The sequence below is a fragment of the Pseudomonas sp. GW822-FHT04H02 genome (genome assembly GCF_058800645.1).
In genome coordinates, this window is the sequence record NZ_JBXAMM010000003.1 from 799620 (window position 1) to 855600 (window position 55981).

The 55981-nt window shown below is 62.0% G+C and carries 56 protein-coding genes and 1 tRNA gene (2 of these 57 only partly in view); 13 read left to right on the plus strand and 44 right to left on the minus strand.

From position 1 onward, the window contains the following. From guaA to AC1RMG_RS16090, 4 genes are all read right to left on the minus strand, one after another. On the minus strand, nt 1-199 hold the 5' end (the start) of the coding sequence (guaA, locus tag AC1RMG_RS16075) for a glutamine-hydrolyzing GMP synthase (protein WP_011063192.1). It extends 1379 nt beyond the left edge of the window; 199 of the gene's 1578 nt are visible here — the first part of the coding sequence; its start codon is at nt 197-199; its stop codon lies beyond the left edge, outside the window. Between the two features lie 104 nt (nt 200-303). Then, complete coding sequence (gene guaB / locus AC1RMG_RS16080; protein WP_493169606.1) at nt 304-1773, minus strand: IMP dehydrogenase; 1470 nt, start codon at nt 1771-1773, stop codon at nt 304-306. 116 nt (nt 1774-1889) lie between these two features. Further along, entirely contained in the window at nt 1890-2438 is a 549-nt protein-coding gene (locus AC1RMG_RS16085; protein ID WP_011063194.1) for a hypothetical protein, read from the minus strand. A 132-nt stretch (nt 2439-2570) separates the two neighbouring features. Then, nucleotides 2571-3341: a sulfite exporter TauE/SafE family protein gene (locus AC1RMG_RS16090; protein WP_493169608.1), complete on the minus strand. Its 771-nt coding sequence runs from the start codon at nt 3339-3341 to the stop codon at nt 2571-2573. A gap of 101 nt (nt 3342-3442) precedes the next feature. On the opposite strand from AC1RMG_RS16090, the gene AC1RMG_RS16095 reads away from it, so the two are divergent. The 4 genes from AC1RMG_RS16095 to leuA all read left to right on the plus strand — a co-directional run bounded on the left by AC1RMG_RS16095 (nt 3443) and on the right by leuA (nt 8647). Next, nucleotides 3443-4339: a LysR family transcriptional regulator gene (locus AC1RMG_RS16095; RefSeq protein WP_019093103.1), complete on the plus strand. Its 897-nt coding sequence runs from the start codon at nt 3443-3445 to the stop codon at nt 4337-4339. 47 nt (nt 4340-4386) lie between these two features. Beyond that, nucleotides 4387-5766, plus strand: coding sequence for an exodeoxyribonuclease VII large subunit (gene xseA / locus AC1RMG_RS16100; RefSeq protein WP_011063197.1), 1380 nt, complete (start codon nt 4387-4389; stop codon nt 5764-5766). A 3-nt stretch (nt 5767-5769) separates the two neighbouring features. Beyond that, nucleotides 5770-6591, plus strand: coding sequence for a peptidoglycan DD-metalloendopeptidase family protein (locus AC1RMG_RS16105; protein ID WP_125062143.1), 822 nt, complete (start codon nt 5770-5772; stop codon nt 6589-6591). Between the two features lie 376 nt (nt 6592-6967). Next, complete coding sequence (gene leuA, locus AC1RMG_RS16110) at nt 6968-8647, plus strand: 2-isopropylmalate synthase (protein WP_011063199.1); 1680 nt, start codon at nt 6968-6970, stop codon at nt 8645-8647. A gap of 97 nt (nt 8648-8744) precedes the next feature. On the opposite strand, the gene AC1RMG_RS16115 is transcribed toward leuA, so the two are convergent. The 22 genes from AC1RMG_RS16115 to trmJ all read right to left on the minus strand — a co-directional run bounded on the left by AC1RMG_RS16115 (nt 8745) and on the right by trmJ (nt 28175). Further along, a complete protein-coding gene (locus AC1RMG_RS16115; protein ID WP_011063200.1) occupies nt 8745-9152 on the minus strand; it encodes a hypothetical protein in 408 nt (135 codons plus the stop codon). Between the two features lie 94 nt (nt 9153-9246). Further along, the gene (locus AC1RMG_RS16120) at nt 9247-10038 is read right to left on the minus strand and encodes an amidohydrolase (RefSeq protein WP_011063201.1); all 792 of its coding nucleotides are present in this window, start codon (nt 10036-10038) and stop codon (nt 9247-9249) included. Next, the gene (locus AC1RMG_RS16125) at nt 10026-11174 is read right to left on the minus strand and encodes a pyridoxal phosphate-dependent aminotransferase (RefSeq protein ID WP_047337705.1); all 1149 of its coding nucleotides are present in this window, start codon (nt 11172-11174) and stop codon (nt 10026-10028) included. Before AC1RMG_RS16125 ends, AC1RMG_RS16120 begins: the two co-directional genes overlap by 13 nt. 186 nt (nt 11175-11360) lie before the next feature. Continuing rightward, the gene (gene der / locus AC1RMG_RS16130) at nt 11361-12833 is read right to left on the minus strand and encodes a ribosome biogenesis GTPase Der (RefSeq protein ID WP_011063203.1); all 1473 of its coding nucleotides are present in this window, start codon (nt 12831-12833) and stop codon (nt 11361-11363) included. Between the two features lie 207 nt (nt 12834-13040). Next, a complete protein-coding gene (bamB, locus tag AC1RMG_RS16135; protein ID WP_011063204.1) occupies nt 13041-14192 on the minus strand; it encodes an outer membrane protein assembly factor BamB in 1152 nt (383 codons plus the stop codon). Next, the gene (locus AC1RMG_RS16140; RefSeq protein ID WP_011063205.1) at nt 14185-14826 is read right to left on the minus strand and encodes a tetratricopeptide repeat protein; all 642 of its coding nucleotides are present in this window, start codon (nt 14824-14826) and stop codon (nt 14185-14187) included. Before AC1RMG_RS16140 ends, bamB begins: the two co-directional genes overlap by 8 nt. A gap of 40 nt (nt 14827-14866) precedes the next feature. After that, nucleotides 14867-16156 carry a histidine--tRNA ligase gene (gene hisS, locus AC1RMG_RS16145; protein ID WP_493169611.1) on the minus strand — a complete coding sequence of 430 codons (1290 nt, stop codon included), beginning with the start codon at nt 16154-16156 and terminating at the stop codon, nt 14867-14869. 23 nt (nt 16157-16179) lie between these two features. Beyond that, the gene (gene ispG / locus AC1RMG_RS16150) at nt 16180-17289 is read right to left on the minus strand and encodes a flavodoxin-dependent (E)-4-hydroxy-3-methylbut-2-enyl-diphosphate synthase (RefSeq protein WP_011063207.1); all 1110 of its coding nucleotides are present in this window, start codon (nt 17287-17289) and stop codon (nt 16180-16182) included. A 3-nt stretch (nt 17290-17292) separates the two neighbouring features. Then, the gene (locus AC1RMG_RS16155) at nt 17293-18309 is read right to left on the minus strand and encodes a RodZ domain-containing protein (RefSeq protein WP_493169613.1); all 1017 of its coding nucleotides are present in this window, start codon (nt 18307-18309) and stop codon (nt 17293-17295) included. Continuing rightward, the gene (gene pilW / locus AC1RMG_RS16160; protein ID WP_011063209.1) at nt 18309-19067 is read right to left on the minus strand and encodes a type IV pilus biogenesis/stability protein PilW; all 759 of its coding nucleotides are present in this window, start codon (nt 19065-19067) and stop codon (nt 18309-18311) included. Before pilW ends, AC1RMG_RS16155 begins: the two co-directional genes overlap by 1 nt. Before the next feature lie 12 nt (nt 19068-19079). After that, on the minus strand, nt 19080-20228 hold the full coding sequence (rlmN, locus tag AC1RMG_RS16165) for a dual-specificity RNA methyltransferase RlmN (protein ID WP_493169615.1): 1149 nt from the start codon (nt 20226-20228) through the stop codon (nt 19080-19082). A 28-nt stretch (nt 20229-20256) separates the two neighbouring features. Continuing rightward, the gene (gene ndk / locus AC1RMG_RS16170; RefSeq protein ID WP_011063211.1) at nt 20257-20682 is read right to left on the minus strand and encodes a nucleoside-diphosphate kinase; all 426 of its coding nucleotides are present in this window, start codon (nt 20680-20682) and stop codon (nt 20257-20259) included. Nucleotides 20683-20776: 94 nt separating this feature from the next. Continuing rightward, nucleotides 20777-20977: a Fe-S cluster assembly protein IscX gene (gene iscX, locus AC1RMG_RS16175; RefSeq protein ID WP_011063212.1), complete on the minus strand. Its 201-nt coding sequence runs from the start codon at nt 20975-20977 to the stop codon at nt 20777-20779. A gap of 15 nt (nt 20978-20992) precedes the next feature. Further along, nucleotides 20993-21334 (minus strand): ISC system 2Fe-2S type ferredoxin, encoded by a 342-nt coding sequence (fdx, locus tag AC1RMG_RS16180; RefSeq protein WP_011063213.1) that lies wholly within the window; start codon nt 21332-21334, stop codon nt 20993-20995. Nucleotides 21335-21337: 3 nt separating this feature from the next. Beyond that, nucleotides 21338-23200, minus strand: coding sequence for a Fe-S protein assembly chaperone HscA (hscA, locus tag AC1RMG_RS16185; RefSeq protein ID WP_493169617.1), 1863 nt, complete (start codon nt 23198-23200; stop codon nt 21338-21340). Between the two features lie 51 nt (nt 23201-23251). After that, the gene (gene hscB, locus AC1RMG_RS16190; protein ID WP_011063215.1) at nt 23252-23773 is read right to left on the minus strand and encodes a co-chaperone HscB; all 522 of its coding nucleotides are present in this window, start codon (nt 23771-23773) and stop codon (nt 23252-23254) included. 8 nt (nt 23774-23781) lie between these two features. Then, entirely contained in the window at nt 23782-24105 is a 324-nt protein-coding gene (gene iscA, locus AC1RMG_RS16195; protein ID WP_007929524.1) for an iron-sulfur cluster assembly protein IscA, read from the minus strand. A 42-nt stretch (nt 24106-24147) separates the two neighbouring features. After that, nucleotides 24148-24534: a Fe-S cluster assembly scaffold IscU gene (gene iscU / locus AC1RMG_RS16200; protein ID WP_007929523.1), complete on the minus strand. Its 387-nt coding sequence runs from the start codon at nt 24532-24534 to the stop codon at nt 24148-24150. A gap of 94 nt (nt 24535-24628) precedes the next feature. Next, nucleotides 24629-25843 (minus strand): IscS subfamily cysteine desulfurase, encoded by a 1215-nt coding sequence (locus AC1RMG_RS16205; protein WP_015636881.1) that lies wholly within the window; start codon nt 25841-25843, stop codon nt 24629-24631. A gap of 50 nt (nt 25844-25893) precedes the next feature. Then, complete coding sequence (iscR, locus tag AC1RMG_RS16210; protein ID WP_011063217.1) at nt 25894-26385, minus strand: Fe-S cluster assembly transcriptional regulator IscR; 492 nt, start codon at nt 26383-26385, stop codon at nt 25894-25896. 240 nt (nt 26386-26625) lie between these two features. Then, complete coding sequence (cysE, locus tag AC1RMG_RS16215; RefSeq protein ID WP_011063218.1) at nt 26626-27402, minus strand: serine O-acetyltransferase; 777 nt, start codon at nt 27400-27402, stop codon at nt 26626-26628. Beyond that, complete coding sequence (trmJ, locus tag AC1RMG_RS16220; protein WP_019094261.1) at nt 27402-28175, minus strand: tRNA (cytosine(32)/uridine(32)-2'-O)-methyltransferase TrmJ; 774 nt, start codon at nt 28173-28175, stop codon at nt 27402-27404. Before trmJ ends, cysE begins: the two co-directional genes overlap by 1 nt. Nucleotides 28176-28420: 245 nt before the next feature. On the opposite strand from trmJ, the gene suhB reads away from it, so the two are divergent. Further along, nucleotides 28421-29236: a type III secretion system regulator SuhB gene (gene suhB, locus AC1RMG_RS16225; RefSeq protein ID WP_011063220.1), complete on the plus strand. Its 816-nt coding sequence runs from the start codon at nt 28421-28423 to the stop codon at nt 29234-29236. 127 nt (nt 29237-29363) lie between these two features. Here suhB and AC1RMG_RS16230 read toward each other — a convergent pair whose 3' ends face one another. From AC1RMG_RS16230 to queA, 6 genes are all read right to left on the minus strand, one after another. Continuing rightward, on the minus strand, nt 29364-29918 hold the full coding sequence (locus tag AC1RMG_RS16230) for a glycine zipper 2TM domain-containing protein (protein WP_493169619.1): 555 nt from the start codon (nt 29916-29918) through the stop codon (nt 29364-29366). Nucleotides 29919-30040: 122 nt separating this feature from the next. Beyond that, entirely contained in the window at nt 30041-30955 is a 915-nt protein-coding gene (gene secF, locus AC1RMG_RS16235; RefSeq protein ID WP_053153604.1) for a protein translocase subunit SecF, read from the minus strand. A gap of 9 nt (nt 30956-30964) precedes the next feature. Further along, on the minus strand, nt 30965-32833 hold the full coding sequence (gene secD / locus AC1RMG_RS16240) for a protein translocase subunit SecD (RefSeq protein WP_011063223.1): 1869 nt from the start codon (nt 32831-32833) through the stop codon (nt 30965-30967). A 62-nt stretch (nt 32834-32895) separates the two neighbouring features. Continuing rightward, the gene (yajC, locus tag AC1RMG_RS16245; RefSeq protein ID WP_011063224.1) at nt 32896-33234 is read right to left on the minus strand and encodes a preprotein translocase subunit YajC; all 339 of its coding nucleotides are present in this window, start codon (nt 33232-33234) and stop codon (nt 32896-32898) included. Nucleotides 33235-33281: 47 nt separating this feature from the next. Continuing rightward, the gene (gene tgt, locus AC1RMG_RS16250) at nt 33282-34397 is read right to left on the minus strand and encodes a tRNA guanosine(34) transglycosylase Tgt (RefSeq protein WP_162470478.1); all 1116 of its coding nucleotides are present in this window, start codon (nt 34395-34397) and stop codon (nt 33282-33284) included. Nucleotides 34398-34411: 14 nt separating this feature from the next. Next, nucleotides 34412-35476, minus strand: coding sequence for a tRNA preQ1(34) S-adenosylmethionine ribosyltransferase-isomerase QueA (queA, locus tag AC1RMG_RS16255; protein ID WP_053153610.1), 1065 nt, complete (start codon nt 35474-35476; stop codon nt 34412-34414). A 108-nt stretch (nt 35477-35584) separates the two neighbouring features. Between queA and AC1RMG_RS16260 the strand changes: the two genes are divergently transcribed. Then, nucleotides 35585-35669, plus strand: a tRNA-Leu gene (locus tag AC1RMG_RS16260). Between the two features lie 100 nt (nt 35670-35769). On the opposite strand, the gene AC1RMG_RS16265 is transcribed toward AC1RMG_RS16260, so the two are convergent. Continuing rightward, nucleotides 35770-36438, minus strand: a complete 669-nt coding sequence (locus AC1RMG_RS16265; protein WP_015636885.1) for a M35 family metalloendopeptidase — start codon at nt 36436-36438, stop codon at nt 35770-35772. A 426-nt stretch (nt 36439-36864) separates the two neighbouring features. On the opposite strand from AC1RMG_RS16265, the gene ppk2 reads away from it, so the two are divergent. After that, the gene (ppk2, locus tag AC1RMG_RS16270) at nt 36865-37761 is read left to right on the plus strand and encodes a polyphosphate kinase 2 (RefSeq protein WP_315869403.1); all 897 of its coding nucleotides are present in this window, start codon (nt 36865-36867) and stop codon (nt 37759-37761) included. A 96-nt stretch (nt 37762-37857) separates the two neighbouring features. Here the strand turns inward: ppk2 and AC1RMG_RS16275 are convergent, their stop codons facing one another. From AC1RMG_RS16275 to AC1RMG_RS16290, 4 genes are all read right to left on the minus strand, one after another. Continuing rightward, complete coding sequence (locus AC1RMG_RS16275) at nt 37858-38763, minus strand: DMT family transporter (RefSeq protein WP_011063237.1); 906 nt, start codon at nt 38761-38763, stop codon at nt 37858-37860. Further along, entirely contained in the window at nt 38753-40075 is a 1323-nt protein-coding gene (gene ectB, locus AC1RMG_RS16280) for a diaminobutyrate--2-oxoglutarate transaminase (RefSeq protein WP_011063238.1), read from the minus strand. Before ectB ends, AC1RMG_RS16275 begins: the two co-directional genes overlap by 11 nt. 65 nt (nt 40076-40140) lie before the next feature. Then, nucleotides 40141-41484: a SidA/IucD/PvdA family monooxygenase gene (locus AC1RMG_RS16285; protein ID WP_019094258.1), complete on the minus strand. Its 1344-nt coding sequence runs from the start codon at nt 41482-41484 to the stop codon at nt 40141-40143. A 127-nt stretch (nt 41485-41611) separates the two neighbouring features. Then, on the minus strand, nt 41612-42235 hold the full coding sequence (locus tag AC1RMG_RS16290) for a glutathione S-transferase family protein (protein ID WP_011063240.1): 624 nt from the start codon (nt 42233-42235) through the stop codon (nt 41612-41614). Nucleotides 42236-42319: 84 nt separating this feature from the next. On the opposite strand from AC1RMG_RS16290, the gene AC1RMG_RS16295 reads away from it, so the two are divergent. Both AC1RMG_RS16295 and AC1RMG_RS16300 read left to right on the plus strand, forming a co-directional pair. Beyond that, nucleotides 42320-43165 carry a helix-turn-helix domain-containing protein gene (locus AC1RMG_RS16295; protein ID WP_011063241.1) on the plus strand — a complete coding sequence of 282 codons (846 nt, stop codon included), beginning with the start codon at nt 42320-42322 and terminating at the stop codon, nt 43163-43165. A gap of 49 nt (nt 43166-43214) precedes the next feature. Then, entirely contained in the window at nt 43215-43952 is a 738-nt protein-coding gene (locus tag AC1RMG_RS16300) for a hypothetical protein (RefSeq protein ID WP_011063242.1), read from the plus strand. 16 nt (nt 43953-43968) lie between these two features. Here AC1RMG_RS16300 and AC1RMG_RS16305 read toward each other — a convergent pair whose 3' ends face one another. The 4 genes from AC1RMG_RS16305 to AC1RMG_RS16320 form a co-directional block, all read right to left on the minus strand. Continuing rightward, nucleotides 43969-45324 (minus strand): OprD family porin, encoded by a 1356-nt coding sequence (locus tag AC1RMG_RS16305; protein ID WP_262211882.1) that lies wholly within the window; start codon nt 45322-45324, stop codon nt 43969-43971. 59 nt (nt 45325-45383) lie between these two features. Further along, on the minus strand, nt 45384-46097 hold the full coding sequence (locus AC1RMG_RS16310; protein WP_493169623.1) for an acid phosphatase: 714 nt from the start codon (nt 46095-46097) through the stop codon (nt 45384-45386). 455 nt (nt 46098-46552) lie between these two features. Further along, on the minus strand, nt 46553-47893 hold the full coding sequence (locus AC1RMG_RS16315) for an ATP-binding protein (RefSeq protein ID WP_065365239.1): 1341 nt from the start codon (nt 47891-47893) through the stop codon (nt 46553-46555). Continuing rightward, the gene (locus tag AC1RMG_RS16320) at nt 47890-48600 is read right to left on the minus strand and encodes a response regulator (protein ID WP_011063247.1); all 711 of its coding nucleotides are present in this window, start codon (nt 48598-48600) and stop codon (nt 47890-47892) included. Before AC1RMG_RS16320 ends, AC1RMG_RS16315 begins: the two co-directional genes overlap by 4 nt. A 224-nt stretch (nt 48601-48824) precedes the next feature. Here AC1RMG_RS16320 and AC1RMG_RS16325 point away from each other — a divergent pair, with 224 nt between their 5' ends. Next, entirely contained in the window at nt 48825-49097 is a 273-nt protein-coding gene (locus AC1RMG_RS16325; RefSeq protein WP_011063248.1) for a hypothetical protein, read from the plus strand. A gap of 98 nt (nt 49098-49195) precedes the next feature. On the opposite strand, the gene AC1RMG_RS16330 is transcribed toward AC1RMG_RS16325, so the two are convergent. Beyond that, nucleotides 49196-50356 (minus strand): MFS transporter, encoded by a 1161-nt coding sequence (locus AC1RMG_RS16330; protein WP_072442582.1) that lies wholly within the window; start codon nt 50354-50356, stop codon nt 49196-49198. Between the two features lie 101 nt (nt 50357-50457). Between AC1RMG_RS16330 and gcvA the strand changes: the two genes are divergently transcribed. The 3 genes from gcvA (at nt 50458) to AC1RMG_RS16345 (ending at nt 53835) form a co-directional block, all read left to right on the plus strand. Next, nucleotides 50458-51393, plus strand: coding sequence for a transcriptional regulator GcvA (gene gcvA, locus AC1RMG_RS16335; RefSeq protein ID WP_401155497.1), 936 nt, complete (start codon nt 50458-50460; stop codon nt 51391-51393). Between the two features lie 107 nt (nt 51394-51500). Continuing rightward, nucleotides 51501-53429 (plus strand): alkaline phosphatase D family protein, encoded by a 1929-nt coding sequence (locus AC1RMG_RS16340; protein ID WP_493169627.1) that lies wholly within the window; start codon nt 51501-51503, stop codon nt 53427-53429. A gap of 40 nt (nt 53430-53469) precedes the next feature. After that, nucleotides 53470-53835 carry a DUF7079 family protein gene (locus AC1RMG_RS16345; protein WP_493169629.1) on the plus strand — a complete coding sequence of 122 codons (366 nt, stop codon included), beginning with the start codon at nt 53470-53472 and terminating at the stop codon, nt 53833-53835. 9 nt (nt 53836-53844) lie between these two features. On the opposite strand, the gene AC1RMG_RS16350 is transcribed toward AC1RMG_RS16345, so the two are convergent. Together AC1RMG_RS16350 and AC1RMG_RS16355 are read right to left on the minus strand one after the other, a co-directional pair. After that, nucleotides 53845-54414, minus strand: a complete 570-nt coding sequence (locus tag AC1RMG_RS16350) for a hypothetical protein (RefSeq protein ID WP_125062151.1) — start codon at nt 54412-54414, stop codon at nt 53845-53847. Nucleotides 54415-54549: 135 nt separating this feature from the next. Further along, nucleotides 54550-55981, minus strand: the 3' portion of a protein-coding gene (locus tag AC1RMG_RS16355; protein WP_125062152.1) for a c-type cytochrome. 617 nt of this gene lie beyond the right edge of the window; the window shows 1432 of its 2049 coding nt (coding positions 618-2049); its start codon lies beyond the right edge, outside the window; the stop codon is at nt 54550-54552.

Here is a 55981-nt window from a genome sequence, read left to right on the forward strand (position 1 = left end):
TGGCTTCGTGCACGGATTCGGGGCCGCCGGCGAGGATGACACCTTTGGGAGCGAATTCGCGGATCGCTTCGTCGTCCATGTCGAACGGATGCAGTTCGCAGTAGACCCCGATCTCGCGCACACGGCGGGCGATCAGTTGGGTGTACTGGGAACCGAAGTCGAGGATCAGGATACGGTGAGCGTGAATGTCGAGGGCCATGGTCAGTCTCGTCTAATTTCAGAAACGACACGGGGCTGAAAAACACAGCCCCGGTTACTAAATTCGTCAATCGCCTCCGGGCCTTGGCCTGGAGGCGATCACTATCAACCTACGCGATAGTTTGGCGCTTCCTTGGTGATCTGCACGTCGTGGACGTGGGATTCAGCCATGCCGGCACCGGTGATGCGGACAAACTCCGGCTTGGTGCGCATTTCTTCGATGTTGGCGCTACCGGTGTAGCCCATGGAAGAACGCAGGCCGCCCATCAGCTGATGGATGATCGCGGTCAGGGTGCCCTTGTACGGCACGCGACCTTCGATACCTTCCGGCACCAGCTTCTCGGCACCCGCGGAGGAGTCCTGGAAGTAGCGGTCGGAAGAGCCCTGGGCCTGGGACATGGCGCCCAGGGAACCCATGCCACGGTAAGCCTTGTAGGAGCGGCCCTGGAACAGCTCGATCTCGCCTGGAGCCTCTTCGGTACCGGCGAACATCGAACCCATCATCACGCAGGAAGCACCGGCGACGATGGCCTTGGACAGGTCACCGGAGAACCGGATACCGCCGTCGGCGATCAGCGGCACGCCAGTGCCTACCAGCGCCGCTGCAACATTGGCGATGGCGCTGATTTGCGGCACGCCAACACCGGCAACGATACGGGTGGTGCAGATCGAGCCCGGGCCGATACCGACCTTGACTGCGTCGGCGCCAGCGTCGGCCAGGGCCTTGGCGGCAGCGCCAGTGGCGATGTTGCCGCCGATCACCTGCACTTGCGGGAAGTTCTCTTTGACCCAGCGAACGCGGTCGATCACGCCTTTGGAGTGACCGTGGGCGGTGTCCACCACCACCACGTCGACACCGGCATTGACCAGCGCAGCAACGCGATCGCCAGTGTCCTTGCCAGTACCGACCGCAGCGCCGACGCGCAGGCGACCCTGGTCGTCCTTGCTGGCCAGCGGGTAAGCCTTGGCTTTCTCGATATCGTTGACGGTCATCATGCCCTTGAGAGCGAAGGCGTCGTCGACGATCAGTACACGCTCGATGCGGTGCTTGTGCAGCAGCTCGCGGACGGCGGTCTTGTCGGCGCCTTCCTTGACCGTGACCAGGCGCTCTTTAGGCGTCATCACTTCACGGACGCTGACTTCCAGACGGCTTTCGAAACGCACGTCACGGGAAGTCACGATGCCCACCAGGTCGCCGTTGTGCAGTACCGGCACACCGGAGATGTTATGCATGCTGGTCAGTTCGAGCAGGTCACGCACGGTGGCGTCGGCCTCGATGGTGATCGGGTCCTTGACCACACCGGCTTCGAAACGCTTGACCTTGCGCACTTCGGCAGCCTGCTGCTCGATGGTCATGTTCTTGTGGATGATGCCGATGCCGCCTTCCTGAGCCATGGCGATTGCCAGACGGGCTTCAGTGACGGTGTCCATGGCGGCGGAAACCAGTGGAATATTCAGCTCGATGCCACGGGTCAAACGGGTCTTAAGACTGACTTCATTAGGCAGTACTTCGGAATAACCGGGCACTAGGAGAATGTCGTCGAAGGTGAGGGCTTCTTGGCTGATACGCAGCATCGCGGGGGCTCCCGGGCGGGAAAATGGAAGCGCGCCATTATACTCAGACAGCTACCCGGGCTCAATGTAAAACTCTGGCTAATATCGCTGGAGTGATAGATGGAGATATCCGCGCGCTACAACTCGACCTTGACCCAACTTATCGGCTGATCCAGCCAGTCGGCGAACTCGTCGATAAAGCTCTGTTTAAAACCCGCTTCGGCCCAGTTGTTGAAGATAAAGCCCAAGTTGGAAAAACCGCATTCCTGAAGAAACAGAAAGCCGTTGATGTCATCTTCATGGCCGCATTCGGGGCAGGTGAAGTTGTCGGTACGCCCTGGCATCCAGTCTTCCAGGCTTTCGAACAGCGCCTCACCGATTTCCTGCCGGCACTCGGCACAGCCCGCTTCCTCGAGAAAGCCCTTGGCCGGGGTATAGATGCAGCGCTTGGTGATGATTTCCAGGCCATTGATCGGCTCGCCGAAGGGCAGCGCCTCTGGCCGCAGCACCACCTCCCGTGCCCCGGCGGCAATGGCGTGCCCCATGCGATTGCCCGTGCGCCCGCAGGTGCTGAGGCTTTCCTCGACGATGTTCTTGCGCACCAGCCAGCGCACGATCGCCCGGGCCCGGGGCTCGTGCACCGGCAGGGTGGAAATTTTCGGGACGAGGATGCTTTGGGAGTTCATGGATAAGCCTGGAACATGCGGGGACGGTACTCACGCTTTCGCCGGCAAGCCGGCTCCTGTCATCAATTGTAGGAGCCGGCCTGCCGGCGAACGAATTCAAAGGCCCGCAGCTTAATCCCTGGCCCCAGCAGGTCAAGTGCTCAGGTAACGGCCGATCAAGGCAACGCCACTGGCCAGCACCAGCCAGGTCACCAGGCGTACAAAAGCCTCCCGGGACAGTTTCATCGTCAGCCGGCGGCCAATCCACGACCCCAAGGCCATCGCCGGCAACAGGCATAGCGCCAATAGCAGCAGCGGCAACTCGGCATAGACCCCGGCCAGGGCGAACAGGCTCAGGCGCACCACGGTGCTGCAACTGATCAGCGCGCTCTGGGTCGCCCGCGCCGGGTCCTTGGGCAGGCGGCTGTTCAGGTAGATGGCATATAGAAAGCCGCCACTGCCGAAGAGGGCGCCAAACAGCCCACCGACAATCCCCATCGGCACCGCCCAGCTGGCCGCCAGTTGGGTCGGACGCGCCTTCACCCACAGGCTGTAGATGGCATAGGCACTGATGAACAGCCCCATCAATAGCAGCAACAGATCGGATTTGAGGTTGAGCAGGAAGATCACCCCCAAGGTGCAACCTACTGCCATGCAGGGCAACAGGCGCAGCAACTCCGGCCTGGCCACATCCTTGCGCGAGGGCAGAAGGTTGCCAAAGGCTGCGACAAAATCCAGGAGCACCAGCAGCGGCACGATCTTCGACAGCGGCATGAACAGGATCAGCACCGGCCCGGCCACCAGCGCCGTACCGAACCCGGCAATGCCGAACACTATGTACGCCAGCGCGATGCCCAGGCCGATCACCAACCAACTGCCCGGGCCGAAAGACCACTGGTTCAAACCCTCGATTACCACGCTCATCGCTGCGACTTCCCAGTTGAATACGCAGTGACTTTAGCCAGCAGTGAGCCTTGCGACTAATATCGTCCAAGTCGCCAACTCATCGCAAAAAGGCATGCCTCGTGATTTCGACCCGCCAACTGCGCTATTTCGTGGAAATCGCCGAATGCGGCAGCTTCAGCGCCGCCGCCGAGCGCCTGTTCGTCGCCCAGTCAGCCCTCAGCCGGCAGATCAAGGAGCTGGAAAACCAATTGCAGACCCCACTGTTCGAGCGCACCGCGCGCCTGCCGCGGCTGACGGCGGCCGGTGAAGCGTTTTTCCCCAAGGCACGCAACCTGCTGAGCGAATTGCACAAGGCCAGCGAACTGGCCACTCAGGTAGGCCTGGGGCAATTGGGCACCTTGCGCCTGAGCCACTCCAGCACCGTGCCCATGAGCGGCCGGCTACTCCAGGGCATCGGCAGCTACTTGCAGCATTGCCCTGGAGCCTCGATGGACATCGCCAAGCTGTCTTCCGAGGCGCAACTGGAAGAGTTGGCGCAGGGGCACCTGGATATCGGCCTGTTGCGCCTGCCGGTGTTACGTCAACGGGCAGGTGTACAGATCACGCCCCTGTTCGCCGAACCCTTGCTGCTGGCGGTGCCACCTCAGCACCCACTGGCGCTGGACCCTCCGGCCGGGGGCGTCGACCTGGCCCAGCTTCGCGAGGAAGCCTTCATCTCCATCCCCCACCCCCAGCGGGGCGGCTTGAGTTACCTCTCGGCCGAGCTGTGCATGCGCCAGGGCTTTTTTCCCAGGGCGGCGCGGGTGATGTCGCGCAAGACCACCCAATTGCAACTGATCCAGGCCGGCTTCGGCATCGCCCTGCTGCCGGAGTCGATGCAGGACATCGCCCCGGCCAGCATCCGCTTCCTGCCGCTGGCGGATGCCGATTGCCAGAGCACCGTGGCCCTCGCCTACCGACAGGAGCCGACGCCCCTGGTGGCGCAATTCGTCGAACATTTTCGCAATCACTTGTAGTTGATTTGCGTTGTTCCATTCAGAGACAGGCCTTTAAACTGCGCCCCATGATTAAAGATCCCTTCGCACGACTCGGCCTGGACCGCGAGGTCCTCACCGTCACCCAGCTCAACGGCCGCGCCCGGGTGCTGCTCGAGGACGTGTTCAGCAATATCTGGGTGGAGGGCGAGATCTCCAACCTCGCCCGCCCGGCCTCCGGCCATGTGTACTTCACCCTCAAGGACAGCGGCGCCCAGGTGCGCTGCGCACTGTTCCGGCAGAACGCCGCGCGGGTCCGCCAGGCGCTGAAGGACGGCCTGGCGGTCAAGGTGCGGGGCAAGGTCTCGCTGTTCGAAGGGCGCGGTGACTACCAGCTGATTCTCGACACCGTGGAACCGGCCGGTGATGGCGCCCTGCGCCTGGCTTTCGATGCCCTGAAAGACAAGCTGAGCGCCGAAGGGCTGTTCAGCGCCGAACGCAAAGTGCCACTGCCGGCCCATCCGCAACGCATCGGCATCATCAGTTCACCCACCGGCGCGGTGATCCGCGACATCATCAGTGTGTTCCGGCGCCGCGCACCGCAGGTCGTGCTGACCCTGATCCCTACCGCCGTGCAGGGCCGCGAGGCTACGGCGCAGATCGTCCGAGCCCTGCAGCTGGCCGACGCCCGGGGCTTCGACGCGCTGATCCTGGCCCGTGGCGGCGGCTCCCTGGAGGACCTCTGGTGCTTCAACGAAGAGGCCGTGGCCCGTGCGGTGGATGCCTGCGTGACACCGATCGTCAGCGCCGTCGGTCATGAAACCGACGTCTCCATCAGTGATTTCGTGGCCGACGTTCGCGCGCCCACGCCTTCCGCAGCAGCCGAACTGCTGGCCCCCGATTCCAGTGACCTGCAACGCCGGGTCGACAACCTGCATCGACGCCTGGTGATGCGCATGCGCGACCGGCTGGTGCGCGACCGGCTGCGCCTGGACGGCCTGGCCCGACGCCTGCGCCATCCCGGTGAACGCCTGCGCCAGCAGGCACAGCGCCTGGACGACCTGGACATGCGCCTGCGCCGCGCCTTCGAGCGCAGCCTGAATACCCGTCGCGAACGCTTGATCCGCCTGGAAACCCGCCTCGGAGCCCAGCATCCAGGGCGGCAACTGGCACTGCTGCGCCAGCGTCTGGACAGCCTGGCCGAACGCCTGCCCCGGGCCATGCGCGAAGGCCTCAAGGGCCGCCGCCTGCAATTGCACAGCCAGATGCAGACCCTGCATGTGGTCAGCCCCCTGGCCACCCTGGGGCGCGGTTACAGCATCCTGCTGGACGATCGCGGGCAGGCCATTCGCAGTGCCGGCCAGACCCGCCCAGGCCAGCGCCTCAGTGCCCGCCTGGGCGAAGGCGAGCTGCAAGTACGCGTCGAAGACAACCACCTGACGCCCGTCACCCTTTCTCTACTGGATTGATCCATGCCGCGTTTTCTCTGCTCCCTGCTGTTGCTGTGCCTGGCCTTCAATGCTCACGCCGACAGCTACATCACCCGCCTGCTGAACAAACCCGTGCCCGGTGGCGTAGCGGTGGTCGACCTGGGCAGCGCCGCCCAGGCGCCCAAGGCCAGCTACCAGGGCAAGCCGGTGCTGGTGGTGAAGGAGCAGAACAACTGGCTGGCGATTGTCGGCATCCCGCTGACGGTCAAGCCCGGCACTCAACAAGTAAGCGCCGGCGGGCGCAGCCTGAACTTCGTGGTCGGCAACAAGAAATACCCGGAGCAGCACATCACCCTGAAGAACCAGCGCCAGGTCAATCCGAACCCGGCGGACCTCAAGCGCATCGACGGCGAGTTGGCGGAACAGATCCGCGCCTACCGCAGCTTCAGCCCCAACACCCCAAGCAACCTGCTGTTGGACAAGCCGGTGAATGGCCCCCTGTCGAGCAAGTTCGGCGTACGCCGTTTCTTCAACGGTGAAGAGCGCAACCCTCACGCGGGCCTGGACTTCGCGGTGCCGGCAGGCACACCGATCAAGACCCCGGCGGCGGGCAAAGTGATCCTGATCGGCAACTACTTCTTCAACGGCAACACCGTGTTCGTCGACCACGGCCAGGGCTTCATCAGCATGTTCTGCCACATGTCGAAAATCGACGTGAAGATCGGCCAGTCCCTGGCCCGTGGCGCCGTGGTGGGCAAGGTGGGGGCGACCGGCCGCGCCACCGGGCCGCATATGCACTGGAACGTCAGCCTGAATGATGCGCGGGTCGATCCGGCCATCTTTATCGGGGCCTTCCAGCCCTGATCGCGCAGCGCCGCTTGCCTGCATCAGGCATTGATTCAGCGGCGAGCCGACGCCCACAGGGATTGCGCAGCCCTACTCGACTGCGCAATCGTTAGTATTCTTTCAAAGAATACCCAGCATAAAATCTCGATATAGCTTTGTTTTCGAGTATTCCTCTCAATTTTTTTCGACTGCTTGCCATCTCTCACCCCAGTGGTTAGGGTTGAGCACATGAAAACCTCTCACACCCTCATTCAGCGTCGTCAACACCGGAGCCTCTGCCTCGTCAGCGCACGACTGCCAGGCTGAATCGCGGTGCCTCATCCCCCTGCGTCAACCTCACTCTTGACTCACCGGCAGGCCGCCTCTTTTCGGCCCGGACAATAAGGATTTCTCCATGACCATGCTCAAAGACCCATCCTCCAAGTACCGCGCGTTCCCGACCATCAACTTGCCGGACCGTACCTGGCCGTCGAAAACCATCACCAGCGCGCCGATCTGGTGCAGTTCGGACCTGCGTGATGGCAACCAGTCGTTGATCGAACCGATGGATGCCGTCAAGAAGCTGCGCTTCTGGAAGACCCTGGTGGCTGTGGGAGTGAAGGAAATCGAAGCTTCTTTCCCGGCCGCTTCGCAAACCGACTTCGACTTCGTGCGCACCCTGATCGAAGGCGGCCACATTCCGGACGACACCACCATCCAGGTATTGACCCAGGCCCGTGAAGACTTGATCGCCCGCACCTTCGAGTCCTTGCGTGGAGCGAAAAAGGCCATCGTCCACCTGTACAACGCCACCAGCCCTTCGTTCCGCCGCATTGTCTTCAACCAGGACAAGGCCGGTGTGAAAGAGATCGCGGTGAATGCGGCCAAGCTGTTCGTCAAATACGCCGCCCAGCAACCGGAAACCCAGTGGCAGTTCGAGTACTCGCCAGAGACCTTCAGCGCCACCGAGCTGGAGTTCGCCAAGGAAGTCTGCGACGCCGTGGTGGAAGTCTGGAACGCCACGCCAAGCAACAAGGTGATCCTCAACCTGCCGGCCACCGTTGAAGTCGCCACACCGAACATCTACGCCGACCAGATCGAGTGGTTCTGCCGCAACATCAACCGTCGTGACAGCGTGCTCATCAGCCTGCACACCCACAACGACCGCGGTACGGGCGTGGCCGCCACCGAGCTGGGCCTGATGGCCGGCGCCGACCGTGTCGAAGGCTGCCTGTTCGGCAACGGCGAACGTACCGGTAACGTCGACCTGGTCACTGTGGCCTTGAACCTCTACACCCAGGGTGTGAACCCTGAACTGGATTTCTCCGACATCGACGGCGTGCGCAAAGTCGTGGAAGAGTGCAACCAGATTGCCGTGCACCCGCGTCACCCTTATGTCGGCGACCTGGTCCACACCGCGTTCTCCGGCTCGCACCAGGACGCGATCCGCAAGGGCTTCGCCCAGCAGAAAGCCGATGGCTTGTGGGAGGTGCCGTACTTGCCGATCGACCCGGCCGATATCGGTCGCAGCTACGAGGCGGTGATCCGCGTCAACAGCCAGTCGGGCAAGGGTGGTATCGCCTACCTGCTCGAGCAGGAATACGGCATCAGCTTGCCACGCCGCATGCAGATCGAGTTCAGCCAGGTGGTGCAGCGGGAAACCGACCGCCTGGGCCTGGAAATGACCGCCCAGCAGATCCACGCGCTGTTGCACAGCGAGTACTTGCAGGCCAACACTCCTTACGCGCTGGTCAGCCATCGCTTGCAGGAAGAGAACGGCCACAGCGCCGTGGAAGTGGAAGTCTCGAGCAAGGGTCAGGGCGAGACCAACCTCAGTTGGCGCGGCAAGGGCAACGGTGCCCTGGAAGCGCTGGTGGCCGGGCTGCCGGTTCCGGTGGAGATCATGGACTACAACGAGCACGCCATCGGCGCCGGCACCAACGCCAAGGCGGCGGCCTACATCGAACTGCGGGTCAACGGTGAGCGCGCCGTGCACGGCGTCGGTATCGACGAAAACATCACCACCGCCAGCTTCAAGGCGCTGTTCAGTGCGCTGAACCGCTCCTTGAGCGAGCAGCAGGCCAAGGCAGCCTAAAGGCTGCCAAAAGCGAAAGGCCCCGAGGAGCTCGACTCCCCGGGGCCTTTTTTATGCAGGAACAGATAACACCAGCTAAATGTCAGCAACGACTGTTTCAGGCATGCACATCAACACTGAACATGGCTTGCAGCAAAGCCGCCTGCAGCACCTGCAAGGTGCTGTTGGTCACGGCGATCTGCGCCTGGACTTCCATCACCTGCTGGGCTTTCTGTTCGTCGCTGGCCTGGCCCTTCTGCACATTGGCCAATTGGGCCTGCTGTTCGGTCAGGGTTTTCTGGGTCTGCTCGATCTGTTTCTGCAGCGCCTTGACCGGATCACCACCGGCCTTTACCGCATCGATATTGGCATCGCCAGAGTTGACCCGCAGCTCCTTATCCTGACCGTCCTTGCTGTCATCCACCGGCGCCAGCGGGCTGGCGCTGTTGCCTTCGGCTTCAGTCGAAGCAGTTTTGGGTGCCGACAGGGGGTAAGGATTGACGATGGTGGCAGTGATGGTAGTCATGGTTGATTCCTCCTGAACTGATCCTGCTATCGGCCTTCACCCTCGAAGCTTGATATTCACAACCTGTAAAAAAGTGTGCAGTGCCGAAGCGATCCTAAGTGAACATGAAGGTATCGGCGTCGAGGTTCGCCGGAAAACGCGCACGGTAAGCCGCCAGTTCACCCGCGTTCAGGCACACCTGGAAGACGCCATCGGCCTCTCCGGCGCTGAGCAGGGTTTCGCCCTGATAGTCCAGAACCTGGCTGTCTCCGGTATAGGCAAAGCCCTTGCCGTCGGTGCCCACCCGGTTCACCGCCGCAACGTAGCAGAGGTTTTCAATGGCCCGGGCTGGCAGCAGGCGATTCCAGTGCAGGCGGCGGGCACCCGGCCAATTGGCGGTGTAGAGCAGCAGGTCGGTGTCCTGGGCGTCCCGGCTCCACACCGGGAACCGCAGGTCGTAGCAGATCAGCGGGCGAATACGCCAACCCTTGAGCTCGAACTGTACCTGCCGTTCCCCCGGCGTGTAGTGATTGTGCTCGCCGGCCATGCGAAACAGGTGGCGCTTGTCGTAGTGCCAGACCTCACCGTCAGGGCGCGCCCACAGCAAGCGATTGCGATGGCTGCCATCCGCTGCCTGGATTATCACGCTGCCGGTGATCACCGCATTCAGCTTCTTCGCCTGGCCACGTAGCCATTTGCTGGTAGGGCCATTCTCCGCTTCCGCGAGAGTCGCGGATTCCATGGAGAATCCGGTGGTAAACATTTCCGGCAGGATGATCAGATCTGCACCACGGGCCTGCTCCAGCAACTGCTCGAAATGCTCGAAGTTGGCCTGGCGGTCGTGCCAGGCCAGGGTGGTCTGGATCAGGGCCAGATTCAGATCGGGTAATGCACTCAGATCACGCATAGTTTCTCCGCTGCTTGGCGCAACGTCTCCTCGCGCTTGGCAAAACACAGACGCACCAGGCGCTGCCCCTGGGGCGGCTGCTGATAGAACACCGACACCGGAATGGCCGCCACGCCGTGTTCGCGGGTCATCCATATCGCCATGTCGACATCATTCAAGTCTGGACGAATCTGCGAATAGTCCACCAATTGAAAATAGGTACCCGACACCCGGTTGAAGCTGAAACGCGAGGCGCTCAGCAGATCGCAGAACAGATCACGCTTGGCCTGGTAAAAGGCCGGCAACTCTTCGACATGTTCCGGATGGTCGGCCATGAAGTCCGCCAGAGCGTACTGCAAAGGCGTGACCCCGCAGAAGCTGACATATTGATGCACCTTGCGCAGCTCGGCGCTCAGGGCCGGTGGTGCAACCACATAACCGGTCTTCCAGCCGGTCACGTGGTAGGTCTTGCCGAACGAGCTGACCACGAAGGCCCGCTGATACAGCTCCTCATGGGCCAGCACACTGACATGGGGTACACCATCGAACACCAGGTGTTCGTAGACCTCGTCACTGACCAGATAAATATCGCGATCACGGATCAGGGCGGCCAACTGGTCCAGCTCGGCGCGGCTGATCAAGGCACCACTGGGGTTGTGCGGCGAATTGAGGATGATCATCCGCGTGCGCGGACTCAGGGCTTCACCGAGTTTCTGCCAATCGAGGGCAAAGCCCTGCCCGGCCAACGGCACATGCACACAACGCCCACCGGCCAGCTCCACCGACGGCTCATAGCTGTCGTAACTGGGGTCGAACACAATGACTTCGTCACCGCGCTGGATCACCGCCTGGATGGCACAGAAGATTGCCTGGGTCGCACCGGGGGTGATGGTCACCTCAGCGTCCGCATCGACCTGGACACCATAGCTGCGGGCGATTTTCGCGGCGACCTGCTGGCGCAGTGCCGGTAGGCCGGTCATGGGTGCGTACTGGTTATGGCCATTGGCGGCATGCCAGCCAAGCGCATCACGCAGGGCTTGCGGGCCATCGAAATCAGGAAAGCCCTGGGACAGGTTGAGCGCTCCGGTTTCCACCGCGAGCTGGGACATTTGCGTGAAGATGGTGGTGCCGACATTCGGCAACTTACTGATGATCATGAGGATTCCCTGCTGAGCAGTCCGCACTACGGCGGCGCGGAGGTCCCCGAGAATAGCCCAAACGCCAGGCATGAAAAAGGGCGCCCGGGGCGCCCTCTTATCCACACAGATCCCGTAGGAACTGGCTTGCCAGCGAAGCTCTGAAGCAGGTCCGGAGCTTCACCGGCAAGCCGGCCCCTAAGCCGGTCAGCGCTTGTCGCGGCGCTTCTTGTCGGCCTTCTTGTGGTGCGACATCAAGCGACGCTTCTTGTTGACCTGGCGGTCGGTCAGCGTGTTCTTGTTGCCTTCGTACGGGTTCTCGCCGCCCTTGAACTCGATGCGGATCGGCGTACCTACCAGCTTCAAGACTCGGCGGTAGGTGTTTTCCAGATAGCGCACATAAGACTTGGGCACCTTCTCCACCTGGTTGCCGTGGATCACGATCAGCGGCGGGTTGGCACCACCCAAGTGGGCGTAGCGCAGTTTGATCCGGCGATTGTTGACCATGGGCGGCGCGTGCTCGCCAACGGCATCTTCGAGGATCTGCGTCAGGCGGCTGGTGGGCCAGCGGGTTACCGCCGACTTGAAGGAGTTCTGCACCGACTGGTAGAGGTTGCCCACACCGGTACCGTGCAGCGCCGAGATGAAGTGGATATCGGCGAAGTCGACGAAGAACAGCCGGCGTTGCAGCTCGGTCTTCACATAGTCGCGCTCGCTCGGCTGCATGCCGTCCCACTTGTTCAGGGCGATCACCAGGGCCCGACCGGCTTCCAGGGCAAAGCCCAGCAGGTTCAGGTCGTGGTCCACCACACCTTCGCGGGCGTCCATGACAAAGATCACCACGTTGGCGTCCTTGATCGCCTGCAGCGTCTTGACCACCGAGAACTTTTCAACTTCCTCGTGGATCTTGCCGCGCTTTCGCACACCGGCGGTGTCAATCAGGGTGTACTTCTCGTCGTTGCGCTCGAACGGGATGTAGATACTGTCGCGGGTGGTGCCGGGCTGGTCATAGACGATCACCCGGTCTTCACCGAGCATGCGGTTGACCAGGGTCGACTTGCCGACGTTGGGACGACCGATGATGGCGATCTTGATCCCGTCCTTCTCGCTCGGGCCCGGAATGCGCTTGGCTTCCTCACCCTCGGCAACGATCTCTTCCTCGCCTTCTTCCGGCTCGTCAGCGTCATCCTTGGGGAATTCGCTCAGGGCGATTTCCAGCATCTGGGTGATACCGCGGCCATGAGCACCGGCGATCGGGATGGCATCGCCCATGCCCAGCGGCGCGAACTCGGCGCGGGCCATGTCCGGGTCGATGTTGTCGACCTTGTTGGCGATCACGTAGGAAGTCTTGTTACGTTTGCGCAGGTGCTCGCCGATCATCTGGTCGGCCGCGGTAAACCCGGCCTTGGCGTCCACCAGGAACAACACCACATCAGCTTCTTCGATGGCCAGCAGCGACTGCTCGGCCATCTTTTCATCCATGCCATGCTCGTCACCGGAGATACCGCCGGTGTCGATCAGAATATAGGTACGCCCTTGCCACTTGGCCTCACCGTATTGGCGATCACGGGTCAGACCGGACAGGTCGCCGACAATGGCGTCGCGAGTCCGAGTCAGGCGGTTGAACAAGGTGGACTTGCCGACGTTAGGTCGGCCCACCAGGGCGATTACGGGAACCATGCGGCTCTCCACTGCGTTAATTCAGAAAATACAAAAGCCGCTGCGAGGCAGCGGCTGGTGCTCGGGGCAGCACTGTAGGAGCGAGCGTGCTCGCGATTAACTCCATGGCGCCGCGCTCGTCCAGCAAGCTGGCGTCACCTGGCATCCATCGCGAGCACGCTCGCTCCTGCAGTTCGCTTGGGGATCACCCCAAGCATAGTCAAACCATTACTTGATGGTCAGGGCTTCCAGTTTGCCGCTGTTGCCATACACATAAATCATGTCGCCCACCACCAGCGGACGAGCACGCAGGCCGTCGCTATCGATGCGCGTACGACCGACGAAGCGACCGTCAACCTGGCTCAGCAGGTGCAGGTAACCTTCCAGGTCGCCCACGGCTACGTAGCTGGAGAAGACTTCCGGTGCCGACAGTTGGCGGCGAGCCAGGGAGTCGTTGCTCCACAGCGCGGTAGTCGAACGCTCGTCCACGCCTTCCACGGTACCCGAGGACAGGCTGACATAAACGCTGCCGAACCCTTGGGCCACACCGGCGTAGCTGGAAGCATCACGCTGCCACAGCGGACGGCCGCTCTCCAGGTCCAGGGCAACCACACGCCCCTGGTAGCTGGCAACGTACAGGGTGCCACCGGACAGCAGCAGGCCACCGTCGATGTCCACGACCCGATCCAGTTCGGAACGGCCTTGTGGAATGGCTACACGCTGCTCCCACACCGGTACGCCGTTGCGAATATCCAGCGCGACCACCTTGCCGGTGGAAAGACCGGCCAGGGCCAGACGGTTGGTCGCCAACGGCGCACTGGTGCCCCGCAGGGTCAACACCGCTGGAGTGCTGTCGTAGAGCCAGATCTGGTGACCGGTGCTGGCTTCAAGGCCAATCACGCGGTCGTCCTGAGTCTGCACCACCACCACGTCACCGTTGGTAGCTGGCGGAGCCAGCACTTCACTGGTCACACGGGCACGCCATTTCTCTTCACCGCTGGAGGCATCCAGGGCAACCACTTCGCCTTTCAGAGTGCCGATCATGACCAGCCCATAACCCACGCCAACGGCGCCGGAAACAGGCAGCTCGAGATCTTTCTTCCATTTGACGTCGCCGTTCATGCGATCCATGGAAACCACCACGCCGGTCACGTCAGCGGCATAGATGGTGTCACCATCGATGGCTGGCACCAGCATGTTATAGGTTTCGCCCTGACCGTCACCGATCGAACGGCTCCACTGCTTCTGCAGGACCACTTCTTCTTTGAAGTCGACCAGTTCCGCCGGTGGCAGTTCTTTCTTGCTGTTGCTGCTGCAACCCGCGGCCAACAAGGCCAGAGCCAGCAATGCTGCATGTTTCCAACGGATCACGTCATGCATCCCCTTTGGCCAGGTCGTCCAGCTTGATTTGTAGGCCACCGACTGCCGCTTCATCCGAGAGCGCCGCCTTGGCTTTTTGGTATGCCGCATGGGCTTCGTCCACACGGCCCAGCTGGACCAGCAGATCGCCCTTGAGTTCTTCACGAGTCGCCAGGAATGCCTTGTCGGCATCGCCGTCGAGCAGCTTCAGAGCCTCGTCGGCCTTGTTCTGCGCCGCCAGTACCTGTGCCAGGCGCTGACGCGCCACTTCACCCAGGGTCGGGTTGGCGGGCTTGTCGGCCACGGCCTTGAGCTGTGCCGCTGCATCGTCCAGCTTGCCGGTGTCTACTGCCACCTTGGCCACGAACAGGTTGCCGTACTGCGCGTAGGCAGTACCGCCGAACTCGCTGTTGAGTTTGCCCGCCAGGTCCGTAACACGAGCCGCATCCGGCTTGCCATCCGGCGTCAGGGTAGTTTCCAGCAGTTGCTGATAGAGCACCGAAGCGCCTTGCGACTGATTGTTCTGATACTTGTGCCAGGCTTGCCAGCCGAACACGATAACCAGGGCCAGCAGGCCGCCAGTCACCAGGGGTTTGCCGTTACGCTGCCACCAGTCTTTCAATTCCGCCAGCTGTTCATCTTCGGTACTCGACACCCCAATACTCCTTATTCGCTAAATCGGCTGTTTGACAGCTTCAACCCTGCACGACGCAGGTGGCCAGGTGCGCAGCGAGTGCATCCCAGGCAATGCTTTGTTGTTCGCCCTGGCCACGCAGGGGTTTGAAACCTACCACTTGCTGGGCCAGTTCGTCGTCACCGAGGATCAGCGCATACAGCGCGCCGCTCTTGTCGGCCTTCTTGAATTGGCTCTTGAAGCTGCCGGCACCGGCATTGATCTGCAGACGCAGGTTCGGCAATTGATCGCGAACACGCTCGCTCAGCGCCAGAGCGGCCAGTTCGGCGGCCTCACCGAAGGCGCAGAGGTAAACGTCGACCTGACGCGAGATCTCTTCCGGGACCTGCTCCAGGGTTTCCAGCAGCAGCACCAGGCGCTCGATCCCCATGGCGAAGCCAACACCCGGTGTAGGCTTGCCGCCCATCTGCTCGACCAGGCCGTCATAACGGCCGCCGGCACAGACAGTGCCCTGGGCGCCGAGCTTGTCGGTGACCCATTCGAAAACGGTCTTGCTGTAGTAATCCAGCCCGCGCACCAGCTTCGGGTTGATCACATAAGGGATACCCGCGGCGTCCAGACGGGCCTTGAGACCCTCGAAGTGCACACGGGACTCTTCGTCCAGGTAGTCGGCCAGCTTGGGCGCGTCGACCAGCACGGCTTGAGTGTCCGGGTTCTTGGTGTCGAGCACGCGCAGCGGATTGGACTTCAGACGACGCTGGCTGTCTTCGTCCAGCTTGTCCATGCGCGCCGACAGGAACGCCACCAACGCATCACGATAACGTGCACGGGCTTCAGCAGTGCCCAGGCTGTTGAGTTCGAGCTTGACCGCATCACGGATGCCCAGCTCGCCCCACAGGCGCCAGGTCAGCACGATCAGCTCAGCATCGATGTCCGGACCGTCGAGGTTGAAAACCTCGCAACCGATCTGGTGGAACTGGCGATAGCGGCCTTTCTGCGGGCGCTCGTGACGGAACATCGGGCCGATGTACCAGAGTTTCTGCACCTGGCCACCGCCAGTGATGCCGTGCTCGAGCACCGCACGCACGCACGCCGCGGTGCCTTCCGGACGCAGGGTGAGGGAGTCGCCGTTGCGATCTTCGAAGGTGTACATCTCTTTTTCGACGATGTCGGTCACTTCACCGATGGAGCGCTTGAACAGCTCGGTGAACTCGACGATCGGCATGCGGATCTGCTTGTAACCGTAGTTATCCAGCAGGCGCGCCACAGTACCCTCGAAATAACGCCACAGGGGCGTCTGCTCGGGCAGGATGTCATTCATGCCACGAATGGCTTGCAGAGACTTGCTCACAAAAAATCCTTAAATACGTTCGGTTAGCCGCGAGCGATCAGCGCTGCGTCGGCCTCGACCTTTTCGGCCGCCTTCTGCCGGATCAGCTTTTCAAGCTCGTCCACCAGATTGTCATTGGTCAGTTTCTGTGCCGGCTTGCCATCGATGTAGATCAGGTTCGGTGTACCACCGGTCAGGCCGATGTGCGCCTCTTTGGCTTCACCCGGGCCGTTGACCACGCAACCGATCACTGCAACATCCAACGGCACCAACAGGTCTTCAAGCCGTCCTTCCAGTTCGTTCATGGTTTTCACCACATCGAAGTTCTGCCGCGAGCAGCTCGGGCAGGCGATGAAGTTGATGCCACGGGAACGCAGGTGCAGAGACTTGAGAATGTCGTAGCCGACCTTCACTTCCTCGACCGGGTCGGCCGCCAGCGAAATGCGAATGGTATCGCCAATTCCTTCGGCCAGCAGCATACCGAGGCCGACGGCGGATTTCACTGTGCCTGAACGCAAACCACCAGCTTCGGTGATCCCCAGGTGCAGGGGCTGGATGATTTCCTTGGCCAGCAGGCGGTAGGCCTCGACGGCCATGAACACGTCCGAGGCTTTCACGCTGACCTTGAAGTCCTTGAAATTCAGGCGTTCCAGGTGCTCTACGTGACGCAGCGCCGACTCCACCAATGCAGCCGGGGTCGGTTCGCCGTATTTTTTCTGCAGGTCTTTTTCCAGGGAACCGGCGTTGACCCCGATACGGATCGGGATCCCGCGATCACGGGCAGCATCCACCACCGCGCGTACCCGGTCTTCACGACCGATATTGCCCGGGTTGATCCGCAGGCAATCGACGCCCAGTTCGGCCACGCGCAGCGCGATCTTGTAGTCGAAGTGGATGTCGGCCACCAGCGGTACCTTGACCTGCTGCTTGATCCGGCCGAACGCCTCGGCGGCGTCCATGTCCGGCACCGAAACCCGCACGATATCGACACCGGCGGCTTCCAGGCGGTTGATCTGGGCGACGGTTGCGGCCACGTCGTTGGTGTCGCTGTTGGTCATGCTCTGCACCGCAATCGGGGCATCGCCTCCGACCGGTACCGAGCCGACCCAGATCTTGCGGGATTCGCGACGCTTGATTGGAGATTCGCCGTGCATGACTTATTGACCTAACTTCAGGCGAGCAGTCTCGCCACTGGTGAACGGGGCGATATCCACCGCCTGACCGTTGTAAGTGATTTGTGCGCCACGGGCATAGCCCAGACGTACGGCAAAAGGCGGCTTGCCGCTGACATCGACATTTTCACCCTTGCGCTTGAGAGCGCTGAGCAGAACCTTGCCGTTGGCATCGATGACCTGGGCCCAGCAGTCGGCACTGAACTGGATCTGTACCTGGCCCGCGCCAGCAACTGCAGTTGCCGCTGCGCTGCCCGGAGCAACCGCAGCAGCAGGCGCGGTCGGCGTGACAGGCGCTTGTGCCACGGCAGCCGGTGCGACAGGCGCCGGAGCCGGCGCGTTGTGCACAGGAGCTGCGGGGACGGACGCAGTGGCAGCCGGCGCCGGCGCGGTCAAAACGGCTGGGGCGGCAGGAGTTTCGCTCGCTGCCTGGCCTTCGCTTTGAGCGGCGTTGTCCAGCGCTTCGCTCTGCCCCTCGACAACCGCCTGGTCTTCGGGCTCATCGATAGGATGAATCTGGGTAGTGCCGTCGGCGCCTTCGACCTCGACATGCTCGGGGCTCAGGGAGACCGGCTCCTTGCCGCGCTGGGAGGACTGATCCTGCCACCAGATGAAACCGCCACCAACCACCGCCACCAGCAGCAGCAAACTGACAATGCGCAAGATAGTGTGGGAAACCCGCACCGGCTCTTCGATGCGCCCCAGGGCATGGACGCTGCTGCCCTGGGAGTCGGTACCGGTGTATTGATCGAACTCCTGGACCAGTACCGCCTGATCCATGCCCAGCAATTTGGCATAGGCACGAATATAACCACGGGCGAAAGTGTGCCCCGGCAGCTTGTCGAAGGCGCCAGCTTCCAGGTTGCTCAGGGAGCTCACGGTGAGGTTGAGCTTGTGGGCCACTTCGGCCAGCGACCAACCATTGCTTTCGCGGGCCTGACGCAGGGTCTCACCGGGGTTTACGCGAGTCACTGCTTGAACTTCGGGATGGGCCGCTTTCATCATTGCTCCGACAGGTATTGCTGATATTCCGGCGTACCGGGATAAAGTCGTTTTAGTTGCAGACCGTAACTGGCGGCCTTGTCGCGATCTTCGAACACCGTTGCCAGCCGAACGCCGAGCAATAGACTACGTGCATTTTGCTCGCCGAGCAGGCTAAAACGATCGTAATAGTCGCGCGCGGGCACATAATGCCTGTCTTCGTAAGACAACTCAGCCATTTCCAGCAATGCACGGGGCTGTTGATGATTGAGACGCAAGGCCTTTTCCAGCTGCAGCTGGGCCAGATCACGCTGGCCAAGCCTTGAAGCGGTCATGCCGAGGTTTTCAAACACTCGGGAACGTTCGGGGTACAGAGTATCAGCAGCGGCTTGCTCAAAGCGCTGATAAGCCTCTTTGTAACGTTTTTCCTGGAACAGAAAGCTGCCGTAGTTATTGAGGATCCGGGCACTGTCCGGACGCGCCGCCAGGGCCTGGCGAAAATGCTCGTCGGCCAGGGCCGGTTCCATCTCGGCCTGGAACACCAGTGCCAGGGCAGCATTGGCGTCGGCATCGGCGGGGGCCAGTTCCAGGGCTTTCTTCAGTGGCACCTTGGCCCGCTCGCTCATGCCCTGCTGCAAGTAGCCCAGGCCCAACTGCACATAGGCCTCGCGCGCCTCGTCGCGCCCCTTGCTGGTGTTCATCGGGTTGGAATCACCCGACAGAACACAGCCAGCACACAGGCTGGCAACAAGCAGGAGCAGCGCAAAGCGCAGGGCCATGGAGATCCTCTCTCAGGTACGGGTTGCGGCGCTTTGCGGCATATCGGCGTCGGCGCTCAACTCACGCACGGCGATATAGCGTTCGCTACGACGGGTGCGGTCCAGCACCTGCCCGACCAACTGACCGCAGGCGGCATCGATGTCTTCACCACGCGTGGTGCGCACGGTGACGTTGAAACCGGCGTGATGCAGCTGGTCCTGGAAGCGACGAATGGCATTGTTGCTCGGACGCTCGTACCCGGAATGCGGGAACGGGTTGAACGGGATCAGGTTGATCTTGCACGGTACATCCTTGAGCAGCTCGATCATCTCCACCGCGTGCTCAAGCTTGTCGTTGACGTCTTTGAGCAGGGTGTACTCGATGGTCAGCACACGCTTCTCACCCAGGGCCGACATGTAGCGCTGGCAGGACTCGAGCAGCATCTTCAGCGGGTACTTCTTGTTGATCGGTACCAGCTGGTTGCGCAGCGCATCATTGGGTGCGTGCAGAGACAACGCCAGCGAGACGTCGATGTGCTTGGCCAGCTCATCGATCATCGGCACCACGCCGGAGGTCGACAGGGTCACCCGGCGCTTGGAGATGCCGTAGCCCAGGTCGTCCATCATCAGGTGCATGGCAGCGATGACGTTGTCGAAGTTCAGCAGCGGCTCACCCATGCCCATCATCACCACGTTGGTGATGGCACGGTCGACGGTCGCCGGGACGCTGCCAAAGGATTTGTTGGCAATCCACACCTGGCCGATGACTTCGGCGGCGGTGAGGTTGCTGTTGAAGCCTTGCTTGCCGGTGGAGCAGAAACTGCAATCCAGGGCACAGCCCGCCTGGGACGAAACGCACAGAGTGCCGCGCTTGCCCTGGGGAATGTAGACGGTCTCGACGCAGCTGCCGGACGCCACGCGCACCACCCATTTACGGGTGCCGTCGCTGGAGATGTCCTCGCTGACCACTTCCGGACCGCGAATCTCGGCAACAGCCTTGAGCTTTTCGCGCAAGGCCTTGCCGACATTCGTCATGGCGTCGAAATCATCGACGCCATAGTGGTGAATCCATTTCATTACCTGACCGGCACGGAAACGCTTCTCCCCGATTGAGTCGAAGAATTTCTCCATTTCCGGTTGAGTAAGCCCCAACAGGTTAGTTTTGCCGATCGATGCAGTCATGGTTTCACCTCTCACGCGCAAGCCTTACTCAGCGAGCGGTTACTTCAGTAGCTGCGAAGAAGTAAGCGATTTCGCGAGCAGCGGCAGCTTCGGAGTCCGAACCGTGAACGGCGTTGGCGTCGATGGACTCGGCGAAGTCAGCACGGATGGTGCCGGCAGCAGCTTCTTTAGGGTTGGTAGCGCCCATCAGCTCACGGTTGCGAACGATGGCGTTTTCGCCTTCCAGAACCTGAACAACAACCGGGCCGGAAGTCATGAAGGCAACCAGTTCGCCGAAGAAGCCACGCTCACTGTGCTCAGCGTAGAAGCCTTCAGCTTCAGCCTTGGACAGTTGCTTCATTTTCGAAGCTACAACGCGCAGGCCGGCTTCTTCAAAACGGGAAACGATCTTGCCGATAACGTTTTTTGCAACAGCGTCAGGCTTGATGATGGAGAAAGTACGTTGAACAGCCATGGTGTAACTCCAGAAACGGTGATTAAAGCGAAAAATTAAACCCGCGAATTATACGCGGGTTTATAGGGATTGCCTAACTGCGTAGCCCGCGGATTCAGTCAGCTTCGTCGATCCAGGCGGCCTGAATTGCTTCAAGAACCTTCTCGCCTCCGCGAGCCGGATCGTCGCTGAACTCCGGCAGTGCCAGAACCCATTGGTGCAGATCGACAAAGTTCACATAACGCGGATCCACATCCGGCTTGGACTCAGCCAGTTGGATCGCGATTTCCAGTACATCAACCCACTTGAGGCTCATGCCAGTTCCTTGAAATCAGTGCGGCGCTTCGGCTGCATGGTTGAGCGAGTATTTTGGAATTTCGACGGTCAGGTCTTCATCGCCGACGATGGCCTGGCAGGACAGGCGCGACTGCGCTTCCAGGCCCCAGGCCTTGTCCAGCAGGTCTTCTTCCAGCTCGTCAGCCTCGTTCAGCGAGTCGAAGCCTTCACGAATGATGCAATGGCAGGTGGTGCAGGCACAGACGCCGCCACAGGCACTTTCGATCTCGATGTGGTTGTCATGCGCCACCTCGAGCACCGAGACGCCAGGTTCGACCTCTACAACCAGGCCGTCCGGACAGAACACGGCGTGTGGCAGAAAAATGATCTGCGGCATCAGTTATTCCTCGATTTCATTCAGGTTGCGCCCCGCCAGCGCGGCTTTCACCGTCGAATCCAGGCGTCGGGCAGCAAAGGCATCGGTCACTTGCGACAGACGCTTGGTCTGCTGCTCGATGGCGTAACCATCGGTGCCACGCATCAATTCACTCAATTCCTGCATCTGCAGCTCGATGACCATGCGCTCTTCGGCATCCAGCAGACGCTCGCCATCGGCGTCCAGGGCACCTTGCACCGCCTCGATCAGGCGCTGAGCATCAACCTGCTGCTCGCGCAGTACACGGGCCACCTTGTCGTCGCCGGCGTACTGGAAGGAATCCTTGAGCATCTTGGCGATCTCGCCGTCGGTCAGACCGTAGGATGGCTTGACCTGGATGCTGGCTTCGACGCCCGAACCCAGCTCTCGCGCAGAAACGCTGAGCAGGCCATCGGCGTCGACCTGGAAGGTCACGCGGATCTTCGCCGCACCGGCCACCATCGGTGGGATGCCGCGCAATTCGAAACGCGCCAGGGAGCGGCAGTCGCTGATCAGCTCGCGCTCGCCCTGCAGCACATGAACCATCATGGCCGTCTGGCCATCCTTGTAGGTGGTGAAGTCCTGGGCACGGGCAACCGGAATGGTGGTGTTGCGCGGAATCACCTTCTCCATCAGCCCGCCCATGGTTTCCAACCCCAGGGACAGCGGAATCACGTCCAGCAGCAGCAATTCGCCGCCTTCGCGCTTGTTGCCGGCCAAGGTATCGGCCTGGATCGCGGCCCCAATGGCCACCACTTGATCCGGATCGATCTCGGTCAACGGCTGGCGACCGAACATTTCAGCCACCGCCTCACGCACACGCGGCACACGAGTCGAACCGCCCACCATGACCACCGCCTGCACTTCATCCAATTCGACATTGGAATCGCGTACAGCACGACGACAGGCCTTGAGGCTGCGGGCAACCATCGGCTCGATCAGGGCGTCGAAGGCGTCGCGAGTCAGGGTGGCACGCCAATCGCCATACACCACTTCCACGGACGCGGCGCCGGTCAAGGCTTCCTTGGCCGCACAAGCGGCTTGCAACAGACTGCGCTGGGTACCCGGGTCGAGGTCGGCGGACAGGCCCGCGCCCTCGATGATCCAGCCGGCAATGGCGTGATCGAAGTCATCGCCGCCCAGGGCAGTATCGCCACCGGTAGCCAAGACTTCGAAGACGCCGCCGGTCAGGCGCAGAATGGAAATATCGAAGGTGCCGCCACCCAAGTCATAGATCGCCACCACGCCTTCGGCGTGCTGATCCAGACCATAAGCCACAGCCGCCGCGGTCGGCTCGTTGAGCAGGCGCAGCACATTCAGGCCGGCCAGCTTGGCCGCATCCTTGGTGGCTTGACGCTGGGCGTCGTCGAAATAGGCAGGAACGGTGATGACCGCACCTACCAGCTCGCCCCCCAGGGCCGCCTCAGCACGCTGACGCAGCACCCTGAGCACTTCAGCCGATACCTCCACCGGGCTTTTCGGCCCCTGGATGGTCTCGATGAACGGCATGTGCGACTCGCCCTCGACGAAGCGATAGGGCAGTTGCTCACCCAGCTGCTTGACGTCGGACAGGCCACGCCCCATCAGGCGCTTGACCGAAAGCACGGTGTTCAAAGGGTCGGTAGGTGCAGCCAGGCGAGCAGACTCGCCCACCTCGACGCGGTCGGCGTGATAACGCACCGCGGACGGCAGAATCACCTGCCCCTGCGCGTCGGCCAGCGGCTCGGAAAGACCACTGCGCAAGGCAGCGACCAGCGAATTGGTAGTGCCCAAGTCGATCCCCACAGCCAGGCGACGCTGGTGCGGTTGAGGACTTTGGCCGGGTTCGGCGATCTGCAGTAGGGCCATGCTTATCTGGACTTATCTGTATATCAGGCGTGCGACCGGAGCGGCACTGGGTTAATCGTCGAGGCGCTCTTCTAACTGGCGCACTTCGTAGGTGAGCTTGTCGAGGAACTGCATGCGCCGCATCAGGCGCTCGGCCTGCTCGCGTTGCGCCGCATCATCCCAACAGGCTGCGAAGCTTTCATTCAGTTCATCCTGGGCTGTCTTGAGCCGACGCTTGAATGCCGCCACTCCAGCCAGGTCGGCGCTGTCCTGCAAATCCTCGAGCTCTTCGCGCCATTGCATCTGCTGCAGAAGAAACTCCGGATCATGCACCGTGACTTCCAGCGGCAACTCGCCGCCATTCAAAGCCAGCAGGTAACGGGCGCGCTTGGGCGGGCTCTTGAGGGTCTGGTAAGCCTCGTTGAGGCTTGCCGACTGCTCCAGGGCCAGGCGCTGCTCGCGCTCGGAAGCATCGGCAAAACGGTCTGGATGAACCCCACGCGCCAACTCACGGTAGCGCGCGGCCAACTGCTCGAGATCCAGGCGGAAGCTCGGTTGCAGCTCAAATAAAGCGAAATGACAAGGAGTACCCACGACAAGCCTCAGATGTTGAAGCTTTCGCCGCAGCCACACTCACCGCGCACGTTGGGGTTGTTGAACTTGAAGCCTTCGTTCAACCCTTCCTTGACGAAATCAAGTTCGGTGCCGTCCAGATAGGTCAGGCTTTTCGGATCGATGATCACTTTCTCGCCGTGACTCTCGAATACCTGATCGTCCTCGCCAATCTCGTCGACGAACTCCAGCACGTAGGCAAGGCCGGAACAGCCCGTGGTGCGAACACCCAGACGAATCCCATCACCCTTGCCGCGCCCGTTGAGGGAGCGTCGCACGTGTTGAGCAGCCGCTTCTGTCATGCTGATAGCCATCGTGACTCCTTACTTGTCGCCAAATCTGTGAAAGCCGATCGGTCAGATCAGGCCTTTCTTCTGCTTGTAGTCGCGTACGGCGGCCTTGATGGCGTCTTCGGCGAGTACCGAGCAGTGAATCTTCACGGGAGGCAGGGCCAGCTCTTCAGCCAGCTGGGTGTTCTTGATGGTTTCGGCTTCATCCAGGGTCTTGCCCTTCATCCACTCAGTGGCCAGGGAGCTGGAAGCAATGGCGGAACCGCAGCCATAGGTCTTGAACTTGGCGTCTTCGATGATGCCCTGCTCATTGACCTTGATCTGCAGGCGCATCACGTCGCCGCAGGCAGGAGCGCCGACCATGCCGGTGCCGACATCCGGATCTTCCGCGTTCATCTTGCCGACGTTGCGCGGGTTCTCGTAGTGGTCGATGACCTTTTCGCTGTAAGCCATGATTCTTAATCCTCACTCATCAGAGAGTCGCTCTTGGGTTCTGCAAATCGCCGTTATCGGTACGCTCTACAGAACCCTGTGCGGCGACTTATATTCAGTGCGCCGCCCACTCGATCTTCGAGATATCGACGCCATCTTTGTACATGTCCCACAGCGGCGACAGAGCGCGCAGCTTGGTAACGGCTTCGCAGACTTTCTGCGCCGCGTAATCGATTTCTTCTTCAGTGGTGAAGCGGCCGAAGGTGAAGCGGATCGAGCTGTGAGCCAGCTCGTCGTTGCGACCCAGGGCACGCAGCACGTAGGAAGGCTCCAGGGAGGCCGAAGTACAGGCCGAACCGGAAGACACTGCCAGGTCCTTGAGGGCCATGATCAGCGACTCGCCTTCAACGTAGTTGAAGCTCAGGTTCAGATTGTGCGGTACGCGGGCAGTCATGCTGCCGTTGATGTACAGCTCTTCCAGGTGCTCGACCTGCTTGTAGAAGCGGTCGCTCAGGGCCTTGATGCGCAGGTTCTCGGCAGCCATGTCTTCCTTGGCCACGCGGAAGGCTTCGCCCATGCCGACGATCTGGTGAGTAGCCAGGGTGCCGGAACGCATGCCGCGTTCGTGACCACCGCCGTGCATGGTGGCTTCCAGGCGCACCCGCGGCTTGCGGCTGACGTACAGCGCGCCGATCCCTTTCGGGCCGTAGGTCTTGTGGGCGGAGAAGGACATCAGGTCGACCTTCAGGGCCTGCAGGTCGATGTCGACCTTGCCGGTGGACTGAGCGCCGTCGACGTGGAACAACACGCCCTTGGAGCGGGTCAGTTCGCCGATGGCAGCGATGTCGTTGATGGTGCCGATCTCGTTGTTCACATGCATGATCGAAACCAGGATGGTGTCGTCACGCAGGGCTGCTTCGACCATGGCCGGAGTGATGAGGCCGTCTTCGCCCGGCTCGATGTAGGTCACTTCGAAGCCTTCACGCTCGAGTTGGCGCATGGTGTCCAGGACAGCCTTGTGCTCGATCTTCGAGGTGATCAGGTGCTTGCCCTTGGTGTGGTAGAAATGCGCGACACCCTTGATTGCCAGGTTGTCGGATTCGGTAGCACCGGAAGTCCAGACGATTTCACGCGGGTCGGCGTTAACCAGGTCGGCCACTTGGCGACGGGCGTTTTCCACCGATTCTTCGGCTTTCCAGCCAAACACGTGGGAGCGGGACGCCGGGTTACCGAAGTTCCCGTCGACCAGCAGGCATTCACTCATTTTCTGCGCGACGCGCGGATCAACCGGGGTGGTCGCTGAGTAATCAAGGTAAATCGGCAATTTCATGGACTCTCTCCTAAATCAGGCTGGCTGGCGTGCCGCTAGCTCTTTGGCTGTCATTCGACGGCGGACGCTTCAATCTTGTCCAGGCGCGGCGCCTTGCCATTACAACGGCGCTGGTCCTGACGCTGGGCTACTTCTTGCACCTCACGGCGAGTGACAAGGTCAGCCAAGCTGATACCGCTTAGAAATTCGTGGATCTGCAGGCTCAGATCGCACCACAAGTGGTGCGTCAGGCAGGTGTCGCCGGCATGGCAATCACCCAGCCCCTGGCATTTGGTTGCATCGACCGATTCGTTCACCGCATCGATCACCTGGGCCACCTGGATCCCCTGCATGTCGCGGGACAGCTGATAGCCGCCACCAGGACCCCGGACGCTGGACACCAGATTGCTACGGCGCAATTTGGCGAAAAGCTGTTCGAGATAGGACAGGGAAATGCCTTGGCGCTCGGAGATATCGGCCAGGGAGACCGGGCCATGTTGCGCGTGCAACGCCAGATCGAGCATGGCGGTCACGGCGTATCGGCCTTTAGTAGTCAGTCGCATGGACAAGTACCACGGAGTTTCGGAATGGAGGCGAGTATGCAATACCCGAGTAATCAGGTCAACTATAAGACCAACTACTTTAGTCGGATTTACCCGCAAAAGAGCGCGCGAATCATAGCAAAGTCTGCGACGTAATGGCACAGCGCGATGGCAACAACTGACCCGCGGGTCGCTTATCGCATCTCGGGGGCTTTTTCGCCGGCAGACCGGCTCCTGCAGGAGAAGCCGGTTTGCGGGGCATCAGCCGACCTGGCTGTCGCCCTTGCCCTTGACTTCAGCGAAGTCTTCTTCACGCAGGGCAGGCAAGTCCTTGGCGCAGTAGTCACTGCCCAGATCCTTCAGCGCGCCACACATCCCCTCCAGACGACCATCGACCGCTTGCAGGTGATCAAGCAACTGACCAATGGCCCGCGCCACGGGGTCAGGCATGTCTTCGCTGACGCCATAGGCATCGAAGCCGAGCTTTTCCGCCATGGCCTTGCGCTTGGCTTCCTGCTCATCATTGGATTTCATGATGATCCGCCCCGGAATCCCCACTACGGTCGCACCGGCCGGCACCGCCTTGGTCACCACGGCATTGGAACCGACCTTGGCCCCGGCCCCGACCGTGAACGGCCCCAGCACCTTGGCGCCAGCCCCCACCACCACACCATCTTCCAGGGTCGGGTGGCGCTTGCCTTTATTCCAACTGGTGCCACCCAGGGTCACCCCCTGGTAAAGCGTGACGTCATCACCGATCTCGGCGGTTTCGCCAATGACGATGCCCATTCCATGGTCAATAAAGAAGCGACGACCGACCTTGGCCCCCGGATGAATCTCGATCCCGGTCAGCCAGCGCCCGAAGTTCGAGACCAGCCGCGCCAGCCACTTCCAGCCCATCCCCCACAAGGCGCCGGACAGGCGATGGATCCAGATCGCATGCATCCCCGGGTAGCAGGTCAGCACCTCAAAGGCGTTGCGCGCTGCCGGGTCACGATGGAAAACACTTTGGATATCTTCACGCAGACGTTCGAACATCACTGATCCTTCCGCTTCTGTAGCTCCCCACGAGCCGCTTTCTGGGTTTCCGTGAGGATGCCTCGCAATATATTCATTTCCGCCCGGCTGACCGAGCTGCGACCGTACAACCGACGCAAGCGCGCCATCAAGTGTCGAGGTTTCTCCGGATCGAGGAAGTCGATGGCCACCAGAGTTTGCTGCAGGTGCTCGTAGAACCGCTCCAGCTCATCCATGGTTGCCAGCTCATCACTGCGCGGCGACGCCACCTCATCCTTCTCCACCTTGCTCGGCTGGCCCTGGGCTGCCAACCAGGACATGCGCACTTCATAGGTCAGCACTTGCACCGCCGTGGCCAGGTTCAACGAGCTGAACTCCGGATCCGACGGGATATGCACATGGAAATGACATCGCTGCAGTTCGTCATTGGTCAGGCCGGAATCTTCACGACCGAACACCAGAGCGATCTGCGCCCCCTGCCCGGCCTCCTCCACGACCTTGAGGCCCGACTCGCGGGGATCCAGCAGCGGCCAGGGAATGCGCCGATCACGAGCGCTGGTGCCGAACACCAGGGTGCAACCCGCCAGAGCATCCTCCAGCGTCGCCACCACCTGGGCATTTTCGAGAATATCGGTGGCACCAGAAGCCCGCGCATCCGCCTCATGGGACGGAAATACCCGCGGCTCCACCAGCACCAGCCGCGACAAGCCCATGTTCTTCATGGCACGCGCAGCCCCGCCGATATTGCCCGGATGACTGGTATTGACCAGGACGACACGAATGTTCTGCAGCAAGGGAGGCGCTCTCGGACACGGGAAGGGGGAGCAAATATTACAGAACAGGCTGCACCACCGCCTCAAAAATAACCATCTGCCAATTCCGCTGCCTTATTGAGAGCCCGCGACAGGAGCGGCCAATACCCGCTGACGAAATGCGCCACACAGCGGATCAATGCAATCAAAGCGAACGCCGACCTTCATCTGCAAAAGTTTTCTGCTAGAATGCTCGGCTTTCTTTAACAACCTTAGGTGACCTATCCATGCAGCCAATGCTGAATATCGCGCTGCGCGCCGCCCGCAGCGCCAGTGAATTGATTTTCCGCTCCATCGAGCGCCTGGATACCATCAAGGTCGACGAAAAAGACGCCAAAGACTACGTATCCGAAGTTGATCGCGCTGCCGAGCAGAAGATCATCGACGCGCTGCGCAAAGCCTACCCGACCCACGCCATCCTCGGCGAAGAAACCGGCCTGCACGCCGGCAGCGGCGAAGGCGAAGACTACCTGTGGATCATCGACCCACTGGACGGCACCACCAACTTCCTGCGCGGCATCCCGCACTTTGCCGTGAGCATCGCCTGCAAATACCGTGGCCGCCTGGAACACGCCGTGGTTCTGGACCCGGTTCGCCAGGAAGAATTCACCGCCAGCCGTGGCCGCGGTGCCCAGCTGAACGGTCGTCGCCTGCGGGTCAGCGGCCGCACCAGCCTGGACGGCGCCCTGCTGGGCACCGGCTTCCCCTTCCGTGACGACCAGATGGACAACCTGGACAACTACCTGGGCATGTTCCGCGCCCTGGTTGGCCAGACTGCCGGCATCCGTCGCGCTGGCGCAGCAAGCCTGGACCTGGCCTACGTCGCCGCCGGTCGCTTTGACGCCTTCTGGGAATCGGGCCTGTCCGAATGGGACATGGCAGCAGGCGCCCTGCTGATCCAGGAAGCCGGCGGCCTGGTGAGCGACTTCACCGGCGGTCACGACTTCCTGGAAAAAGGCCACGTCGTGGCCGGCAACACCAAATGCTTCAAGGCAGTCCTGACCGCCATCCAGCCGCACCTGCCGGCTTCGCTGAAGCGCTAAGCACCAGCGACAAAAAAGCACCCCGAGGGGTGCTTTTTTATGCCCGCAATTGCCGTAGAAGCCAGCTTGCCGGCGAATGGGACCTTGAGATCGCCTTAGCCGGCAAACAGGCTCCTGCAGTTGAGGGTTACTGGCCGGGCTGATTCTGGTTCTGACCGAGAATCAGGCGCCCTTCTTTATCCACCGGAATCTGGTTGCCCGGATCCCGACCCATACGCACCTGGCCCTGCTTGCCACCCAGGTCGTACTTCACGTCATAACCAACGATCTTGTCACTGATGTCATTGACCGTGTTACAGCGAGTCTGGGTGGTGGTGTAGGTATCACGCTCCTGCATGCCTTCCTGCACCTTGTTCCCCGCATAGCCCCCACCAACAGCACCGGCAACCGTGGCGAGTTTCTTGCCATTGCCATTACCGATCATGCTGCCCAACAGGCCACCGCCCACTGCGCCAGCCACGGTGCCCAGGATCTGATGCTCATCCTTGACCGGGCGCTGGCGGGTCACGGCGACGTCCTTGCAGACTTCCCGCGGAGTCTTGATCTGTTGCTTGACCGGCTGAACGGCCAGCACTTGCGCATACTCAGGGCCGCTTTTAACCAGGCTGTAGGTGGCAACAGCACCCCCGGCGGTGACACCGACAGCACCCAATACCGCACCAACCAGCAACGACTTGTTCACGTGAACCTCCTGACCATACATGCGGGTCAAAAGCCCGCGCTTCTCCCAGCCTTGGAGCAAAAAAAAAGGCGCGAGTTCAACACTCGCGCCTTTTTAACTGACAGCCGGAACAGGTCAGGCCATCAAGGACGGTCGTCCACTTCCTTCTCGGTATTGGCCGGAGGAATCAGGTCTTCACTGTTCAGGTTCAGCCAGATCAGCACCACGTTGGCGATGTAGATCGACGAGTAGGTACCCGCCAATACACCGACGAACAGGGCGATGGAGAAGCCCCACAGGTTGTCGCCACCGAAGAACAGCAGGGCCACGATCGCCAGCAGGGTGGAGATCGAAGTGGCCATGGTGCGCAGCAGGGTCTGGGTGGTCGAGATGTTGATGTTCTCGATCAGGCTGGCCTTGCGCAGCACACGGAAGTTCTCACGCACCCGGTCGAACACCACGATGGTGTCGTTGAGCGAGTAACCGATGATCGCCAGTACCGCCGCCAGCACCGTCAGGTCGAAGGTGATCTGGAAAAACGACAGGATACCCACGGTCACGATCACGTCGTGGATCAGCGAGACGATGGCACCGACCGCGAACTTCCACTGGAAGCGGAACGCCAGGTAGATGAGGATGCCGCCCAGCGCCATGAGCATGCCGAGGCCACCCTGGTCGCGCAGCTCTTCACCCACCTGCGGGCCGACGAACTCGACGCGCTTGACCTGCGCCGGGTTGTCACCACCGACCTTCTGCAGGGCGGCCGCCACCTGGTGGCCCAGCTGCGGGTCTTCGCCCGGCATCCGCACCAGCAGGTCGGTGGTCGCACCGAAGCTCTGCACGATAGCTTCGTGATAACCCGCGTCGTTCAGTTGCGAACGCACCTTCATCACATCCGCCGGACGTTCGTAGGTCAGCTCGATGAGCGTACCGCCGGTGAAGTCCAGACCGTAGTTCAAGCCCTTATGGAACCAGCTGAACAACGCCAGGACGGTAAGGAGCACAGTGACGCCGAACGCAACGTTGCGCACGCCCATGAAGTTAATAGTACGTAACATGGCAGCCCCTTAAATCCACAACTTCTTGAAGTCACGACCGCCGAAGATCAGGTTGACCATCGCGCGGGTCAGCCAGATGGCCGTGAACATCGAGGTAAAGATCCCGAGGGACATGGTCACCGCAAAGCCCTTGACCGGGCCGGTGCCCATGGCAAAGAGGATGCCACCCACCAGCAATGTGGTCAGGTTGGAGTCCAGAATCGCGGTGAATGCCCGGCCGAAGCCTTCGTTGATTGCTCGCTGCACGGTCATGCCGGCGGCGATCTCTTCACGTATCCGCGAGAAGATCAGCACGTTGGCGTCCACCGCCATGCCCATGGTCAGCACGATACCGGCGATACCCGGCAGGGTCAGCGTAGCCCCCAGCAGGGACATCAGGGCCAGCAGCAACACCATGTTCAAGGCCAGCGCCACAGTGGCGATCACCCCGAAGAAGCGGTAGATGGCGATGATGAACAGCGACACGAACAGCATGCCCCACAGCGACGCATCGATACCCTTGGTGATGTTGTCAGCACCCAGGCTCGGACCGATTGTGCGCTCTTCAGCGAAGTACATCGGCGCCGCCAGACCACCGGCACGCAACAGCAGCGCCAGTTCGGAGGACTCGCCCTGGCCATTGAGGCCAGTGATACGGAACTGACTGCCCAGCGGCGACTGAATGGTCGCCAGGCTGATGATCTTCTTCTCTTCCTTGAACGCCTGGACCGGCACGTCCTTCTCGACGCCGTCGACCACCTGCTTGGTATAGGTGGTGATCGGCTTCTGCTCGATGAAGATCACCGCCATGCTGCGACCGACATTGCTGCGGGTCGAACGGTTCATCAGCTCGCCACCGTGGCCATCAAGCTTGATGTTCACCTGTGGGCGGCCATGCTCGTCGTAACCGGCCTGGGCATCGGTCACCTGGTCACCGGTGATGATCAGGCCACGCTCGATCTGCGCTGGAGGACGATTGCCCTCACGGAATTCGAAGGACTCGGAAGTCGCCTTGGAAGCACCCGGCTCGGCGGCCAGACGGAACTCCAGGTTGGCGGTCTTGCCCAGGATCCGCTTGGCTTCAGCGGTGTCCTGCACGCCCGGCAGCTCAACCACGATACGGTTGGCACCCTGGCGCTGAACCAGAGGCTCGGCCACACCCAGCTCGTTGACCCGGTTACGCACGGTGGTCAAGTTCTGCTTGATGGAGTATTCGCGGATTTCCGCCAGCTTGGCTGGGGTCATCGCCAGACGCAGCACCGGTTGGCCATTGAGGTCGGCCGGTACGATATCGAAATCATTGAAGTTCTTGCGGATCAGCGAACGGGCCTGCTCACGGCTGTCTTCATCGCTGAAGCCCAGCTGGATGGCGCCATTGAGCTGCGGCAGGCTGCGATAGCGCAGGCGCTCTTTGCGCAGCAGGCTCTTGACGTCGCCTTCATAGACTTTCAGGCGGGCGTCGAGGGCTTTGTCCATGTCCACTTCCAGCAGGAAGTGCACACCACCGGACAAGTCCAGACCCAGTTTCATCGGGTGCGCACCGAGGTTGCGCAGCCATTGCGGAGTGGTTTGCGCCAGGTTCAACGCCACCACATAGTCATCGCCCAGCGCCTTGCGCACTACATCCTTGGCCGGAAGCTGGTCTTCCTTGTTGGTCAAGCGCAGCAGGCCACCCTTGCCGTTGGCGGCAATGGAAGAAGCCTTGACGTTGATGCCGGCGTCGGTGAGCGCTTTGCTCGCACGATCCAGATCCGCCTGAGTGACCTGCAACGCGGTACTCGCGCCACTGACCTGAATGGCCGGATCATCAGGGTATAGATTGGGAGCGGAATAAATAAAACCGATCGCCAGCACCGCCAGGATCAGTAGGTACTTCCACAGAGGATATTTGTTCAGCATCACGCCGCCCGTTTATGACGCGGGGCGCCTTGCGCGCCCCGTCGATTGGTAAAAGATGAAACTTAGATCGCTTTCAGCGTGCCTTTTGGCAGCGTGGCAGCGATCGCGCCCTTCTGGAACTTCAGTTCAACGGAGTCCGACACTTCCAGAACCACGAAGTCGTCGGTCACTTTGTTGATCTTGCCGGCAATACCGCCGGTGGTCACAACTTCGTCGCCTTTCTGCAGGCTACCCAGCAGGTTCTTCTGCTCTTTGGCGCGCTTGGCCTGTGGGCGCCAGATCATCAGATAGAAGATGACCAGGAAGCCGACCAGGAAAATCCACTCGAAACCAGTGCCAGCAGGACCGGCAGCGGCAGGTGCAGCGGCGTCCGCATACGCGGCAGGGATCAAAAAGCTCATTTAACACTCCGATAATTTCAGAATTAGTGTCTTAACGTCTTTAGAACTTATTCTAAAGGCGGCACGGGTAACCCGCGTTTGGCATAGAAGGAATCGACAAAGGCGGCCAATGTACCTTGTTGAATAGCCTCGCGCAAACCAGCCATAAGACGCTGGTAATGGCGCAAATTATGGATGGTATTGAGCATACTCCCGAGCATTTCCCCACACTTGTCCAAGTGGTGCAGATAAGCACGGGAGAAGTTCTGGCAGGTGTAGCAATCACAAGTTGGGTCCAGCGGCGAATCATCATGGCGATGGAACGCGTTACGGATCTTCAGCACGCCTGTATCGATGAACAGATGCCCATTGCGGGCATTGCGGGTTGGCATCACGCAATCGAACATGTCCACACCGCGGCGCACACCCTCAACCAGATCTTCCGGCTTGCCAACTCCCATAAGGTAACGAGGTTTGTCGGCTGGCATCTGGCCTGGCAGGTAGTCCAGGACCTTGATCATTTCATGCTTGGGCTCGCCCACCGACAGGCCACCAATGGCCAGGCCGTCGAAGCCGATCTTGTCCAGGCCCTCCAGGGAACGCATGCGCAGGTCCTGGTGCATGCCGCCCTGGACGATACCGAACAGCGCCGCGGTGTTGTCGCCGTGGGCATTCTTCGAGCGCTGGGCCCAGCGCAGGGACAGCTCCATGGAGATTCGCGCCACGTCTTCATCAGCCGGGTACGGCGTGCATTCATCGAAGATCATCACGATGTCCGAACCCAGGTCGCGCTGCACTTGCATCGACTCTTCCGGGCCCATGAACACCTTGGCGCCGTCCACCGGCGAGGCGAAGGTCACGCCCTCTTCCTTGATCTTGCGCATGGCCCCCAGGCTGAACACCTGGAAGCCACCGGAGTCGGTCAGAATCGGGCCTTTCCACTGCATGAAATCATGCAGGTCACCGTGGGCCTTGATCACTTCCGTACCCGGGCGCAGCCACAGGTGGAAGGTGTTGCCGAGGATGATTTCGGCGCCGGTAGCGACGATATCCCGCGGCAGCATGCCCTTGACCGTGCCATAGGTGCCCACCGGCATGAAGGCCGGGGTTTCCACCGTGCCGCGGGGGAAGGTCAGGCGACCGCGACGAGCCTTGCCATCAGTGGCCAGGAGCTCGAAGGACATACGACAAGTGCGACTCATACAGTTTCCTCGGGGGCCAGATCCTTGGGAGCGGTCGGCGCGGGATTACGGGTGATGAACATCGCATCACCGTAGCTGAAAAAGCGGTATCCATTTTCCACCGCGGCGCGATAGGCGGCCATGGTTTCGGGATAGCCGGCGAACGCCGAAACCAGCATCAACAGCGTGGATTCCGGCAGATGGAAGTTGGTCACCAGGGCATCGACCACATGGAACGGCCGGCCCGGGTAGATAAAGATGTCGGTGTCGCCACTGAACGGCTTGAGCACGCCATCGCGCGCGGCGCTTTCCAGGGAGCGCACGCTGGTGGTGCCCACTGCCACCACCCGGCCACCGCGAGCCCGGCACGCAGCAACTGCATCCACCACGTCCTGGCCGACTTCCAGCCACTCATGGTGCATATGGTGATCTTCGATGCGCTCGACCCTCACCGGCTGGAAGGTACCAGCCCCCACGTGCAGGGTGACGAACGCGGTCTCCACGCCCTTGGCGGCAATGGCCTCCAGCAGCGGCTGGTCGAAATGCAGCCCGGCGGTCGGTGCCGCCACCGCGCCCAGGCGCTGGGCGTACACGGTCTGGTAACGCTCGCGATCGGCGCCTTCATCCGGACGGTCTATATAAGGAGGCAACGGCATGTGCCCGACCCGGTCCAGCAGCGGCAGCACTTCTTCGACAAAGCCCAGCTCGAAGAGCGTGTCATGGCGCGCCAGCATCTCGGCTTCGCCACCGCCGTCGATGAGGATCTTCGACCCAGGCTTGGGCGACTTGCTGGAGCGCACATGGGCCAGCACACGGTGGCTGTCCAGCACCCGCTCGACGAGGATTTCCAGCTTGCCGCCGGAAGCCTTCTGACCGAACAGACGGGCCGGAATCACCCGGGTATTGTTGAACACCATCAGATCGCCCGGGCGCAAATGCTCAAGCAAATCAGTGAATTGACGGTGGGCCAAGGCGCCGGTTGGCCCATCCAGGGTCAACAGACGGCTGCCGCGACGCTCGGCCAGTGGATGGCGGGCGATCAGCGAATCAGGAAGCTCGAAGGTAAAGTCAGCAACGCGCATGATGGGGTTCGTCTAGCAGGGCCGGAAAGTTTAGCGGATTAAGCAAAAATTGACCATGAAAGCCGATTGACCAACGGTAAGCGCCTCTCTATACTTCGCCGCCATTGAGCCCTGATGGCGGAATTGGTAGACGCGGCGGATTCAAAATCCGTTTTCGCAAGAAGTGGGAGTTCGAGTCTCCCTCGGGGCACCAAACATGAAAAAGACCTTGAAATCCAAGGTCTTTTTTTTCGCCTGCAGAAAAGTGCCAGCACGGCGCACACCTCCCGTTGCGGGCCTCTTTCCCGCCCTGCTCAGTCGTACAAGTCCTCCACGTAGTACTCGTAGTTGTCGGCATTCTCCACCGCGTCGCTCGGGCGGTTGGCTCCCAGGTTCTGCGATCCCGCCACGCCGTAGGCGCCGGGGATATCGGTGGTGTGGCCAATGGAATGGGTCAGTTCATGCACCACGGTACCGGCCTGGGTATCGAAACCCACGCGCGGCGGCAGGGCAAAGAATGCCGTGCAGAACCAGGCCTGCACGTCCCCGCGGGCGTTGACGTAGGTGGCGGCGATATCCCCGGGCGCGTCGCAAGGGTCATTCGGGTTGACCCGGCAATAGGCCGTCAGGGTGTTGCCACTGTTGAGCTTGAAACGCACCCCGTCGAGCACTGCACGCACCCGCTGGTAGCGATCCTGGCTGAAGGTACCGAACCAGGTCCGGTAGGCCAGGTCCTGATTGCGGCGAAAGGTCGCTTCATTGTTGTTGACCTGGTTGTAGGCATTGGTCGACCAGGTAGTAGCGACGGCCACGGCATTGCTCACCGCGGTACGGTCAGCCTGGGTGGCACAGGAACCGTCAAACGCCACGTTGATGGCGAGCGCCGATTGCGCCAGCGCACCCAGGCCCAGTAGCAGCAACAGATTTTGCCAGCGACGCGCCAGACGACGGCGGCTTGAATGAACAACGGTATCAGTATCCATATTCAGCATCCTTCCATGCAGGTTCCGAGGAATGTCGCTCCCCCTGCCAGGGGCGACACTCGCATTGGATTCCCGAGGCTCGCGGTGCATCAGCAGGAATTGCTTCCGTAGCCGGCGCCAGGGCCCCGCGCGCCTGATACAAGCATCTCTCGGGCACATCCTTGATGGAGGTCAAAGAGCCGACGTTTGAGGGCCATACACTTGTAAGTGAACATTTGAACGAGACGCACAGGCCCTCCTTATATGAGTGAAGAATCCACCCTCCGCACCCAACCCAAAGCCTTGCCGGAAGCCAGCTCCGCCAGCCCTGCCAAGAGCACCCCGCGCAAACCCGCAACGCCGCGCCCGCGTCGCCCACGCACAGCGAGCAAGGCTGCACCGGTGAAAGCCGCCGAGGCCGAGATCAGCGCCATCAGCCAGAAGCCCATGGCCCTGCAGGTGGCCAGCGCGCCACGCGGCTCCAACGAAGACAGCGTGTCCGCTGCGCTGCCGGGCAATTATCCGTACCGCAACCGCATGCGCCGCGCCGAGTACGAAAAGGCCAAGAACGAACTGCAGATCGAACTGCTCAAGGTGCAAAGCTGGGTCAAGGAAACCGGGCAGCGCATCGTGGTGCTGTTCGAAGGCCGTGACGCTGCTGGCAAGGGCGGCACCATCAAGCGCTTCATGGAACACCTCAACCCCCGCGGCGCGCGGATCGTGGCCCTGGAAAAGCCCTCGGAACAGGAAAAGGGCCAGTGGTACTTCCAGCGCTATATCCAGCACCTGCCCACCGCCGGGGAAATGGTCTTCTTCGACCGCTCCTGGTACAACCGCGCCGGGGTGGAACGAGTGATGGAGTTCTGCTCGCCCCTGCAATACCTGGAGTTCATGCGCCAGACCCCGGAGCTGGAGCGCATGCTGTGCAACAGCGGCATCCTGATGTTCAAGTTCTGGTTCTCGGTGAACCGCGAAGAACAGCTGCGCCGCTTCATCTCCCGTCGGGACGACCCGCTCAAGCACTGGAAGCTATCGCCCATCGACATCAAGTCCCTGGACAAGTGGGACGAGTACACCGCCGCCAAACAGGCGATGTTCTTCCACACCGACACCGCCGATGCCCCTTGGACGGTGATCAAGTCCGATGACAAGAAGCGCGCGCGAATCAACTGTATCCGCCACTTCCTGCACGAGCTGGACTACCCGGGCAAGGACCTGAAAGTCGCCCATGCCCCGGACCCATTGCTGGTGGGCCGCGCCTCGCGTGTACTGGAAGAGGATGAAGGCACCCAGGCCCAGGCTGCGACAGATCCGCGAACCACGCGCCTGGCCTTGTCAGCCTGAATTCCGGGCAAAAAAAACTGCGCGCAGACAGGCGGGTCTGTGCGCAGCAAAAGTCGAGCGGATCTATGAATCAGAGCACTGGATCAGCTCGAGGCCTCAGGCAGCCTCGGTCACCGGCGTCACCTTCTCCGGTGGTTTGATAGAGCCGATGTACACCGCAAAGATGGTCAGCAGCGCACCCGCGATCTGCAGCGCCGAGCTGGCCTTGCCGAGAAACGCCACATCGACGAAGTAGGTGATCACCGGCTCCAGCAGCAGGATCAGCCCCGCCAGGCCCAGGCTGATGGCACCGATGGAGCGGTTGACCAGCAACCAGCCCACGAATTGCACCATCACCCCATAGATGATCAGCATCACCAGGGTCTGCCCATCGACGATGGCCAGGCTTTCCCCCATGGCCAGGGCATACACCAGCAGCACCAGCGCGGCCCACAGGCTCAGGTTGAGCATCTGTGCGATCTTGTCGCCCCCACCGTCAGGCAACTGCGTGTTGACCTTGAGGAAATACACGCAAATGGCGTAGGCCAGGCCCGAAAGCACGCCATAGACCACACCCTTGATGCCCACTGCACTGGTCATTTCCGGCAGCAGCAACAGGTACAGGCCGATAAACGCCAGGGTGATGGAGATCAGGAAGTAGATCGACGGCTTCTCCTTGAGCAGGTACAGACCCAGCAGGGTCATGAAGAACACCTGGCAATTGGTCAGGATCGAGCCGATGCCGGGGCCGACGATGTAGATGCTCTGGTGCCAGAGCACCAGGTCGATGGCCAGGAACACCCCGGCCAGGGCCGTGTACAGCTGCGCCTTGGCGCTCTTGAGCAGCACCGGGATGCGCCGCACCTTGAGCAGCAGGAAGAACAGGATCGAGGCGAACAGCATGCGGTAGAACCCGGCCCCACCGGCGCCGATGTGGGCAAAGGCCACCGCCAGCGCCGACAGGCTGAGCATCAAGCCACCAATGGTCAGCTCGATGATGGCGCGGTTGGTATTAGTCGACATGCGCGACTCCATTAATGAAGACCAGAGGATCGACGTCCTGGTCCGGGTCACTTAACTTGCCCTGCTCCAGCACCTGTTGCATGGCGTCGAAAATGCTCGCCAGGCCGGCCTGCAGCGTTTCGCTGCTGATGGTCAGCGCCGGCATCAGCTTGAGTACCTGGTCCACCGGACCGCAGCGCTCGATGATCAGGCGGCGGGCGAAGCAGGCACGCATCACCGCGGCGGCCTGGGCCGGGTCGTGGAACTCGATGCCGTAGAACAGCCCGCGTCCGCGCACATCCTTGATATGCCCGGCGAAGCGTTCGGTCACTTCAGCCAGCCACTCCTTGAGCTGTGCTTCGTTGGCCTGGATGTGCTTGACCAGGCGGTCGTCGCTCCAGAACTCCTGCACGGTCTTGGTGGCGGCGACAAAGGCCAGGGTGTTGCCGCGGAAAGTGCCGTTGTCCTCGCCAGGGGACCATTGGTCCAGTTCCGGGCGATGCAGCAGCAGGGCGAACGGCAAGCCGTAGCCGCTGAGGGACTTGGACAGGCACACCATGTCCGGGGTGATGCCCGAGGGCTCGAAGCTGAAGAAGGTCCCGGTGCGGCCGCAGCCGGCCTGGATATCGTCGACGATCAGCAGGATGCCGTGCTCGGCGGTCAGCTGGCGCAGGCGCTGCAGGAACTCTGCCGAAGCCACGTTGATCCCGCCTTCGCCCTGGATGGTTTCCAGGATCACCGCTGCCGGCAGGTCCATGCCGGAACTGTTGTCCTTGACCAGGCGCTCGAAGTAGGCGATGGAATCCAGGCCTTCCAGGTAACCGTCGAACGGCATGCGGAACACATAGGGATCCACCCCTGGCTGGCGGTTGTCACGGTTGCCGGTCAGCCCCAGGGAGGTGTTGGACATGCCGTGGAAGCCGTTGGTGAAGGCCACGATGTGCCGGCGCCCGGTGACCTTGCGCGCCAGTTTGACCGCCGACTCCACCACGCTGGTGCCGGTGGGCGAGGTGAACTGCATTTTGTAGGGCAGGGCCCGGGGCGCCAGGATGATCTTGCGGAAGTTGTAGATGAACTCCTGCTTGGCCCGGCTGTGCATGTCCAGGGCAGCCTGGATGCCGTCCCGTTGCAGGTAGTCAATCACCGCGGCCTTCACCGCCTTGGGGTTGTGGCCATAGTTCACGGACCCGGCACAGCTCAGGAAGTCGATATAGGCCTGGCCTTTCAGGTCATACAGATGACTGCCCTGGGCCTGGTCGAAGACCACCGGAAAGCTGCGGCAGTAACTGCGCGCCGAAGACTCCACATCCGCAAATACGCCCAACTCATCCATTTCTGAAATATCCATTGCTGCCTGCTCACATAAAGGGGTCGAGGTTCAGGATTCGATGCAGCGGCTCAAGCGATCTTTTCTGCAGCCTGGGCCAGGCCCAGTTGCTGGTTCAGCGAGTTGAAAATGTCCCGCGAGCGCAGCGACAGCAGGCTGAAAGAGCCGGCATCGCCATAGCCGTGGGAGGATTCGCACAGACCATTGAGGTACAACGCGGGCAGATGGCTGCCCTTGGCTGCGGCCAGGCTGTAGTCGCGCCCGATGCGGATCACGCCCTGAGCGTCGCTTTCCAGGTGTTCGGCCAGGTCCTTGAGGATCGCCGGGTAGCGTTCTTCCTGGGGGCCGGTGCCGAGGTTGCGAAAACCCGTGGCCAGGACGATCGCGTCCAGCCCGCCCAGCTCCTCGGTGGCGTGGGTGCTGCTGTTGCGCAGCGACAGGCTGTAGCCCTCGCCGTCCGGCGTGCAGCCCTGGATCTCGCTGAGCCCCTTGATGATCACGCGCTCGCGGCCCTGCAGCTTGTCCTCATACATGCCCACGTAGAGTTCCTTGATTACGTCGGCATCGGCAGCGGAATAGTTGGTGTAGTGCAGGTGGCGGTTGATGTTCTTCTTCGCCTCGGCGGAGCTGTTGTAGTACTGGTCGACGAAGGACGGGAAGTACACGTGCTCGCTGAACTGGCTGGTGTCCTTGAGGCGGAAGCCGTAGCCGCGCTGCACGCTGACGATTTCCAGGTTCGGGTAGGTGTGGCGCAGGTGCAGGATGATTTCGATGGCGCTCTGGCTGCCGCCGACCACCGCCACGCGCTTGAGCTCACCCTTCTGCGCCAGGCTGGCCAGGCGCCCCAGGTACTGGGTCAGGTGGAACACCCGGTCCGCCGCGGCGTTGGCGAATACCTGCGGAATCACCGGGGTGCGGCCCGGGGCCAGGACCACGGAGCGCGCCTGGTACTGCACGCCGGCCTGGGTGGTGATGGTGTAGAGGTTGCTGGCCGGGTCGACCTGGATCTGGCTCACGCTCTGGTTGTAGGCCACGTCCCGGGCGAAAAAGCCGGCAACCCAGCGTACGTACTCGGCGAACTCGCTGCGCAGGGGGAACTCCAGGCCCAGGTTCAGGTGTTCGAACAGGCGGTCGTTCTCGAACAGGAAGTTGGTGAAGGTGTAGCGGCTGCGCGGGTTGCGCGGCGTTACCAGATCACGGCTAGGGTGGTTCTGGATATCGCTGCCGGAGAGCATCATCTCCGGCTGCCATTGAGTGCTCGCGTGACGCTCGAGAAACAGCCGGGTGCCGGCAAATTCCATCTCTTCCATGGCGATGGCCAGGGCGATGTTCGCCGGGCCAAAACCGATGCCGATCACGTCGTAAACTTGCCCTTCACGGCCAACATCCTTGGCAGTCACTTTATGAACACTCATAAATTCCCCTTCCTGCAACAAAAGTCAGACTCGAAAAAGCAGAAAAAACACCAGGGTCTTTTCTGCCTTCCGTCAAATAGCCATTAATTTTTAGTTAGCGTTATTCGTTATAACTAGTTCGGCTTTTTCAAACTTCTTCCGCAGCCAACTTCAGCCACTTTTGTACTGGCGGGTAGGCCAGAACTTGTTCGACATAAGCCTGAAGTTGTGCCGGCACCGCCACGCCATAACGACGGAAGCGGAACACCACCGGTACGAACATGGCATCGACGATGCCGAAGTCGCCGCACAGGAACTGCTTGGAGCCGCTGGCGTGGCGCAGGTTGGTCCAGATGTCGAAGATCCGCTGGATCTCTTCCTGGGTGTCGGCGGTCAGCGGCTCGGGGGTATCGCCGGTGTTCAGGCCGAAGGACATCTGGGTACGCAGGTTGACGAACCCGGAGTGCATTTCCGCCGCGGCAGCGCGGGCCTGGGCCTTGACCAGCGGGTCCTGGGGCCACAGGTTGGCCGCCGGATAGGCACCGGCAACGTACTCGCAGATGGCCAGGCTGTCGTTGATCACCACCTTGTCCAGCAGCAGTGCCGGCACCTTGCCCGAGGGCGAATAGCGCAGGATCTGCTGGCGGGTGTCATCCTGTTCCAGCTTGACCTGAAGGGTCTCGAAGGAGACGTCTGCCGTTACAAGAACCAGCCATGCACGAAATGACCATGAAGACTTTTTGTAATCCCCAATAACTAGTTTTGTAGGCATCACTTCCCCTAGCTCGCGTTGTGAAATGGGTGCTAAATTTAGCGGCCCTCTTTTCCAACGTATTGCACAAAACTGGACAAACTCATGGATGAGCACCAACCCGGCAAAGTCTTTAGGCCAGACAAGGATTTCGTGCAGTTTTGGCGAATACCAGAAGGCGACTGTGAGTTGTTATCGGCGCGTTACAGCACTCAGTCTTTTGGCAGGCATTCACATGATCGGTATGCAGTAGGCGTTATAAGCAGCGGGGTGGAAAAACTCTTCTATAGAGGCAGCTACTACCTGGGCAGCGCCGGCAGCGTGGTCACCATCACCCCGGGGGAAATTCATGACGGCCTCCCCGGGCATGACCAGGGCTGGATGTACCGCATGCTTTACCTCGACCCGGGCTGGGTCAACCGGGTGATTTTCCAGGGCCGCTTCGGCGCCGAGCACATCCATCTGTTCCAGAATGCCCTGAACCTGGACCCCAGCTTTGCCCTGACCTTCCTCCAGCAACACCAGATCATCGAAAATTCCCCACCCAGCCTGGAGCGCGAATCCATCCTCCTGGACCTGGTGACCCAACTCTTCGAACGCAGCGGCGCCCCCATTGCCGCCATCGCCAGCGCCGAGCGCAGCGCCGTCAAGTTCATCAAGAAGAAGCTCGAAGACGAATACGCCCGGCACATTCCCCTGGAAGAACTGGCGCAACTGGTGGACATGGACCCGCTTTACCTGATCCGCGTGTTCAAGAAGACCGTCGGCGTCTCGCCCCACAGCTACCAGATCCAGAAGCGCGTGGCCCAGGTGCAGAACCTGCTGCGCACCGGCGCCAGCCTGGCGGAAGCCTCGTTCAGCTGCGGCTTCTTCGATCAGAGCCACATGACCCGCGCCTTCAAGAAGGTGGTGGGCATTACCCCCGGCAGTTTCCGTAACAGCCGCGCCTGAGGCGTGGCCTTCTTTCCCTGTTGTTCCCGTTTGAGCAAGGACCCGCTGCATGCCCACGATCCAGACCCCGGAATGCACCCAACTGCCGGCCGGCGCCGTCGCCTACCCCGATGCCCAGGAGGTGTTCGTCGCCGACCAGCAGGAACTGGCCGAGCACCTGCTGCCGCTGCTGTCCATCGACGCCAACCTGATCAACCCCGGCTGGTCCGGGCGCCTGCACCTGCTGAGCCCCATCGAACCCGATGAGGGGCTGGTAGGCGAATTGACGGCAGACTGCGGCTTTGGCAGCGAACTGCTCAAGACCAACTGGATCGGCTTCAAGATCGAGAACGGCCGCTACCGCCTGTGCGGCGACCCGCGCTACTTCTTCCTGCACCCGGGCAATGCCGATCTGCCCGAGCCCCGGCGCAACGTGCGGGCCAGCCTGCAACGCCATTACGCCCAAGAGCACGCCACCTACCAGGCTTCGCGCCAGCGCTACCAGGAACTCGGCCGCCTGACCTGGCCGGAGGACAGCGACTACCACATGACCTTCATCGACCAGATGGCCGGCATCGCCGAGGGCTATGGCAACTGGGTGGAAACCGTGGAATTTCCCATGGATATCGTCGAAGCCACGGATGACAGCGGCGACATCGACGTCTGGCCCTTGAGCCCCGCTGGCCGGCGCTTCGAGCACGCGCTCAGCGTACCGGCCAGCCACTACGGAATCAGCGGCGCCGACCTGATCGTGATGTTCTACGAACCGGTGGAAGGGCTGGTGCTGTTCTGCTTCGACTGGTCCTGAGTCCCACCCCGCCCCTTCAGAACAGCGCCAGCGGATACTGCACGCGAATCCGCAACTGGTCGATGGAACCATCGGCCTGGGCGCTGTTGCCTCGATGCCAGATCTGCGTGGCCCGCAGGTGCAGGCCCTTCAGCCAACCGCTGCTGAAGGTGTAGCTCAAATCCAGGTCGGTTTCGTGATGACGCCCATCTTCGCCATACAGGCCACGGTAGATGCTGTTGGCCGGGGCATGACTGCCATCCACTCCCCAGCCCCGCTGATAACGCAGCCCCAGGTTCAGGTCCGGCAGCCCAAGCCAGGCCAGGCGCTGGTCGTAACGCAATTGCCAGGAGCGTTCCCGTGGCCCGTTGAAATCCGAATAGGGCGCGGAGTTGGCCAGGACGATGGATTGCCCGGTCTGGCCGTCTCCGAAACCTATGTAGTCGAACGGGGTATCCGAAAACGAGCGCTGGTAGGCCAGGGTCAAGCGATGGGCATCGAAACGGTACGCCAGGGCGTGGGAGGCGATCAGGTTGTCGATGGGGCCAAACAACGAGGCGCCGCTATCCCGGGTGCGATACAGGTTGAAGGTGTTGCTCAGGCTGCGCTCGCCAGCCAGTTCCAGGGTGTGGCCCAGGTTGAGGTAATGCTGGGTCCAGACGTCCTCCAGTTGCCCCAGGTAATAAGCCCCGCGCCATTGCTCGCCCTTGTAGTTCAGCCCCAGGTACTGGGCGCTGTCGATATTGATCCGCGCCCCGGATAAACGTCCGTATACCGTGGAAATCCCGCCTCGGGCCTTGCTTTCGGTGGGGCCGGACAAGGCACTCAGCCGCGCCGCTTCCAGGCTCAGCCCGTCCCAGTCGCGCTGCAACTGCCAGCCGTAGGCCATCCCGGGAATGATCCGGCTGTTGTTGGCCGCCAGTACCGGCGCCTGGGTGGTGAAATTGCCATAACGCAACTGTGCCTCGGCCACCTTGAGCTTGAGGGCACCGCCAACCTTGCCATGGCTGTCCCGCGGATGCCCCTTGCCGTCCAGCGCCAGGGTGCCGGTGCCGGTGCGCCCACCGCCACTGTCGAGCTTGAAGGCCTGCATGGCAAAGGCATCGAACCCCAGGCCCAGAAGCCCGGGGGTAAAACCGGAACGGTAATACAGCTGCACCGACTGGCCCCACTCCTGGCGATAACCATTGCGCTCACTACGCGGTTTGTAGCGGTTACGGCCACTGTTGTTGGGCCCGTTGCGGTAATCCCGGGCGAAGTACTGGTTATCGAAAAACATCCGGGCCTCGCCCTCGGTGAACAGCTCCTCCCAGGCCTCATCTCCCGCCTGGCTGATACCGCCCGGGCCCAGCCACAACCCCAGCAGCACAATGCTTGTGCGATACACGGACATGGCACTGTTCCTTGTCAGTGAAGGAGCACCGCCCGTAGCCGGCGCTCAGGGATAGGAGGTCAATCCAGGGCCAGGGTGGCGCGCAGTTCGCGCCGGGCCCGGTTGAAGTCGTCAAGGGCCTCAGGGTTGTGCAACAGCTCGACGGCCAGGGCCACCGCCGAGATCCGCCCCCCTTCAAGGTCCGTGGGGTAATGCACCCCGGCCACCACTCGGCTTTGCCCCGCGGCAGCGGCCCGTGCAAACAGCTCGTCACGCTTTTCCGGGACCATCCGCGCCAGGAGAATGGCGCTCAGGTAGGCATCCATGGTGTGCCCGCTGGGGTAGGACTCGCCCATCGGCGGCGCCAGCACCGGCTTTACCTCGGCGCTCAGCTCATAAGGCCGGGGGCGGGCGAAATGGGCCTTGGCAGGCATCAGGGTCTGCACCAGGTCCTTGAGGGTGCGGCGGAAGAACTGCGCAGTCAGCGGGTGCCGGTCGAGAGTGAACTGCGGCCCGAAAATCTCCCTGGCAAAGGGAAATACCGCGTCGCTCAGATGATCGTCGCGTTTGGCCTGCGTCACCTGCTGCGGCGTGCGTTGGCCCTGGACCAGCAGTACGGTCTCCAGGTCCTGGCGGTCCTCGGAGCTGCCGGCAAGTGGTGGTGGAGGCAGGAAGGCCGCCAGAACCAGCGCCTGAGGCGCCAGGTAGGGCTGCACCGGCGGCTGCGCCGCATGAGTGCCAAGACTGACGATCAGCAAAATAGCGCCCAGCATGGCTAAAGATTTACCAGTCATGAAGCAGATCCTTTCTTTGGGACGAGCAATAGCGGCCCGCGACAGAGGCCACAGACAGAGAAGTGCGATTGCAGGAAGGACAAACTCAGGGCGGCGCTTGAGGCCGTGATGTCTGGCGCATGCCAGTGGACGAACAGCGGAAGACGTGATGTTCAGAACCTTGGCCCGGGGCCAGGTACTGCACAGGCGGATCGATCAATGTCCAGGCGGCAGGCGCGTTCCGGACGACCAGGGTTGCGTTCATGGTGCCCACCGTTCTTGTTGTTATCGGTTTCGGCGAGGGTGCGCCCAGGGGCGCGGTAATGCCTGATCGAGTATCCCGGCGCACCAGGGCAGAAACCATCCTGCAAATGCAGGATGGCGCAAGTCACGCTACGGGCAGCTTGAAAAAAAGCCTAGCGGGCCAGGGCAGGAGGCAATGGAGCTCTGACGCAAGCCCTCAACTGCGGCAGCGGCTACAGCGGCAACTCCACCCGCGCCTCCAGCCCACCGCCTTCACGATTGAACAGCCGCAACTCGCCGCCGTGTTCGCGGACAATGGCCCGTGCTGCCGACAGCCCCAGGCCCACGCCGCCGGTGCTCTTGTTGCGCGAGCTCTCCAGCCGGAAGAATGGTGCAAACACCTGTTCCAGAGCCTCGGGTGGAATCCCCGGGCCACGATCGAGCACGCGTACCCGCACCTGATCCGCCCCCTGTTCCAGCACGATGGCTGGCTGCGCACCGTACTTGAGCGCGTTGTCCAGCAGGTTGGTCATCACCCGCTTGAGCCCCAGGGGCCGGCCGCAATACACCAGACGCGGCGGCCCGGTGAAGAGGATTTCCATGGACTGGTCGCGGTAGTCGTCCACCAGGGTCTGCAACAGTTCGGCCAGGTCGAAATGGGTGGCCTGCTCCAGCCGCGCATCGTCGCGGAAGAATTCCAGGGCCGAATTGATCATCGCCTGCATCTCGTCCACATCGCGGAACAGGCGCTGCTGCTGGTCGGCATCCTCGATGAACTCACCGCGCAGGCGCATGCGGGTCAGCGGTGTGCGCAGGTCATGGGAGATGGCCGCGAGCATCTGGGTGCGGTCCTTGATGAAGTGCTGCAATTGCGCCTGCATGGCGTTGAAGGCAAGAATCGCCTGACGGATCTCGTGGGGCCCCACCGGATCGATGGGCGGCGCGCGAAAGTCCACGGCAAAGCGCCGGGCGCCCTGGGCGAACTGCTGCAGCGGCTTGGCCAGCCGGCGAGTGGCGATCAAGGCCACCAGGCCGGTGGAAATCAGCACCAGGGCAATTACGATCAGGTTGCGCGTGCCCTCCTCCAGCCCCCAACTGCGTGACGCCGAAGAAAACATCAGCCAGCTTTGGTCGCTCAACTGCACCAGCAGCGCGTAGCGACCTTGGTCGCTTCGCCAGTCGCTGGGCTGATAGGCCTCGATATGCCGCTGCGGTGGGCCGAGCAAGGCGCGAAACGCCTCGGAGCCGTCGCGGTATTCGGAGTCTTCCAGCAGCGGCAGATCCAGGCCCCGCCGTGTCGCCTGCCAGACAATGCTCAGGTGATCGGTGCTGACCGAAGCCGCCAACCGCGAGCGCTGGCCCGGCTCCGAGGCCTCGACCATGCGCACGATGGCCGCGGACTTCTCCAGCAACCCGGTTTCCGCCAGTGGCGGATAAGCCCAGACCCCGGCCAACTGCACGAACAGTGCATTGAACGCCAGGGCCGTGAGCATGGCCATGATGATGGTCAGGGCGATCCAGCGCGCCACGGTGTCGCGCAGGCGATAACGCCACAAGGGCTTGATCAGCTTCACTGGCGGGTCACGCTGGGGGTGAACAGATAGCCGCCGTTGCGTACCGTGCGAATCATCGCCGGGCGCTTGGTGTCGAACTCCAGCTTGCGCCGCAGGCGGCTGACCTGGACATCGATGCTGCGATCGAAGGCGTCATGGGCCTGGCCCCGGGCCAGGTCCAGCAGCTGCTCGCGGGTGAGGATGCGCTGCGGGTGCTCGACAAACACCAGCAGCAGGTCGAACTCCCCCGCCGACAGCGGAATCATCACCTGGTCCGGCGAGCGCAGTTCGCGGCGAGTCAGGTCCAGCTGCCAGTCGGCGAACTTGATCAGCGGCCGCGGCACGTCCGCGCTCACCGGCCGGTTCTCCCCGGCCCGGCGCAGCACCGCCCGTACCCGGGCCAGCAGTTCGCGGGCATCGAAGGGCTTGCTCAGGTAATCGTCGGCGCCCATCTCCAGGCCCACCACCCGGTCGCTCAACTCGCCCATGGCGGTGAGCATGATCACCGGCGTGGCGTGCTGCTGGCGCAAGCGCTGGCACAGGGTCAGGCCGTTGTCGCCGGGGAGCATCAGGTCGAGGATGATCAGGTCCGGCACCTCCCGCTCCAGAGCCGCCCACAGCGACGCACCATCGGTGGCCACCACCACCTGGTAGCCCTGTTGGACAAAAAATTTCTTCAGCAGAGCGAGGACTTCAATGTCGTCGTCCACGATCAAAAGACGGCTCACCAGCAGGCATCACTCAAGGTCGGAAAGAGCCGTTATCTAAAACCATTCGGCGCGGCCCGTCATATATTTCAACGTGGTAACAAACCTTCAGCCACGCAATAAAGCAGACATCTTTGCGCAAGGTTCACCTGCCAGCATCGGCTTCCCCTTGCTGGAGAACCCTGACCATGCGCCTGCTCAAACCCGCCTCGGCCCCAGCCCCTCTTGCCGCAAAGGAGCTGCCCATGCCCACCTGCGAACAACACGCCCTGATGCTGCTGCAACGCGTGACCAAGCTCGACAACGCCAGCCTGCATTGCCGCGAAGTCAGCCTGCGTATGTCTGAAGACCAGAATCACCTGGTGCTGACCCGCTACAGCGAGCACTACAGCCCTGAGGGCATGGAGTGGGTGGAGCGCAAGCATCGGGTGTCGGTGACCGACCTGCTGCGCTGGGTGATCGAGCAGGGCCAGCCGCAGAGCATTGAACGCGGAGAAGAACACAAGGCCTCGGCCTGAGGCCTGTAGGAGCGAGCTTGCTCGTGACGATCGCGCGCAAGCTCGCACCTACAGAACTCCGCTAACTGATCTGACTGGCCGTGGCCACAGAGGCGCCCCTAAGCCTCTTCGGCAGACGCCTGTCTGCCCTCCTCCCCACGGACACCAACCTCTCGACACGCCAACGCACTCACCGCCAGACACCCCGCCGCCAGCGAATACACCCACACCGTGGACGCCACCGGCAGCAGCAAGCCGGCGATCAAGGGCCCGACCCCGGCGCCGATATCCCGCCACACCGCATTGGCCGCCAGGGCTCGCACCCTGCCCGCCCCCGGATGCCGCTGTGCAACCACCGTGACCACCAGCGGCAATTGCAGGGCCCGCAACACCAGCACCAGGGCGCCGCCGACAATCAGCCAATGGCAACCAAAGCCCACCAGGGCCACAGAGGTCAGCAGGGAGAAGACGATCAACATCCGCGTCGCGCCCCAGCGTTGTGCAGCGAGGCCGCCCAGGGGGCTCAGGAGCATTTCCGAAACGTAGCGCAGGGCCAGAAGCCCGCCCGCCACCAGTACCGCGTTGCCCGCCATCAGCTGCTCGGCCTGCAGCGACAGGCCAATGATGAACAGACCATCCAGCACCAGCCCTTCGATAAAGGACCACAGCGCCACGCTGTCGGGGCGCTGAAAACGGCGGCTGGAACTGGCCAGTGGATGGGGCTTGCTCGGCAGGCCGAAGGCCAGGAGCAGGGCGACCAGCGACGTCAGGGCCATAAGAAGGAAGATCACTCGCGGGCCATATTCGACGCTGACCAGCGCGCCCAGGGGCAAGGCCAGCATCGGCCCGGTGGCGATCAGCGCCCGGGAGCGGCCGGTGCGGCGGGCGGCGCCCGTGGGCTCGGCGGTGGCCATGACCTGGGTTGACAGGTTGAGGGCCGCGTAGGTCAGGCCCCAGCCCAGGCGCAACAGCAGCAGCCACCAGAAACCGGACAAGGTGGCGTAGCCCAGGGCACAGAGGGCGGCGGTGAAGGCGGCCAGCACGCAAACCGGGCGATCACCGCGCCGGGCGTAGAAGCGCATCACATGGCTGTAGCCGAAGATCCGCACCAGGCGGTTGGCTGCCAGCAACAGGCCGGCTTCGGCCAGGGTCACGCCGAAGGCCTCGTGCTGCATGGGCAGCAACAGGTAGAGCAAGGTGTCGCCGGGCAGGCACAGGCCGAGGATCGAGGCGGCGCGGGCGGAAGCCTTGTCGGTGGTGCGGGCGTGGGTATCGGGCATGGCAGGCAAACCGGCAGGTCATGAACGGCGTTCAGCGTGACCTTCTGTTGCGGCACTGACAAACGCTTTAATTGCGCCATACATGTGACTAAATTAGACACATGATCACTGACCTGCCGCCCCTGAACGCCGTCCGCGCCTTTGCCGCCGCTGCTCGCCACGAGAGTTTCAGCCGCGCCGCCGAAGAACTGCATGTGAGCCACAGCGCGGTGAGCCGCCATATCAAGTTGCTGGAAGAGCACCTGGGGGTGCTGCTGTTCGAGCGGCGCATCCGCCAGTCGGTGCTCACCCCTGCCGGGCAAGCCTTCCATGAGCAGGTCAGCGTGGCCCTGGCCCAGATCGCCAATGCCGCCGCCTCCCTGCGCCGCGGCGCGGCCCTGCGCAAGGTCACCATCAATGTGCGGCCGTCCTTCGCGGTGCGCTGGCTGATTCCCCGCTTGCCGCAGTTCATGGCGCTGTACCCGCAGATCCAGCCGGAGGTGGTGACCAGCACCCTGCTCCCCGATCCCGCCAAGGAAACCTTCGACCTGGTGATTCGCCGTGGCCGCTCCGGCTGGGCAACCACGCTGCAACCCCAACGCCTTCTGGAAGACGAAATCCTGGTGGTGGCAGCGCCGTCGCTGTTGCACAGCACAGCACTGAACAGCCCCGATGATCTGTCGCGACATACCTTGCTGGTCAGCCGCACCCGCGCCAGCGACTGGCAGAAGTGGCTGGAGCACTGCGGCCTGAAACCGCTGCGCACCTCGCCGACCTTGCATTTCGACCATATGCACTTCGTGCTCCAGGCCTGCGTCGACGGGCTGGGCCTGGCGCTGTGCCCGGCATCGTTGCTGGCCAAGGACCTGGCCAGCGGCCGCCTGATCTGCCCCTTGCCGGACCTGCGCCAGCCCCTGACCCGCTATTACTACGCGCTGGCCAGTGATGCGGCCCCCGAAGCCCAGGTGTTTATCGACTGGATGCTGGCGCAGATTCACCAGGACGCCATGGATCATCAGGTACAACAGCTTGCGGGCAATGCGGGCCCACGCCCATAAATAATCGGATACAAAAGCCTTGCTCCAGCCCGCGCAACCGACGTTTCTTCGACATCGGCTGCGCTACCATTTCGCCCCCTTTGCAACCGCTAGAGATCCCGCAGCAGATGCTCCCGACCACGCCCCCCACTGCCCTGCCTCCTGTTCTCGCCGGCCCGTTGCTGCGCCGCCTGGAGCCGACGCGGCTGGTGCTGTGGCTGGTGGGCTCCAGGGCATTGGCGCTGACCCTGCGCATGCAGCCCGCTGGCAGCGCGACCCTGGATCTGGCCCTCGACCCGCAGCAATGCCAGGTCATTCCCGTCGGTCGCCATGCCTTCATCCATCTGATCGATGTGGCACTGGACGATGCCCTGCCCCTGGACGTGACGATCGCCTATGACCTGCTGATCAACGATGCCGAGGACAGCGCCCGGGCTATTGCCAATTGGGCGCCGCACCTGCTGTATGGCGATGCCAGGACCCCTGAGTTCGTGCTCCACAGCCGCATCGACAACCTGCTCCACGGCTCCTGCCGCAAGCCCCATCACCCGTCCGCTGACGGCTTGCTCTGCGTCGACCGCCTGCTGGCGCAACAACCCGAGCCTGCACAACGCCCGGCCTTGTTGATGATGAGCGGCGACCAGGTGTACGCCGACGATGTGGCCGGGCCCATGTTGCGGGCCATTCACGCCCTGATCGAGCGCCTCGGGCTGTTCGATGAACAACTGGAAGGCGCCGTAGTGGCCGACAGTCAGGCGCTGTACCGCCATGGCGCCAGCTACTACCAGCGGGCCGAATTGCTCCCGGCGCTGAAGAGCAATGAAACCCTGCGCGAGCGGTTTTTCGGCGGGGTGAAAAAACCGATTTTCACCAGCAGCAACGCTGACAACCACCTGGTGACTTTCGCCGAGGTGCTGGCCATGTACCTGCTGGTATGGTCACCGCTGCCCTGGACCCTGATCACGCCGCAGCCGCCACGACTGACACCGGAACAGCAAACGCGCTACACCCGGGAACAGCAGCGCATCGACGATTTTGTCCAGGGCCTGAAGGGTGCCGCGCGGGTCTTTGCCCACCTGTCGTGCCTGATGATCTTCGACGACCACGACATCACCGACGACTGGAACCTCAGCGCCCAATGGGAAGAAACCGCCTACGGTCACCCCTTCTCCAAACGCATCATCGGCAACGCGCTGCTGGCTTACATGCTGTGCCAGGGCTGGGGCAACAACCCGGATGCCTTCGCCCAACTGCTGGAACACACCCGGGCCTTGAGCACCACGGCACAAACTCCGGAACGCATGCTGGAATGTCAGGCCCAAAACGACCTGATCGACCAGTTGCTGGGTTTCCAGCAGTGGCAATACGTATTGCCCAGCACCCCGGCCCTGGTGGTGCTGGACACCCGCACCCGGCGCTGGCGCAGCGAGTCCAACCTGGGCCAGCCCTCGGGTTTGCTGGACTGGGAAGCCCTGAGCGAACTGCAACACGAACTGCTGGATCACCCTTCGGCGATCATCGTTTCACCGGCGCCGATCTTCGGCGTCAAGCTGATCGAAACGGTGCAGAAGGTCTTCAGCTGGTGCGGCTACCCGCTGCTGGTGGACGCGGAGAACTGGATGGCCCATCGCGGTTCCGCCCAGGTGATCCTGAACATCTTCCGCCACTCGCGGACCCCGGGCAGCTACGTGATTCTCTCGGGGGATGTGCATTACTCCTTCGTCTACGAAGTGCTGATCCGCCACCGCCAGGGCGGCCCGCGGATCTGGCAGATCACCAGCAGTGGCATCAAGAACGAATTCCCCGCCGCCCTGCTGGAATGGTTCGACCGCCTCAACCGCTGGCTCTACTCGCCGCGCTCGCCATTGAACTGGTTCACCAAGCGCCGGCGGATGAAGGTGATGCCCCATGTGCCCGAGCATGCCGAGGCCGGGGAGCGGCTGTGGAACTCGTCGGGGATCGGCCAGGTGTTTTTCAATGAGCAAGGGCAGCCCGTGGCGATCTATCAGCACAATGCCAATGGCACGGCGCCGACACGGATGATTGCGCCGAGATAGAATTCGCTGTCGCCGGCCACCAGGAAGGACCCGCCCCAACATGCCTTCAAGCCCGATCACCCCGGTACAGCGAGACACCATCCGCTACCTGCTCTCGGACGCCTTTGTCGACAACGAGGTGGACTACGCCTACATCGCCCGGGAAACCCAGGACTACGACCGGGCCGAGGTGGAGCGCATTCTCTACGAAGAGGTGGCGCCGGTGTGCTACATCAACCTGATGTCGGTGATCCCGGAGATCTGGATCGGCTTCGAGCGGGAGTCCTTGCTGGAGGAAATCGAGGATAGCCTGGCACTGCGGCGCAGCAGCCGCTGGCAGGCCTTTCGCGACCGCTTGTTCATCCGCTGGATCCGCTTTCGCGGCGCCTATATCTGGGAGGAAATCTGCAAGCACTATGGCCCGTAGGTTCTTGCCCTAGCGCGCATCGGCGCTGCAGTAATCGGTAGGCCGCAGCGCCACCCGCTCCGGCAGCATCTCGCCCTTGTCGTCGATCTTGCGCAGCATGGCGGTGCACATCTGATCCTGGAGAAACACCATCTGATAGGTGGCGCCGGCCTCGGGCACGAAGGTCACGCTTTGCTCGCAAACGGCGCGGTAGTCCTTATCCATCCCCGGTTCAGTGTTGTAGAACATGAAGGCGAACGGGCGATTGGCCGGGATCTTCAGTTCGTTGGCACCAAAGCCTTCCTGGCGGCGCATGCGGTCGGTGGCGGCCGTCATGGGAATGCCCAGGTTGCGGAAATTGGGATTGGCAATGCCGCGATGGGGGCGAACCATCAGCCCGGAGCTCGGTTTGCGCCAGTCGATGCAATCGCTGTAGGGCACGCCACGCACCAGCCCCTGGGCAACGATGCGGATCAGCGCGGTTTCACCGGCATCGGCCGGCACCCGGTAGCTGACGGTGGTCGCTTTGAGCGCGGAAACAAAGGCACAACCGCTGAGCCCCAGAGACAGGCTCAGCAACAGGATCGAGCGAAACCGCATGATTCATCCTTGAAGGACCGACAGCGAAGGCTGACGCAAAGGATGGCAATCTTACCTCGGCGCCAGGGCGCGTCGGCAGATTTTTCTGCGGGGCCTGTAGCCGCAGCCAAAGGCGGCGACTACAGGGTCAAGCCCTCAGTAACGGGCGTCCGCCGGACGGCCGCCGTTGGGCCAGTCCTTGACCTTGTCCGGGAAGTCCGGGCGCGGCTGGTGGGAGAAGTATTCGGCCACGTCCAGGGCTTCCTGGTCCGAGAGGCCGCCCTGGCCCAGGGGGAACTTCTCGTGGAAACCGATCGGCATGTTGCGTTTGACGAAGGCCGCCGCAGTGTAGGTCCGGGCCATGCCGGCACCGATGTTGAAGGATTGATCGCCCCACAGCGGCGGAAAGATCAGGCTGCCGTCGGCGCGTTTCAGGCCTTCGCCATCGGCTCCGTGGCACACCGCGCATTGCTTGGCGTACACCTGCTTGCCATTGTCGGCATTGGGCTTGAGGGCCGGATCGATCTTGCCCACACCGCGGCCGGCCACCTTGTCTTCTGGGCGGGTGTTCATTTTCATCCACTCGAAGTAAGCCACCATGGCTTGCATGTCGGCGCCGTTCACCGGCAGCGGCTTGCCGTGCATGGAGCGGCGGAAGCAGCCGTTGATGCGCTCTTCCAGGGTGATGGTCTTGCCCGCTCGCGGCGCGTAGCCGGGGAAGAACGCCGAGACACCGACAAAGGGTGAACCGTCGGCCACGGTGCCGGCGTTGAGGTGGCAACTGGTGCAGTTCAGCGAGTTGCCGACGTTGTCCGGCAGCAGGGCCTTGGTTTCCAGATGCAGGCGCATGCCACGCACCACTTGCTCGGCATTCGGCGCCGCCAGCAGGTTGGCCAGGCGCGGGGTTTCGAACAGGGTGCTTTCCACTTGCGGGCTCAGTTGCGCCCGCATCTTCTTCACTTGCTCGGCGCTGATGGCGGAGCCGTTGTTGCCCCAGCTGCTGCGGACAAAACTGAGGATCTCGGCGATCTCGCCATCGGCCAGCTGGGCAAAGCCGGGCATGGTGTAGACCCGTGGATGGGCCGCGGTCTGGGCGGTCTTCCAGCCGGTCAGGGTGATGTGCAGCAAGGAGGTCGGGTTGGCTGAGGCGACGCTGGGGTTGCCGGCCAGGGACGGGAACATCTGCGGCACACCGGCGCCGTCCTGACGGTGGCAGTCGGAACAGAATTGCGCGTAGCCCAGGCCGCCACGGGAGGTGAACAGGTTGTTCGGCGGGGCCGCCGGGGCCAGGGCCACCGATGGCATGGGCAAGTCGTCCTTGCCGGCCGGCAGGGACTTGAGGTACGCGGCGATGGCCGTCAGGTCGGCGTCGGTGAAATGCTGGGTGCTGTGGTGGATCACGTCGGCCATGTTGCCGGATACCGTGGCAAAGCGGTTCTGCCCGGTCTTGAGCAACTGCACCGTGTCCTCCACGGTCCACAGGTTGCGCAGGCTCAGGGCTCGCCACTCTTCCACCGTCTCGCCGGCCAGGTAGTGCTGGCCGCCGGATTCGCTGTCGCTCATGGCTTTCTCCTGGAAGGCGATGCCC

What these genes read in the sequence shown, in the direction of transcription:
- iscA (WP_007929524.1), bottom strand. Translation starts at nt 24,105, where the DNA reads ATGGCTATCAGCATGACAGAAGCGGCTGCTCAACACGTGCGACGCTCC.
- suhB (WP_011063220.1), top strand. Translation starts at nt 28,421, where the DNA reads ATGCAGCCAATGCTGAATATCGCGCTGCGCGCCGCCCGCAGCGCCAGT.
- AC1RMG_RS16330 (WP_072442582.1), bottom strand. Translation starts at nt 50,356, where the DNA reads ATGCCCGATACCCACGCCCGCACCACCGACAAGGCTTCCGCCCGCGCC.
- AC1RMG_RS16205 (WP_015636881.1), bottom strand. Translation starts at nt 25,843, where the DNA reads ATGAAATTGCCGATTTACCTTGATTACTCAGCGACCACCCCGGTTGAT.
- AC1RMG_RS16300 (WP_011063242.1), top strand. Translation starts at nt 43,215, where the DNA reads ATGCCCACGATCCAGACCCCGGAATGCACCCAACTGCCGGCCGGCGCC.
- yajC (WP_011063224.1), bottom strand. Translation starts at nt 33,234, where the DNA reads ATGAGCTTTTTGATCCCTGCCGCGTATGCGGACGCCGCTGCACCTGCC.
- iscX (WP_011063212.1), bottom strand. Translation starts at nt 20,977, where the DNA reads ATGAGCCTCAAGTGGGTTGATGTACTGGAAATCGCGATCCAACTGGCT.
- AC1RMG_RS16285 (WP_019094258.1), bottom strand. Translation starts at nt 41,484, where the DNA reads ATGAGTGTTCATAAAGTGACTGCCAAGGATGTTGGCCGTGAAGGGCAA.
- ectB (WP_011063238.1), bottom strand. Translation starts at nt 40,075, where the DNA reads ATGGATGAGTTGGGCGTATTTGCGGATGTGGAGTCTTCGGCGCGCAGT.
- gcvA (WP_401155497.1), top strand. Translation starts at nt 50,458, where the DNA reads ATGATCACTGACCTGCCGCCCCTGAACGCCGTCCGCGCCTTTGCCGCC.
- ppk2 (WP_315869403.1), top strand. Translation starts at nt 36,865, where the DNA reads ATGGCCCTGCAGGTGGCCAGCGCGCCACGCGGCTCCAACGAAGACAGC.
- fdx (WP_011063213.1), bottom strand. Translation starts at nt 21,334, where the DNA reads ATGCCGCAGATCATTTTTCTGCCACACGCCGTGTTCTGTCCGGACGGC.
- AC1RMG_RS16340 (WP_493169627.1), top strand. Translation starts at nt 51,501, where the DNA reads ATGCTCCCGACCACGCCCCCCACTGCCCTGCCTCCTGTTCTCGCCGGC.
- AC1RMG_RS16305 (WP_262211882.1), bottom strand. Translation starts at nt 45,324, where the DNA reads ATGTCCGTGTATCGCACAAGCATTGTGCTGCTGGGGTTGTGGCTGGGC.
- tgt (WP_162470478.1), bottom strand. Translation starts at nt 34,397, where the DNA reads ATGTCCTTCGAGCTCCTGGCCACTGATGGCAAGGCTCGTCGCGGTCGC.
- bamB (WP_011063204.1), bottom strand. Translation starts at nt 14,192, where the DNA reads ATGCATGACGTGATCCGTTGGAAACATGCAGCATTGCTGGCTCTGGCC.
- cysE (WP_011063218.1), bottom strand. Translation starts at nt 27,402, where the DNA reads ATGTTCGAACGTCTGCGTGAAGATATCCAAAGTGTTTTCCATCGTGAC.
- AC1RMG_RS16115 (WP_011063200.1), bottom strand. Translation starts at nt 9,152, where the DNA reads ATGACTACCATCACTGCCACCATCGTCAATCCTTACCCCCTGTCGGCA.
- AC1RMG_RS16345 (WP_493169629.1), top strand. Translation starts at nt 53,470, where the DNA reads ATGCCTTCAAGCCCGATCACCCCGGTACAGCGAGACACCATCCGCTAC.
- secD (WP_011063223.1), bottom strand. Translation starts at nt 32,833, where the DNA reads ATGCTGAACAAATATCCTCTGTGGAAGTACCTACTGATCCTGGCGGTG.
- AC1RMG_RS16155 (WP_493169613.1), bottom strand. Translation starts at nt 18,309, where the DNA reads ATGAAAGCGGCCCATCCCGAAGTTCAAGCAGTGACTCGCGTAAACCCC.
- rlmN (WP_493169615.1), bottom strand. Translation starts at nt 20,228, where the DNA reads ATGACTGCATCGATCGGCAAAACTAACCTGTTGGGGCTTACTCAACCG.
- secF (WP_053153604.1), bottom strand. Translation starts at nt 30,955, where the DNA reads ATGTTACGTACTATTAACTTCATGGGCGTGCGCAACGTTGCGTTCGGC.
- pilW (WP_011063209.1), bottom strand. Translation starts at nt 19,067, where the DNA reads ATGGCCCTGCGCTTTGCGCTGCTCCTGCTTGTTGCCAGCCTGTGTGCT.
- AC1RMG_RS16090 (WP_493169608.1), bottom strand. Translation starts at nt 3,341, where the DNA reads ATGAGCGTGGTAATCGAGGGTTTGAACCAGTGGTCTTTCGGCCCGGGC.
- AC1RMG_RS16295 (WP_011063241.1), top strand. Translation starts at nt 42,320, where the DNA reads ATGGATGAGCACCAACCCGGCAAAGTCTTTAGGCCAGACAAGGATTTC.
- hscA (WP_493169617.1), bottom strand. Translation starts at nt 23,200, where the DNA reads ATGGCCCTACTGCAGATCGCCGAACCCGGCCAAAGTCCTCAACCGCAC.
- leuA (WP_011063199.1), top strand. Translation starts at nt 6,968, where the DNA reads ATGACCATGCTCAAAGACCCATCCTCCAAGTACCGCGCGTTCCCGACC.
- AC1RMG_RS16350 (WP_125062151.1), bottom strand. Translation starts at nt 54,414, where the DNA reads ATGCGGTTTCGCTCGATCCTGTTGCTGAGCCTGTCTCTGGGGCTCAGC.
- AC1RMG_RS16120 (WP_011063201.1), bottom strand. Translation starts at nt 10,038, where the DNA reads ATGCGTGATCTGAGTGCATTACCCGATCTGAATCTGGCCCTGATCCAG.
- AC1RMG_RS16265 (WP_015636885.1), bottom strand. Translation starts at nt 36,438, where the DNA reads ATGGATACTGATACCGTTGTTCATTCAAGCCGCCGTCGTCTGGCGCGT.
- ndk (WP_011063211.1), bottom strand. Translation starts at nt 20,682, where the DNA reads ATGGCTGTTCAACGTACTTTCTCCATCATCAAGCCTGACGCTGTTGCA.
- guaB (WP_493169606.1), bottom strand. Translation starts at nt 1,773, where the DNA reads ATGCTGCGTATCAGCCAAGAAGCCCTCACCTTCGACGACATTCTCCTA.
- AC1RMG_RS16325 (WP_011063248.1), top strand. Translation starts at nt 48,825, where the DNA reads ATGCCCACCTGCGAACAACACGCCCTGATGCTGCTGCAACGCGTGACC.
- der (WP_011063203.1), bottom strand. Translation starts at nt 12,833, where the DNA reads ATGGTTCCCGTAATCGCCCTGGTGGGCCGACCTAACGTCGGCAAGTCC.
- AC1RMG_RS16290 (WP_011063240.1), bottom strand. Translation starts at nt 42,235, where the DNA reads ATGCCTACAAAACTAGTTATTGGGGATTACAAAAAGTCTTCATGGTCA.
- xseA (WP_011063197.1), top strand. Translation starts at nt 4,387, where the DNA reads ATGATTAAAGATCCCTTCGCACGACTCGGCCTGGACCGCGAGGTCCTC.
- iscU (WP_007929523.1), bottom strand. Translation starts at nt 24,534, where the DNA reads ATGGCTTACAGCGAAAAGGTCATCGACCACTACGAGAACCCGCGCAAC.
- AC1RMG_RS16085 (WP_011063194.1), bottom strand. Translation starts at nt 2,438, where the DNA reads ATGAACTCCCAAAGCATCCTCGTCCCGAAAATTTCCACCCTGCCGGTG.
- AC1RMG_RS16125 (WP_047337705.1), bottom strand. Translation starts at nt 11,174, where the DNA reads ATGATCATCAGTAAGTTGCCGAATGTCGGCACCACCATCTTCACGCAA.
- queA (WP_053153610.1), bottom strand. Translation starts at nt 35,476, where the DNA reads ATGCGCGTTGCTGACTTTACCTTCGAGCTTCCTGATTCGCTGATCGCC.
- AC1RMG_RS16310 (WP_493169623.1), bottom strand. Translation starts at nt 46,097, where the DNA reads ATGACTGGTAAATCTTTAGCCATGCTGGGCGCTATTTTGCTGATCGTC.
- ispG (WP_011063207.1), bottom strand. Translation starts at nt 17,289, where the DNA reads ATGCACGGCGAATCTCCAATCAAGCGTCGCGAATCCCGCAAGATCTGG.
- AC1RMG_RS16105 (WP_125062143.1), top strand. Translation starts at nt 5,770, where the DNA reads ATGCCGCGTTTTCTCTGCTCCCTGCTGTTGCTGTGCCTGGCCTTCAAT.
- AC1RMG_RS16275 (WP_011063237.1), bottom strand. Translation starts at nt 38,763, where the DNA reads ATGTCGACTAATACCAACCGCGCCATCATCGAGCTGACCATTGGTGGC.
- iscR (WP_011063217.1), bottom strand. Translation starts at nt 26,385, where the DNA reads ATGCGACTGACTACTAAAGGCCGATACGCCGTGACCGCCATGCTCGAT.